Raw genomic sequence first — 56,153 nt, forward strand, 5'->3', positions numbered from 1 at the left:
ATCCACTCCCGAGCCCTGCCCGACGCCCGCGACGGACTGAAACCGGTGCACCGCCGGATCCTCTGGTCGATGTCCGAGCAGGGACAGCGCCCGGACCGGCCGTATGTGAAATCCGCTCGCGTGGTCGGCGACGTGATGGGTAAGTACCACCCGCACGGCGACGTGGCGATCTACGACGCCCTGGTCCGGCTCGCCCAGGACTTCTCGCTGAACACCCCGCTGATCGACGGCCACGGCAACTTCGGCTCGCCCGACGACGGCCCGGCCGCCGCGCGGTACACCGAGGCCCGGATGTCCCGCGAGGCGATGCTGCTGGTCGGCGAGCTGGGCGAGGGCACCGTCGACTTCAAGCCCACCTACGACGGCTCCGAGTCCGAGCCCAAGGTGCTGCCCGCGGCCTTCCCCAACCTGCTGGTCAACGGCACGTCCGGGATCGCGGTCGGGATGGCGACCAACATGATCCCGCACAACCTGGGCGAGGTGGTGGCCGCCGCCCGGTTCCTGATCCGCAAGCCCGGGGCCAGCCTCGACGACCTGATGAAATACGTCCCCGGCCCGGACCTGCCGACCGGAGGCCAGCTGCTCGGCCTGGACGAGGTGCGCCGGGCGTACGAGACGGGCCGCGGTGTGGTCCGGGTCCGGGCCCGTGCCGAGACCGGTCTGCTGGAGGGCGGTCGTGGGCGCCAGGCCATCACGATCACCGAGCTGCCGTACGGCATCGGCTCCGAGAAGATCATCGAGGCGATCACCGACGAGGTGAAGGGCAAGGTGATCACTTCCGGCCCGCGTCGTGGCCAGCGCCAGGCCGCCCGCCTGACCGGCATCGCCGACGTCAAGGACCTCACCGACCGCGAGCACGGCACCCGCCTGGTCATCGAGTGCAAGGTCGGCGTCAACCCGCAGGCCCTGCTCGCCGACCTCTACCGGCTGACCCCCCTGGAGAGCTCGTTCGGCATCAACAACCTGGTCCTGGTCGACGGCCAGCCGCGGACCCTCGGCCTGAAGGCCCTCCTCGAAGTCTTCGTGCAACACCGGTACGACGTGGTCACCCGCCGCACCATGTATCGCCGCACCAAGCGTGAGGACCGCCTGCACCTGGTCGACGGCCTGCTCATCGCCCTGATCGACATCGACCGGGTGGTGGCGCTGATCCGCGCCAGCGACGACGCGGCCGCCGCCAAGGACGGCCTGATGACCGAGTTCGGGCTCTCCGACATCCAGGCCACCTACATCCTGGACACCCCGCTGCGGCGGCTCACCCGGTTCGACCGGATCGAGCTGGAGGCCGAACAGGACCGGCTGCGCAGTGAGATCGCCGAGCTCTCCCGGATCCTCGACGACGAGGCCGTCCTCAAGAAGGTCGTCTCCGACGAGCTGGCCGCGGTCACCAAGCAGTTCGGCGCCGCCCGCCGCACCACCCTCATCGACGGTGACCTGAAGGAGGTGCTGGCCGCCTCGGTGCCGGCCGGCCCGCTGGAGGTCGCCGACGACCCCTGTCAGGTGATCCTCTCGGCCGGTGGCCTGATCGCCCGGACCGCCGCCGAGAGCGAGGAGTCCACCGAGGGCGGCAGCCGCAGCGGCCGCACCAAGCACGACGCGGTCCGCGCCGTCATCCACTCCACCGCCCGCGGCCGGATCCTGCTGGTCACCAACCTGGGCCGGGCGTTCAAGACCGACGTGCTCACCCTGCCGGTGCTGCCCGAGCAGTCCGGCACCGTCTCGCTGCGCGGTGGCATGTCCGCGTCCGAGCTGGTCCCGTTGCAGAAGGGCGAGCGGGTCGTCGGCATGGCGCCGCTCACCAACGGCGAGTCGCCGGGCCTCGCGCTCGGCACCAAGCAGGGCATCGTCAAGGTGTGCGCGCCGGAGTGGCCGGTCCGCTCCGACGAGTTCGAGGTGATCACTCTCAAGGAGGGTGACGAGGTGCTGCAGGCCACCTGGCTCACCGACGGCGCGGAGGCCCTCGTCTTCGTCACGTCGGACGCCAACCTGCTGCGCTTCCCGGCCAAGCTGGTGCGACCACAGGGCCTGAAGGGTGGCGGCATGGCCGGCGTCAACCTGGCCGCCGACGCCGAGGTGATCTCCTTCAACGCGGTCGCCACCACCGATGACGAGCACGGTGCCCCGATGGTCGTCACCTCCACCGGCACCCAGGTCAAGGTCTCGCCGTTCGCGTCCTACCCGGCGAAGGGCCGCGCCACCGGTGGCGTCCGGGTCCAGCGCTTCCTGAAGGGCGAGAGCCGGCTGACCATCGCCTGGGTCGGCCCCCGCCCGGTCGGCGCCTCGGAGACCGGCGACCCGGTCGAACTCCCCGAGCCCGACGCCCGCCGCGACGGCTCCGGCAACGCGGTCATCATGGGACCGCAGCTCATCGGGCATTTGATCGAACGCGACTGAGAATCGTCGTCCCGCCGGTCCTTGGTGGCCGGCGGGACGGATTCCTCAGATCACTTCCCGCGTTGCGCCGTCATCCCGCCCTGGGCGAGCCGACCGCCGAAGCTGTGGTGGCGATCAGGGCGCCGGCGAAGTTGTCGCGCCAGTTGACGTAGTCGTGGCCGCCCTGGAATTCCTGGTACGTCACCCGGAAGCCCCGGTCGGTGAGGGCGTCGCGCATCCGGCGGCAGGCGGTCAGCTGCGAGGGAGCGCCGCCGGGGCCGGTCATCGTCTCCAGGAAGCCGACGTCCAGGAAGAAGTGGACGTTGCTGGGGGAGGTGCGGGCTACCTCGCGGACCAGGCGTGCGGGTGTCCCGGCATCGGGGGACGGCCACCAGAAGCTGCCGGAGTGGGCGATCGCTGCCTGGAACAGGTCAGGGCGGCGCAGACCCAGATGGGCCGCGACCAGGCCACCGCGGGACATCCCGGCGATCAGGTTGCCGCCGGGGGAGCCGATCCGCCAGGTCTTCTGTGCCCAGGGCAGCAACTCGTCGGCGACCAGGCGTTCCATCGGCCGGCCGGGGGTCAGGTCCCGGTTGCGGTGCTCATCGCGGCCGCGGACGAACAAGGCCGCCATCGGGGGGATCCGGTGCCCGGCGATCAGATTGTCCAGGACAGTGGGAATCCGCATCATCGTCTGGGCCGGATAACCATCGAAGACGACGAGCACCGGCAGCCCGGCGGGGTCGATGCCGGGCGGAAGGTAGGCGGTCACCCGGACGTTCGTCCTCAGGGCCAGGCTGGGCAGGGTGCGATCGTCGAGCCGGCCGGCGGGGGTGTGCGGGCGCAGGCCGGTCCAGGTGACGGGCGGGGCGTCCGGGAGCTCCAGGACTGAGCACCAGGTATCGGCGTCGGTCGGATCGTCGGGGTCGGCCGGCAGATGGAAGACCCGCGGGTTGGCCTGGTCGATGGTGGCGGGATAGGTGTCGGTCCTGGATTGCGGCACCTGTTCGGCGCCGTCGTGCACCAGGCAGTAGATGGTTCGCAGGTCGGACGGGAACACCCCGGAGCCGTGCCAGAGATCGGTCCCGGGTAGCCGTACCAGCGGAATGTCGATGTTGAACCAGGCCCGGACGGCGGTCGCCTCGCCCCGCCACAGGAAGGTGACCAGGTGCCTGCCGTCGGCGTACGGCTCGATCAGAGGTGTTCCGGTTCTGGTGATCTCGGCCCAGAAACGGTCGACGGCGTCCGGCGCGGGGTCGTCGAGGAGGGCGGCGATCCGGGGGCTCTGCATTGCGAGTCATCTTCCGAGTCCGGACGGCGGCCGGCCCGGCGGCCGGCCGTCGTCGTCAGTGGTCAGTTACCGCTGGGGTTGCTACCGGTCGTCGGACCAGGGCGGGCAGTTGGGCCGGCTCGGTGACGGTCAGCCGCTCGCTGGTGACCTCGATGTCGGAGTTGAGCCGCCGAAGCCGCCCGGCGGTGACGTCCGCCTTGGGCCGGCCGATGTCGGTCTCGTCGAACTGGGTCTGCCGGTTGAGGTTGGACAGCTCGACGACGTCGGCGTCCACGCAGTGGATCCGGCCGACTCCGGAGGCGGCCAGGGCCAGGGCTACGGTCCCGCCGGTGCCACCCAGGCCGAGCACCGTCACCCGGGCCTGTTTCAGTCGTAGCTGGGGTTCCCAGGAGTTGTCGCGCCGGCGCATGTCCAGCCACCGGTGGAACTGTCGGCCGCGGTCGTACCGCTGCTGTTCCCGTGGGCTGAGCTGGGAAGGCGGCCCGGCGGCGGCGGACAGCATCGTCCACACCAGGCCTCGCGGGTCGTCGACCTCAGCGGCCACCCCGTACACCGAGCCGCCGATCCGGACCCGCCCGTCCGGCATGCGGAACAGGCCGTGTTCGGGCTTCACCCGTGGACGCCACTCCACCGAGGACACCGGTGATGCACCCCCGCGCTCGACTGCTACCGAGCGTGCCAAGCGAGATGCTCTCGGTCAAGCGTCGAGCTTCCTCGATATGAACACAGCGGACTCGCCGCGTCGTTCCGGCGCCCGAAGAGCCCGCTGCCGCCAGCCTGCAGCGATCGCTGGACCTCGGGTGGTCGACGGACAGCGCGGCCCGGCTGGCCTTCAGTGAACGGGTCCGGGTATCCAGGGCGGCCACATGCGTGGCGGCCACCTCGGCGATCGTGGCGCGGCCGTCGAGTATCCGGAACACGTCGCCCGATGGGAGGCCCAGCTCCCGGAGCGCGCGGGCCGACTCGGCGGGGGCAGCCCCGGCGGTGTCGTAGAGCCGGTAACCGGCTGCCGATCGTGCGGCCGGCCGGATCACCAGAGTGGGCGGATGCGGCCCGGGGTGGCCAGGTGGCGCAGGGCCGAGCGGAGGGACCGGGCCTCGGCCGGGGTCAGTGAGCGGGCCAGCGGGCTCAGCGCCGCGGCTGCCGCGTCGTCGGCCGCCCGGGTGCAGGCGTGACCTTTTTCGGTCAAAACCAGGAGGCGGGCGCGGGCGTCGGTGGGGTGCGGGGTGCGCTTCACGTAGCCCTTTCCGATCAGCTCCTCGGCCATCTGGCTGGCCGCCTGTTTGGTGATCTCCAGGTGCTCGGCGAGTTCGGTGACCGTCGCGCCGGTGCCGGAGAGGCGGGCGAAGGCGTATCCGTGGGCGGGGCGGACGTCGGTGAAGCCCGCCTCGCGGACTCCGGCGTCGATGCCGTCGACCAGGGCGCGGGCCGCGCTGAGCAGGAGTACCGGGAGGTCCTGGAGATCATCGTGCACCGGACCAGTTTGACATGACGGTCAATCTGCTTGACTATTTGGTCAAGCAGATTGACTAGTTGAGGAGGGGACATGACGGTGTTCCGTGAATCCCAGGCGGTGGCGCACCGGCTGGACGGGGTGGTCTTCCACGCGTTCGCGTCACCGTCCACCGGCAGCCGGGAGCTCTGCGCCTGGCGGGTGGAGATCGCGAGCGGGGTGACCGGGTCGGCACACCGGGTGGGGCGCGACGAGGTGCTGATGGTGCTGGCCGGTGAGCTGTCGTTCAGCCTGGACGGGGTCGCCGGGCGGGTCGCGGCCGGGGACGTGCTGGTGGTGCCGGCCGGCAGCGAGTTCCGGGCGGGCAACGACGGGCCGGTCACCGCCTCGGCCTGGGTGACCACCAGCGCCGGTTTCGCGGCGACCATGCCGGACGGCACGAGCCTCACCCCGCCCTGGGCGAGCTGACCGCCCCGGCGACGGACCGCCAAGAGCCGGACCGGGCGAGGGCTGAGGCCCTCCGCTGACCCGCCCCCGTCGCGGTCCGGAGACCGGCCGGTCAGCGGAGGACGGGTCAGCGGAGGGCGATCACGGCGGCCGTCTCGTCCGGGGAGAGTGGGCCGCGCGCCTCGGCGTCCAGGCATTCGGCCAGTTCGACACGGTTCTTGACGCCCAGCACGACGGTGGCGACGCCGGGGACCGACAGGGCGTAGCGGTGGGCCAGGGCGGCCGGTGACTCACCGAGTTCGGCGGCCAGTTTGCGGAACGGTTCGGCACGGGCGAAGTCCACGGCCGCCGGATGGGTGGCCGGCACCGAGCGGTCCAGGGCGCTGGTCAGGGATCCGGCGGCCACCGCGCGGATGGCGATCACGTTGACCGACGCGGCCTGCGCGGCGCTGAGCAGTGCGGCGTTGCCGGGCTGGGCGCTGTCGCCGTGGATCCACATGTCGCCGTTCTGGTCGAGGGCGTTGACCACGATCTGGGCGACGTCCGGCGCGGGCGCCTGCTGGAAGGTCTCCAGAACCACCGCCGGATCGCCGACCGCGCTGATGCCCCACGCCCGGATCAGGCCCTCGTCGCGGAGCCGCTCGAACTCGGGCGCGATCTCGTCGCGGTAGGCGCCCGATTCGACGGTTCCGGGCAGCACGGTTCCGGGCTGCCGGAACTGGGTGTGCAGCAGGAGCACGTCGAGGTGGCTGCGGCCGAGCCGGGTGAGGCTGTCGTGCAGGCTGCGGCGGATCCGGGCGGCGAAGTCACGCCCGTCGTCGTCCGGCAACTGCACTTTGCTGGTGATCATCACCTCGGGGGAAGAAGAAGAGAGCGCTTCGGCTACGGCCACTTCGGACTCGAAGTCGGAGCCGTAACTGGGGGCCAGGTCCAGCATGGTGATCCCGGCGTCGAGTGCCGCGTGGACGGTCGCGACGGCTTCGGCGCGGTCGGTGCCACCCCACACCCCGGCGATGCCACCGCCACCGAGAGTCAGCGCGCTGATCTGACCGAGGCGCCCGAAGTCCCGCAGTTCCATGGTGTTCCCCTCCCGTGCCGGCTCTGACGTCTTCGACCGTAGAACCTGGAGCGCGCTCCAGATCAATACCTGAACCGGATTCGGCGCGCCGCCGGGCAACTGGTGTCCAGCACGTGAATAATCCGTGCTTCCGCGCCCCCGACCAGCCAGGATGGTGCGTGCGGGAAAGGGGGAGCGGTGGATGTCGTGACGCAGTGGGTGACTACCGAGTGGACCAGGATCTCGCGCGGCGGCAGGGGGGCCGCGCTCCGGAGTTCGGTGCCGCAGGGTTTCCGGCTGCCGTCGCCCCGGCGCGGCGGGGTGCACGAGGTGAAGATCACCGAACGTAACGATTTCGAGCCGGTGGAGACGGTCGGCGCGGAGCCGCCGGAGCGGGAGCCGGGTCTGACCCGGTCCGGTCTGCGGCTGGTCCGGGCGGACAAGGGGGTTCGGGTGGAGTTGCTCCTCGCCCGGCACGGCGCCCCGTCCCGGCCGCGCCGCCCGCCGGCCGTGTGGCTGGGCCCGGGCGAGTGGCTGCGGTGGCAGGTGAACTACCGGATGTCGGGGCCGCTGAACGAGGGCGGTTACCGGCAGGACACGTTGAACATCGCGGTGGGCTCGGCCGATCCGGAGCTGTTCTTCGGCGAGCCCACCCGGCACATCGACGAGCGTGGACTGTTGCGATGACCCTTACTTGCTCGGCTCCGGGACCGAGCAGTCGATCTTCGGGTTGACGCCCATCCAGTTGAGCGGGCCGGCGACGGTGGTGACGATGACCGTCCCGGCTTCCGCGCAACTGGCGTCGTCCGTGTCGGAGAAATAGCCGCGCTGGTAGGCGGCGGTGGCGCCGAGAACCAGCCAGATCACGATGAGAACCGCACCGATACGCATTGAGAGCCTCCAAAGTCGGGGGATGAGCTGCTCATACCCCGGCGGAGGCGATCACTAAACGGCGGGCCGGACCGCCTGGAGCGTGTACGTGTGTGGCAGCCGCTCAGGCCGGTCGGCGAGCTGGAACTCGCCGTCGCCGATGGCTCGCATCCGCCCGTTGATCGCGTTCCACGGGACGCTCTGATGCTCCTCCAGGCCGGTCAGCACGAGACCCGCCTCGAGAACGGCGGTGACGATCTCGCCGATGCCGTGGTTCCACTCATGGGTCACGGTGTGGGTGAACTCGTGGTCGGTGGCCACATAGGTGAAGGCTTCGTCGTACACCTGGGGCTCTGACGTCTCGAAGTAGGGCTCGGTGATCGAGAGCAGCCCGTCGGTGCGGTCGTAGTCGAGGGCCCACAGCACCGGGTGGCCCTCCCGGATGAAGAGCCGGCCGCCGGGCGCCAGCAGCGAGGCCACGGTCCGCGCCCAGCGTTTGACGTCGGGCAGCCAGCACAGCGCGCCGACACCGGTGTAGACCAGGTCGAACTCGCCGTCGAGCACGGCTCGGGCGGAGTAGACGTCGCTCTCCACGAAGTCGACGGCGGCGCCGGTCCGGGCGGCGAGGGCGCGGGCCTGCTCCAGTGCGGCGGGGGAGAAGTCCAGCCCGGTCATGGTGGCGCCGAGCCGGGCCAGGGAGAGGGTGTCGGTGCCGATGTGGCACTGGAGGTGCACCCCGCGCAGCCCGGTGACGGAGCCGAGCCGGGGTTGATCGAACCGGACCACCTGGCTGAGGTACGACGGATCCCGCACGAACTCTTCGACGCGGTAGTCCGGCGAGGCGGAGTGCGCCTGCGCGCGGTCGTTCCAGTTGGCCCGGTTCAGATCGAGGTAGTCGGTCATGGAGCGGACGTTATGCGATCCCGGAACCAGAGCGCACTCCGTTTAGGCGTACGCAATTGGGTCTGATAATCGACGCGGACCAGGCCGAATCGCTTCGCGTAACCCTCGGCCCACTCGAAATTGTCCATCAGTGACCAGGCGAAGTAACCGCGCACGTCGGCGCCCTGGGCCCGGGCCGCGCCGACCGCGTCGATGTGGGCGGACAGGTACGCCACCCGCTCGGTGTCCTCGACGAAGTCGTCGGCGTCCGGCTGGTCGGGGAAGACCGCGCCGTTCTCGGTGACCACGAGCGGCCAGCCGTAGTCGTGGTGCAGGCGCAGCAGCAGGGTGGTGAACCGGTCCGGGGTGATCGGCCAGCCCAGGTCGGTCTGCGGCACGTCCGGTTTGATCTCCCGGACCACCGGCCGCCCGGAGGCGTCGAGAGTGTTGCCGTCCAGGTCGCGCCCGGCGAAGTCCTGCCCGAAGTAGAAGTTGACTCCGAGCAGGTCGATCGGCGTCGCGATGATCTCCATGTCGCCGTCCTGGACCGGCAGCGTGTAGCCCCGGCCGGCCAGGTCCTCGACCACGTCGGCCGGGTAGCGGCCGTGCCGCAGCGGGTCCAGGAAGATCCGGGCCACGTTGCCGTCGGCCCGCCAGGCGGCCGCCACGTCGAGCGGATCGTCGGAGGCGGGTGTGGCGGTGCCGATGTTCAGCGGAATGCTCACCGTCCGGCCCCGTTCCCGGAGCTGAGCGGCCGCCAGCCCGTGCGCGAGCAGCAGGTGATGCGTCGAGTCCAGGGCCGCCTTGAAGTCACGGCGGCCAGGGGCGAAGACCCCGTGCTCATAACCGAGGTACGCCACACACCACGGCTCGTTGACGGTCGAGAAGTTCTGTACCCGATCCGCCAGGCGATCGATGACCAGAGAGGAGAGATCCGCGAACCGGTACGCGGTGTCCCGCACCGGCCAGCCACCGGCGTCCTCCAGCTCCTGCGGCAGATCCCAGTGGTAGAGCGTCAGCCACGGATCGATCCCGTTGGCCAGCAGCTCGTCCACCAGCCGGTCGTAGAAGTCGAGTCCCTTGACGTTGGCCGGCCCCCGCCCACCCGGCTGCACCCGCGTCCAGGAGACCGAGAACCGGTAGGCGTTCACCCCGAGACTCTTGATCAACTGCACGTCGGACGGCATCCGGTGGTAGTGGTCGCAGGCCACGTCCCCGGTCTCACCGACCACGTCCCGGGCGAAGGTGTCCCAGATCGACGCGGTCCGGCCGTCCTCGAAGGCCGCCCCCTCGATCTGATAGGCCGAGGTGGCGGCGCCCCAGATGAAGTCCATCAGCTCTCCACCAGCCAGCACGCCGCCGACCGGTCCCCGTGCGGGGTGAGCACCGGGATCTTGGAGTCGCAGGGCTCGAACGCCTTCGGGCACCGCGGGTGGAACGAGCACCCGCTCGGCATGCCCTTCAGGTCGGGCGGGGAGCCGGGGATGCCGGCCAGCTCACGGCGCGGCCCGCGCAAGGCCGGGAAAGAGCCGAGCAGACCCTTGCTGTACGGGTGGAGAGGGTCCCGGTAGATGGCCGACGCCGGGGCCTCCTCGACGATCCGGCCGCCGTACATGATCGCGATCCGGTTGGAGAACTCGACCAGCAGTGACAGGTCGTGGGTGATGAAGATGACCGAGAAACCGAGCCGTTCCCGCAGCTCGATCAGCTGGCCCAGGATCTGCCGCTGCATCACCACGTCGAGCGCGGTGGTCGGCTCGTCCATGATGACCACCTGCGGCTGCAGGATCAGCGCCATGCCGATCATCACGCGCTGACGCATACCGCCGGAGAGCTGGTGCGGGTAGGCGTCCATCCGGTCCGCGGAGATGCCGACCAGCTTGAGCATCTCCCGGGCGCGGGCGTTGCGGCTCTGCTCGCTCATCTTCGGCTCGTGCGCCCGGAGCACGTCGGTGAGCTGGGTGGAGATCTTGTGGACCGGGTTGAGCGAGTTCATCGCGCCCTGGAACACGATCGCCGTCTCGGCCCAGCGGAAGGCGCGCAGCTGCCGGTCGGAGAGGCCGAGGACGTCGTACGCCTCGCCCTTCTCCGGGTGGTAGACCACCGAACCGCCGGTGATCACGCCGGGCGGGGGGAGCAGCCGGGTCAGGCCGTAGGCGAGGGTGGACTTGCCGGAACCGCTCTCGCCGGCCAGGCCGAGCACCTCGCCGCGGTGCAGGGTGAGGCTGACGTCGCGGATCGCGTGCACCGCCTGGTCGCCGAGCCCGTAGTCGACGTTCAGGTTCTTGATCTCGAGGACGGGCTCGCTCACTCGACTGTCTCCTTCTCGATGACAGGCGTGGCTGCCAGAACCGGGGTCTTGACGACAGGCGTGGCTGCCAGGACCGGGGTGAAACCGATGCGCATCCGGACCGTACGACCGGAGGCGGTCTTGATCCTGGTCTTTCCGGCACTGCGCAGGCGGGGGCTGACGAACTCGTCGATACCGAAGTTGATCAGCGAGAGGGCGGTGCCGAGCAGGGCGATCGCCAGACCGGCCGGCACGAACCACCACCAGGCGTTCTGCGCGAGGGCCTGCTGACCCTGGGCCCAGAACAGGATGGTGCCCCAGTTCCAGGTGGTGTTCGAGGTGACGCCGATGAAGGCCAGGGTGATCTCGGAGAGCACGGCGAAGATGACCGTGCCGACGAAGCCGGAGGCGATCACCGCGGTCAGGTTCGGCAGCAGTTCGAAGCCGATGATCCGCCAGGTCTTCTCACCGGTGGCCCGGGACGCCTCGACGAAGTCCCGGCGGCGCAGCGACAGTGTCTGCGCGCGCAGCACCCGGGCGTTCCAGGACCACGAGGTGAGGCCGATGACCAGCGCGATCAGCCAGTCCTCGGCGTTCTCCAGGACCGAGGTGATGATGATGATCAGCGGCAGTGCCGGGATCACCAGGAAGACGTTGGAGAACACCGACAGGGTCTCGTCGGTCTTGCCGCCGACATAACCGGCGGTCACGCCGACCAGCACCGACAGCACGGTGGCGACGATCCCGGCGAAGAAGCCGACGAACATCACGCTGCGGGTGCCGACCAGGATCTGGCTCCACACGTCCTGACCCAGGTGGGTGGTGCCCAGCCAGTGGTCCGCCGACGGCGGCGCGACCAGCTGGTCACCGCGGGCGCCCGGCTCGTACGGGGCGATCCACGGTCCGATGATCGCCAGCAGCAGGTAGATGCCGAGGATGATCAGGCCGGTGGCCGCCTTCTTGTTGGCGACGAACCGGAAGCTGTTGCGCCGGGCCTTCTTCGCCGGCTGGGCCATCGCGCCCTGGCCCGGGATGACCTGCTCGATGCTGGAGGTGGGGATGGACACCGGTCAGCCCTCCTTGCGGGTGCGCGGGTCGAGGAGCAGGTACGCCACGTCGGCCAGCAGGTTCGCGATCAGCACCGAGATGGTGATGACCAGGAACACGCCCTGCATCAGCGGGTAGTCCTGGGCGCCGAGGGCCTGGAACAGCTGGAAGCCGACACCCGGGTAGGAGAAGACGATCTCCACCAGCAGCGTGCCGCCGACGATGAAACCGAGGGACAGCGCGAAACCGGAGACGTTCGGCAGCAGCGCGTTGCGGGCCGCGTAGCCGAGGGCCACCCGGCGCTCCGGCAGGCCCTTGGCGTGCGCGACGGTGATGTAGTCCTCGGACGACACCGTCACCATCATGTTGCGCATGCTCAGGATCCAGCCGCTGACCGAGGAGATCAGGATGGTCATCGCGGGCAGCAGGCTGTGCTGGATGGCGCTGGGGATGAACCACTGGTCCCAGGCCGGCTGCAGGGCGATGTCGAAGCCGCCGGACGACGGGAAGAAACTGTCCGGGCCGGTCAGCAGGTAGATCGCGATGATGCCGAGCCAGAAGTAGGGGATCGACGACAGGAACGTGGTCACCGGCAGCAGGCCGTCCACCCACGAGCCGCGGCGCCAGCCGGCCAGCACACCCAGGCCGGTGCCGAGCAGGAAGCTGATCACCGTGGTGACACCGATCAGGGTCAGCGTCCACGGCAGGCTGTCGGCCAGGATCTCGGACACCGGCGTCGGGAAGAACGTGAACGACAGGCCCAGGTCACCGGTGAACAGCTGCTTCCAGTAGTCGACGTACTCCGACCACAGGCTGCGTTCCTTGTCGATGCCGAACAGCACGTAGAGCGATTCCATCGCGCTGGTGCTGAGCTGGCCCTGGTACTTGGCGACCAGCGCCTGCACCGGGTCGCCCGGCACCATCCGGGGGATGAAGAAGTTCAGGGTGATCGCGGCCCACGCGGTGAAGACGTAGAAGGCCAGGCGCTGGAGGAAGTACTTCATTTCTGCACCTCGGCCTTGCCGGTTCCGCTCGTGTCGTACAGCCAGCAGGCGGCCCAGTGACCGGGCACGTCACCGATCTCCAGGCGGACCGGCTCGTCGGTGGAGCAGCGCGCCATCGCCTTCGGGCAGCGCGGGTGGAAACGGCATCCGGACGGCGGGTGGATGAGGCTGGGCGGCTCGCCGTTGCCACGTTCGTCGGCGGTGTCGGCGGCACCGTCCAGGCGGTCCGGGTCCGGGGCGGATTCGATCAACAACTGGGTGTACGGGTGGGCCGGCGACTGTGTGACCGTCTCACTGTCCCCGCCCTCGACCATCCGGCCGGCGTACATCACCATCGTCTCGTCGGCGAAGTACCGGGCCGACGCGATGTCGTGGGTGATGTAGAGGATCGCCAGGTTGAGGCGCTCCTTCAGATCCCGCAGCAGGTTCAGCACGCCGAGGCGGATCGACACGTCGAGCATCGACACCGGCTCGTCGGCGAGCAGCGCCTCGGGCCGGGCGCCGAGCGCGCGGGCGATCGCCACCCGCTGCCGCTGGCCACCGGACAGCTCGTGCGGGAACTTGTCCAGGTACCGCTCCGGCGGGGTCAGCGACACCCGCTCCAGCAGCTCGTGCAGCGACTTCTCCAGGTCGTCACCGGCCGTCCCGTGGATCTGCAACGGGCGGGTCAGGTGGTACCGGATGGTGTGCGTCGGGTTCAGCGAGGCGAACGGGTCCTGGAAGATCATCTGGACCCGGGCGGCGTACCGGCGGAAGGCCGAGCCCGACTTCACCCTGGTCGACTCGCCGTGCAGCCGGATGTCGCCACCGGTGCGTGGGTAGAGCTGGGCGAGCAGCCGGGCCACCGTGGACTTGCCCGAGCCGGACTCGCCGACCAGGGCCACCACCTGACCGCGCCGCAGGATGAGATGCACGTCGTCGACGGCGTGCACCGCCTTGTGCGTACGGGAGAAGACGTCGCGCAGACTCCGGCGGACGGGGAAGTGCTTGGTCAGGCCGATCGCCTCGAGCACCACCTCGTCGGCCGGCGCCTTCGCGTCGGGGATCGACGTCATGCCGGTTTCCATTTCGTGCAGAGGGGTTCGCGGGTGCCCCCGGACGAAGGGGGCACCCGCGAGGCGATCAGGAGTTGGCGGGCTTGAGCTTCAGCACGACCGCGAGGGCACCGGCCTGGGTGGGCTGGAGCGGGGCGTACGGGTCGGCGTCCGACGGCCAGCCGACCCAGTTCTTGGTGCTGTACGCGCCACCGACGTTGTCGGCGCCGATCGGCAGCATCGGGGCCTGCTCCACGAAGATCTTCTGGAGGGTGGCGAGCGCGGTCTTGCGGGCGGCGTCGTCGGAGGCGTTGGAGTACGCCTTCAGGGCGGCGGTCGCCTCCGGGCTCTCGAACCGGCCGAAGTTGCCCTGCTGGGCCAGCTCACCGATCGGCTTCTTGAGGTCGCCGTCCATCACCGTCTGGTAGATGTCGAACGGGGTGGAGCCACCGTTGGTCCAGCGGACCGTGGCGCCGAAGTCGCCCTTCTGGACGTTCTGGTCCCAGACGTTCTGGTTCGGCTTCTCGACCGTCGCCTCGATGCCGATCTCGGCGAAGTTGCTCTTCAGAATCTCCAGCGTGGTCTGGTAGTCCGACCACGGCGCCGGGTCGCTCAGCTTGATCGTCACGGCCTTGCCGCTCGGGTCCTTGAGCGTGGTGCCCTCCAGCTTGTAGCCGGAGTCGGTGAGCAGCTTCTTGGCGCCCTCGACGTCGACGGTGAAGGTCTTGCCCTTGAACTCGTCGGCGATGTAGGCGTCACCCGCGCCCTCCGGCAGACCGGTGACGCTCTTGATCTCCGGGTGGAAGTAGCCGGCCTCGGCCTGGGTGAAGATGTCGGCCCGGTTGACGACCATGTTCATCGCCTGGCGCAGCTTCGGGTCGTCGAACGGCTTCTGCGTGGTGTTGATGTACAGACCGTGGATGCCGAGCACGCCCGGGGCCCAGATCTTGTAGTTCTGCGGGTCCTTGGAGATGAAGGTCTGCTCGTAGTTCGGGATGAAGACGAAGCTCCACTCCGAAGCGCCGGTGGACAGCGCCGTGGTCTGCGCGTTGTTGTCCGCGTAGGAGGTGTAGCGCAGCTCCTTGACGGCCGGCGCGGGCTGCCAGTAACCGCTCTCTCGGGCGGCCAGCGTGATGCCCTGCTGGCTGAACGTCTTCAGGGTGTACGGGCCACTGCCGACCGGCTCCTTGATCGGGTCGGTGGCCGGCTCGGCGATCTTCTCCCAGATGTGCTTGGGCACGATCGGGGTCTGCGAGATGACCTTGTGGTGGGTGGTGAACTGCGACGTCTTGAACGTCATCTTCACGTTGTTGCCGTCGGCGGTGATGCTGTCGTACGGGATCGCGAAGCTGTTCAGCGCCTCGGTGTTCTTGATCATGGTGTGCGTGAACACCACGTCCTCGGCGGTCAGCTTCTGGCCGTCGGACCAGGTCGCGTCGGTCCGGATCTCCAGGTCGACGGTCTTCCAGTCGGGCGACCAGGTGATCTTGCTGGCCAGCCACGGGGCCGGCGGGTCGGACGGCTTGACGTTGTTCCACATGCCCAGGGGCTCGTAGATCATCCAGCGGTAACCGAGCGAGGTCCCGGCCGCGGTGTTGACGAACGGGTTGTTGTTCTCGGTGACCGTGCCGTTCGGCATGCCGATCGACAGGAAGTCGACCTTGGCGCCGTTGGCGGCGTTCTTGTTGGCGTTCGGCGAGTCGCTGCTACAGGCGGTGAGCCCGCCACCGGCGAGCACGCCCGCCAGGGCGACCGCGAAAAGCTTACGTCGCTGCATCGAGATTTCTCCTCGGTATCACATGACGGGGTGAGAGGGGTGCCCTGAGGGCGTGCGGCATCGCGTGACCGGCACATGGCCGGCCCCGGAGCCCGTATCTGATGTTTAGGAAACTTTAGAGTTGAGGAAGAGACTTCTGGTAGGGGTTCTTCCGGAATGGATCAGCGGGTGGAGTCGCGGACGGTGAAGGTCGACGGGATGATCGTCGGGCGGTTCGGCAGCGGGGTGCCCTCGAAGTGGGCGAGCAGCGTGCGGGCCGCCGCCTCACCCATCTCGCGCATGGGCTGGTGGACCGTGGTCAGTGGCGGCTGGGTGTGCGCCGCCATCGGGATGTCGTCGAAGCCGACCACCGCGACGTCCTCCGGAACGCGCCGGCCGGACTCCAGCAGCGCCTGCATGGCGCCGGCCGCGGAGATGTCGTTGTGGCAGAACACGGCGTCGAACTCCACCCCGGCGGCGATCGCCTGCTGGACCGCCCGGGTGCCGCAGTCGAAGGTGAAGTCGCCGAGCATCACGCGGTCCTCGGAGACCGGGTGACCGGCCTCGGCGTAGACCGCGGCGAACCCGTCCCGGCGCTGCACCGTGCAGCCGAACCGGGACGGCCCGGTGATCATCAGGGGGCGGTGCCGGCCGATCGCCACCAGGTGCCGGGCGGCCTCGCCGGCGCCGGTGTGGTTGGTCGTGCCGATGCTCGGGATCTGCCCCTTGATCTGGTCCCGGTCGTCGATCAGGACCATCGGCAGGCCCCGCGCGTGCAGGGTGGCGATGTAGTCGAGGGTGCCCTCCGGCTCGATCACCAGCAGCCCGTCGAACGACTTCGCCGCCACCTGCGCGGCGAACTGGCGCATCGAGTCCTCACCGCGGTTGCAGGTGAAGAGGAGCAGGCCGTACTCCTCGGCCTCCAGGACGTCGACCGCGCCCTGCAGCACCTCGCCCATCCACGGCCAGGTGAGGGACGGGACGAGCATGCCGACCACCCGGGTGCGCCCACGGGCCAGGTTGACCGCCCGGGCGCTCGGAACATAGCCCATCTCGTCGATGACCGCGCGGACCCGGGCGGCCGTAGACTCGTCCAGCTCACCCTTGCCGTTGAGAACCCGGGACACGGTGGTCTTGCTGACCTTGGCCCGGGCCGCCACGTCGGCGATGGTGATGGCCACGCTCGCTCCTCGATGTTTCCAGCGTTGTTGCCGGAGGGTTTCGGAACCGGTTTCGGTACCGGTTTCGGCAGTCAACCTCAGTGAGGGGCGTCACGTCAACGTGCCGGGGGACCTAATTCGATTTCAAGACGGTAACCGCGCTGTTGAATCCGGATCTATCGGTCGCCGTCGCTAGATTCGGCAGCACCACTCCCAGGGGTGCGTCGATCACCAGGTCCGCGTACGGCTCGCCCCTGGTCACACCCCGGTTCACGATCGCCACCCGGATGCCGTCCCGCTTCGCGCGCAACACGAAACGCCGCCCCGACATCACCGTCAGCGACGAACCCAGAACCAGCAGCGACCGTGCGCCGGCCACCGTCGCGAACGCCCGGGACACCCGGTCCGGCGGCACCGTCTCACCGAAATACACCACATCCGGCTTCAGCATCCCCCCGCACGACCGGCAGTCCACCACCGCGAACCCGGCCTCCTCCGCCTCGTCCAGTTCCACGTCACCGTCCGGGTTCACCGACGTCGCCACCGCCGCGAACCCCGGATTGGCCGCGGTCAGCCGCTCCTCCAGCTCGGCCCGGCCGCTCAGCTCGCGGCAGTCCAGGCAGACGATCCGGGCCAGATTGCCGTGCAGCTCGATCACCTCCCGGGCGCCCGCCTCCTGATGCAGCCCGTCCACGTTCTGGGTTATCACCCCGGCCAGCAGCCCCCGCTCCTGCCACCCGGCCACCGCCCGGTGCCCGGAGTTGGGCCGGGCGTCGCCGATCGTGCGCCAGCCCAGGTGACTGCGCGCCCAGTACCGCCGGCGGGCCAGCGGATCCCCGGTGAACGTCTGGTACGTCATCGGCGAACCCCGCCGGGCCGAACCCGACGGGCCCCGGTAGTCGGGGATGCCCGAATCGGTCGAGAGGCCGGCACCGCTGAGCACGGCCACGCCACCCTCGGCGACCCACTCGTCCAGCTGCGCCACCTGCTCCACCACCTGAAGGTCCATCCCTCCATCGTCCCTCCTCCGGGTGACCGCCCGATGTCCCCTAACGAGTGGCGGCGGCCCGTTCGTCCGGCGGGCTGACCAGGGCGTACGAGTAAGTTGACAACCGTGAACGCGGTGGTGCGCCCGGCAGCACGTCCCTGGGACGGGCGTCGGTTGCTGCGCTTCCTGACCGGGCTCGCCGTCCTGGCGCTCGCCGTCACCCTGCGTCTACCCGGTCCTGCTCCGGCGGTCGAGGACACTCCCGCCGCGGCCCCGGTCGCCGCCTCCACGGTGTCCACGGGCACCGGGACGCCATCCGCCGAACACGGTGAGCTGCCGGAGCCGGTCCCGGCACCCGCTCCCGTCGGCGCCGGTTCGATGGTGATGTTCGCCACTGAGATCCCGGCCGGAGAGAGTGCCGGCACCCACGGCTCCCGGGCGCCCCCGGCCCGCTGACGGATCCCACCGTCATCGAGCCGTCGTATCCACATCTCCGGGGGAGCACCATGGAATCCGTACTGCAGACCGTCTTCGGCGCCATGCCACAGGCCACCGCCATCTGGCTGATCATCCTGCTCGCGCTGGCCGTCGCGGTGGCCGCCGCGGCCCTGCCCCAAGGTATCCGGGCACCCGGGGCGCCGGACGAGGAGAACCACTTCGCCGCCACCCTGGAAGCCGCCGCGACCGAGGCTGCCGAGGCCGCCGGCCGCCGCCGGGCCGAGTGGGCCGCCGCGCAGGAGGCCGTCGACCAGGCCTGGGCCGCGTACGAGGAAGCCGCCGAACTGGCCCGCCGGATCTCCGCCGCCACCGCGTACCCGCTGATGAGCCGTCGTCGCAAGCCCGGCGAGAACGTCGACCGCCAGCGCTACCTGCACCGGTCCGCCACCGCGCTGTGCCGCTCCCAGGACCTGTCCATCGCCCAGCTCAACGACGTCTTCGCGCACCGTGGCTGGAACCCCCGCCTGCACCCCGTGCAGCAGGAGGCCGAACTGCGCAACGCGGTCCGGGAGCACCGGTTCGCGGCGTACCGGAAAATGGTGGAGAAGGAACGTTCCGCCTGGCGCGGCGCCGAGGCCGCGGCCGAGACCCTGCGCGGTCTGCGAGCCGAAGCCGCCTCGGCACGTTTGCGCGGCCCGGAAGCGGAAACCACGGATCAGCAATGGTGGGCGGAGCAGTGGGCGCCCACCGAACTCCCGGCGGCCGCCTGACGGCCATCCGGCCGCCGTCCACCGTTCCCAGCGGACTGTGACAACGGCCCGGTAACGTGGCCGGGCGGACGGCGGATCGGCAACGCAAGGAGGCGATGGTGACGATTACTCCCGCGGGTGGAGCCTCGCCTGTGGTCCGGATCCACCGGGCGGCCCTGATCGAGGACGCCGTGCACGAGATCGTCGAGCGACGTCTGCGCGGCCGGGGGTGGAAGCCCTACATCACCGCCTACACCGGCTACGGAGCGCCCGGCTGGGCCCGGGTGATGGGCCGGGTCCTGCTCGCCCGCCCCGGCACCGTCCGGAAACGGCGGGAGAAGGTCCGCGGCTGGCGCAGCTTCACCACCACCCCGGTGAGCAGCGCGCTGGTCCGCATCGAGCTCGGCGGCACCGTCACCGAGGCCCGGACCGACCGCAGCGGCTATCTGGACTGCATCGTCAAAGGCGATCTCGACCCCGGCTGGGGCAGCGCCAAACTCTCCACCGAGGGCACCGTCCCGGTCGACGCCCCGATCCGGGTGCTCGACCCGGCGGTCAAGTTCGGGGTGATCTCCGACATCGACGACACGGTGATGGTCACCACGCTGCCCCGGCCCCTGCTCGCCGCGTGGAACACGTTCGTCCTCGACGAGCACGCCCGCGCCGCGGTCCCCGGCATGGCCGTCCTCTACGAGCGGCTGTCGCACGCCAACCCCGGCGCCCCGGTGGTCTACCTCTCCACCGGCGCGTGGAACGTGGCGCCCGCCCTGACCCGGTTCCTCAGCCGGCACCTCTACCCGGCCGGGCCGATCCTGCTCACCGACTGGGGTCCCACCCCGGACCGCTGGTTCCGCAGCGGCCAGGAGCACAAACGCAAGTCGCTGCAACGGCTCGCCAAGGAGTTCCCCGACGTCAAGTGGCTGCTCATCGGCGACGACGGGCAACACGACCAGGAGATCTACTCCGAGTTCGCCCGCGAGCACCCGGAGAACGTGGCGGCCGTCGCCATCCGCCGGCTGTCACCCGCGCAGGCCGTGCTCGCCGGTGCCATCCCCGGCCCGTCGGAGACCGCCGAGGTGGTGCCCTCCGGGGGCAAGACCTGGTTCTCGGCCCCCGACGGCGCGGGACTCTGGTCGCTGCTGCGCGACACCGACCTCGTGCTGAAAAACTAGCTCTCGTCCAGCTCAGGGCGGGTGGACGCTTCGGCCACCCGCTCGTGCAGGCGGCTCCGGATCTCCTCCGGGGTGTAGGAGCGGCGCTTGCGTTCCGCCCGGGCGATCACCGCCCCGGTCGCCGCCACGCCAGCCAACCCCGCCAGTCCCGCTATCTTCCACCAACGCATCAGCCGAGAATAGAGCCTGTGGTTGCCGAACTCAGCCTCGACGAGGCCATCGACCTTACCCGTACGGGAGACATCTGGATCTTCCGGGGCCGCTCCGGCCCGGACCGTGCCATCCAGACCCTCACCAACAGCCCGGTGAACCACGTCGGCATGTCCATCGTCATCGAGGACATGCCGCCGCTCATGTGGCACGCCGAACTGGGCCGATCATTACCGGACATGTGGTCCGGCAGTTTCCAGCGTGGCGTCCAGCTGCACGACCTGCGCGACGCGGTCACCGTCTGGGCCCGCCGCTACGGCCAGCGCGGCTGGCTGCGACAGCTCGACCCCGGAGTCACCCGGGCGATGGAGGACAAGGCGCTCAAGACGGTGGCGCGACTCGACGGCACACCGTTCCCGTCCACGTCGCAGCTGGCGTTCCGGTGGGCGCGCGGCAGGGTGCCGCAGATCCAGCTCCCGTGGAAGAAGGGGGAGCGGGTCAGTGACGCCACCCTGGAGAAGGCGTACTGCGCGGAGGTGGTCGCCGTGACCTACGAGGACATGGGCCTGCTGCCCCGCGGCCGCAAAGCCCACTGGTACGACCCGGGCCGCTTCTGGAGCGGCGACGAGCTGGAGCTGTGCCCCGGCTACAAACTGAGCGACGAGATCGCCGTCTCGGTCCCGGAGGCCTGACCGGCACACGACCGGCCCGGCGACACACCCGCGTGCCGCCCAACGGTGCGGTTCGCACCGTTGCGGTCCACGCTCGGCGTTGCCGGGCGTTGTGTGCCGCGTTGTGGTGCGGTTCGCACCGTTGCGGTCCACGTTGGGTGTTGCCGGGCGTTGTGTGCCGCGCAGCGGTGCGGTTCGTGCCGTTGCGGTCCACGCTCGGCGTTGCCGGGCCGTCGAACACCGCGTGGTGAGTTTCGGCGCGAAGCGCACCGAAACTCACCACGCGGTGGACTGTGTCTAGCGGCCGGAGCGCCGACCGGTCGAGCGGGCCGAGAACGCCGCCGCGCCACCGCCGGTGGACGTGGACCCGGCCGCGGTGGAGCGTTGCTGAGGCGTACCGGAACGGGGTGCCGAGGTGGCCGCGCCCCGGGTCTGACCGGAACCGCGTGCCTGGCCCGCGCCCCGGCCGCGACCGGCGCCGCCGGCCTGGCCCGCGCCCTGCTCCTGGGTGCCGCCGCCCTGGCCACGACCGCCGCGACGGCCCCGGCCACGAGCGGAGGCCGACCCGGCGGAGGAACCGCCGGACGATCCGCCGGTGCCGCCGGCGGACGCCGGGCCGGAGGGCGTGGAGCTGGAGAAGACCGGGGTGGAGGCCGCGCCGTTGGACCCGGCGCCGGTGGACGACGCCCTGGTGGACGACGTGCCGTTGGACGACGACCTGGTGGACGACGTTCCGGTGGACGAGGCGCCCGCCGCCGTGCCGCCGCCCTGACCGCGTCCGCGACGGGAGCGCCGGGACCGGGACCGGCCGGCCGGTCCGCCGCTGCCCTCGGCCGACTCCGGAGAGGCCGGACGGGAGGACGTGGCAGGCCGGGAGGACGTCGCCGGGCGGGAGGCGGGCGCGACCGCCGCCACCGGGGCGACGAAGGTCCGCTCGCCGGGGGCGAGCTCGGCGAGCAGGGCGTCGCCGGGCCGGGTGCGGGTGGTGACCGGCCGGATGCCGGCCTTGCGGGCCAGGTCGCGCACGTCGGCCTGCTGCTCGTCGGTCATCAGCGTGATCACCGTGCCGCGGGCGCCGGCCCGCGCGGTGCGGCCGGAGCGGTGCAGGTACGCCTTGTGCTCGACCGGCGGGTCGGCGTGGATGACCAGGGCCACGTCGTCGACGTGGATGCCACGGGCGGCGATGTCGGTGGCCACCAGGGTCCCGGCGGTGCCGTCGGAGAACGCCGACAGGTTGCGGTTGCGGGCGTTCTGGGCCAGGTTGCCGTGCAGTTCGACGGCGGGCACCCCGGCCGTGTTGAGCTGACGGGTGAGCACCTTGGCCCGCCGCTTGGTGCGGGTGAAGACCACCGACCGGCCGGGCGCGGACAGCAGCTCGACGAGGATGCCGAGCCGGTCGTCCTCGCGGACGTGCAGCACGTGGTGGTCCATCTCGACCGGTGCCTGGGCGGCCGAGTCGACGTGGTGGGTGACCGGGCGGCGCATGAACTTCTGCACCAGCACGTCCACCCCGTTGTCCAGGGTGGCGGAGAAGAGCAGCCGCTGACCGCCGGCCGGGGTCTGCGACATCAGCCGCCGGACCACCGGCAGGAAGCCCAGGTCGGCCATGTGGTCGGCCTCGTCGAGGACGGTCACCTCGACCGCGTCGAGGCTGGCGTGTCCACCGCGGATGTGGTCGTCGAGCCGGCCGGGGCAGGCCACCAGCACGTCGACGCCCGCCTTCAGCGCCTTGATCTGCGGGTTGGGGCCGACCCCGCCGAAGACGACGAGGGTGCGCAGGCCGGCCGCGTCGGCGAGCGGCTTCAGGGTGGCCTCGATCTGGGTGGCGAGCTCGCGGGTGGGCGCCAGGATGAGCGCCCGCGGGCGGCCGGGCCGCGGCTTGGTCGCGGCGGCGGCGAGGCGGGCCACCACCGGGATGACGAAGGCGTACGTCTTTCCGGACCCGGTGCGTCCCCGCCCCAGTACGTCTCGGCCGGCCAGCGAGTCGGGCAGGGTGGCCGCCTGGATGGGGAACGGGCTGTCGATCCCGAGCCGGGTGAGCGCCGTGGTGAGGACGGCGGGCACGCCGAGCTCGGTGAAGGTCGTCATGAAGTTGGGAACTCCCAGTTGGTTGAGGTCGCCCGACCCGGCACTGTCACGGGGCGGCCGATCCGAGGGGCGGTCCTCACTTCAGGGAGACCGCTACTGATCATTGTACCGGCCACCCTCTGCAACCGGCTTGCACCCGAAGGCGAACCGGTCTGCACTCAGCGCACCCGATCTTTCTCCTCAGCGCCGGACGACCCCCTGACCGGCTCGGTTTTTGAGGAGACCCCCTGATGAGCGCTGAGACACCTGCGATCGAGCGGCGTGGCGAGGACATCGTCCGGGCGAACATGCCGCTCGTCGGGCATCTGGTCCGGGAGATGCTGGCCCGGGTTCCCTCGCACGTGAATCGCGACGACCTGCTGTCGGCCGGCTATGCCGCGCTGGTGGCGGCGGCCCGAGGGTTCGACCCGGAGCGTGGTGTGCCGTTCCCGAGGTTCGCGGCGGCCCGGGTCCGCGGCGCGCTGCTGGACGAGCTGCGCGGCCTGGACTGGGCGAGCCGTTCGGTACGGCAGCGGGCCCGGCGGACGGATTCGGCCCGCGAGGAGCTGATGGCCGAGCTAGGCCGCACCCCGACCGTGCAGGAGGTGGCCGCGAAGCTGGGCTGCACCGTCGAGGACATCGAGCACAGCGAGGACGACGTTCACCGCGCTACGGTCTTCAGCCTGCAGGGGTTCGCGACCGCGACCGCCGACGACATCGTCACCGAGCCGGGTGCCGGCCCGGAGGAGATGCTGCTGCGCCGGGAGCGGTTCGGCTATCTGCGGCACGCGGTGGAGTCGCTGCCGGAGCGGCTGCGCGCGGTGGTGTCCGGCTACTTCTTCGAGGAGCGGCCGATGGCCCAGATCGCGGCGGAGCTCGGGGTCAGCGAGTCACGGGTGTCGCAGCTGCGGGCCGAGGCGCTGGTCCTGCTCCGGGACGGGCTGAACACCCACCTGGACCCGGCGCTGGCCGCCGAGAACCCGCCGAAGGAGGGCTGTGTGGCCCGGCGCCGGGCGGCCTACTACGACAAGATCGCCAGCCGGGGGACCGTGCGGTCCCGGCTGGCGATGACCGGCCCGGACGGTCTGCCGGTGATCGCCGCCTGAGCGGCGCTTCGAGGTGCGGGGCCCGCCGTGGTTCGCGGCGGGCCCCGGAGAAGGGCCCGGTGGGCTACGCGTTGGCGCAGGTGCCGGCCTTCTTCTGGGCGGCGATCGCCTTGGCCGCGCCGAGCTTGTAGAGGGCCAGGCCCTCCTTCGCCGGCTCCAGCTTCCAGGCGTCCTGCTCGTAGACCATGATGTACGACTGGGCCGCCACCAGCTGCTTGGCGATCACCACGGCCCGGTCGGTGCCTTCCAGCCGGGCGCTGGTGAGCTGGATCGCCAGGCCCTTGCGGGAGCAGGCGGTGTTCAGCTTGATGTAGTCGTCCTTGCTGATCGACTGCTTGCCGGCCGAGGTGTACATCTCCCACGCGCCGGCGAAGTCGCCCCCGCTGAACCGGTCGAACACGGTCTGCGCGGCGGCCTTGGCGCCGTCCAGGGTCTTCGGCTCCGGCCCACCGGCGGCGGCCGCCGCGGCGTTGCCGGCGGTCTCCTCGGGCTCGTCAGAACACGCGGCGGCGAAGGTGAGGGTGGCGGCCGCGGCGAGGGCCAGGGCGCCGAGACGTCGAATCGGGTGGCGTGTGTCCATGTCTCGCTTAAAGCAGCGCGGTGGCCGGGCGTAACGGCCCCGGCGTGTCGATGACGGGTTCCGGACACTTGTGCCCCGGGCCGTAACCCGTGGCGCCTCGGCTATTCTGGTCGTTTGCCGAATGCTTTGCGGCAAACAAAAAGGCAACCATATGAATGGTTGCCCGAGATCCTCGCAGATTGCCGGAATGATAGCACGAAAAGGGGCGACTTTGTCAAGCTCAAACGCCGACATCGATTCCGAACAGGCGTACTTGACCACGCTCTACCAGCGACTGGATCAATTGCGTGAGCAGGCCGACGAGCGGTTGCGCGCGATCCTGCTGGAGGCCGGTGGCACTCCGCAGGGCCGGACCCAGCGGGAGGCCACCCGCAGCCACTACGCCGAGCAGCTGGCGCAGTTCAATTCGGTGGAGAACGGGCTGTGCTTCGGCCGGCTCGATTTCAGCGCCGACAACCCCCGCTACATCGGCCGGATCGGGCTCTTCGCCGAGGACCGCGACCAGGACCCCCTTCTGGTGGACTGGCGTGCCCCGGCGGCCCGGCCGTTCTATCTGGCCACCGCGGTCAGCCCGGACGGGGTGACCCGCCGGCGGCACCTGCGCACCCGGGGCCGGGTGCTCACCGGCATCGACGACGAGACCCTCGACATCGAGGCCGGCGACGGCACCGGGCGCGAGGACGTGACCGGCGAGGCCGCGCTGCTCTCCGCGCTGACCGCGAACCGGACCGGCCGGATGCGCGACATCGTCGAGACCATCCAGGCCGAGCAGGACGAGGTGATCCGCTCCGGGCTGCCCGGGGTGCTCGTCGTCCAGGGCGGGCCGGGGACCGGCAAGACCGCGGTGGCCCTGCACCGGGCCGCCTACCTGCTCTACACCTACCGCGAGCAGCTGACCCGGACCGGTGTGCTGATCCTCGGGCCGAACACCACCTTCCTGCGCTACATCTCCCAGGTGCTGCCCGGCCTGGCCGAGACCGGTGTGCTGCTGGCCACCCTCGGCGACATGTTTCCGGGGCTGCGGGCGCACGCCGCCGAACCGCCCGAGGTCGCCGCGGTCAAGGGCGGCCTGGACATGCTGGACGCGCTGGAGAACGCGGTCGCCGACCGGCAGACACTGCCCGACGACTTCGTCGAGGTCGACCACGACGGGTACCCGCTGCGGATCGAGCGGGAGGTGCTGCTGGCCGCCCGGACCGTGGCCCGCCGCTCCGGCCGCCCGCACAACGTGGCCCGGCAGCTCTTCGTCACCGAGGCGATCCACCAGCTCTCCCAGCAGATCGCCGAGCGGATCGGCGCCGACCCGCTCGGTGGGGACAACCTGCTGTCCGAGGCCGATCTCGCGGAGACCCGCCGGGAACTGCGCGAGGACGTCGACGTACAACAGGTGCTCTTTGATTTCTGGCCGGTCCTGACCCCGCGTCAGGTCCTCCGTGACCTGCTCAGCGACGCCGACCGCCTGGAGTCGGCCGGTCTGCCGGCGACCCTGCTGCGGGATCGCTCGGCCGGCTGGGCTCCGGCCGACGTCCCGCTGCTGGACGAGCTGGCCGAGCTGCTCGGGGTCGACGACACGCTCAAGGTCCGTGAGCGGCAGAGGCAGAGAAAAGCCGCCATCGAGTACGCCGAAGGCGTCCTGGAGATCGTCGAGGGATCCCGGTCGCTGGACTTCGAGGACGAGGGCTCGGAGAAGGACGAGATCCTGTCCGCCCTGGACGTGGTGGACGCCGGGGCGTTCGTCGAGCGGCACGAGGTGATCGACACCCGGACCGCTGCCGAGCGGGCCGCCGCCGACCGTACCTGGGTGTTCGGTCATGTGATCGTCGACGAGGCCCAGGAACTGTCGCCGATGGCCTGGCGCCTGCTGATGCGCCGCTGCCCGAGCCGGTCGATCACCGCGGTCGGTGACGTCGCGCAGACCTCGGAACTGGCCGGCACCACCACCTGGGAGCAGGTCTTCGAGCCGTACGTGGCGCAGCGCTGGCGCCTCGTCGAGCTGAGCGTCAACTACCGGACGCCGGCCGAGGTGATGGCGGTGGCGGCCGACGTGCTCGCCGCCGTCGACCCGGCGCTGCGGCCACCCCGGTCGGTGCGGACGGCCGGGGTGACCCCGTGGGCCCGCCGGGTGACGCCGGCTGATCTCGCCGCTCAGTTGATCGCCGAGGTACGTAAGGAGGCCGCCCTGATCGAGGAGGGCCGCCTGGGTGTGCTGGTCCCGGAGAGCCTGGAGCGGGTGCTCGGGCCGGAGCTGGTGGCGGCGGTGCCCGGTGCCGCGGTGGGGGAGCAGCCGGACCTGCTCAACCACGTGGTGCTGATGACGGTGCGCCAGGCGAAGGGGCTGGAGTTCGACTCGGTGCTGGTGGTGGCCCCGGACGAGATCATCACCGAGTCGCCGCGCGGTCTGTCCGACCTGTACGTGGCGGTCACCCGGGCCACCCGCCGGCTGGGTGTGCTGCACACCGCCGACCTGCCGAAGGTGCTGTCCTCGCTGGCCTGACGAGGTGTCCCCCGGCGGCTGCCACACGCCGTCGGGGGATTTAAGCAGCTTTTGTCCGTAATGTCCGCATAGGGTCTCCGGGTGGCTGAATTCAAGGTGTCCGCGGCAAGTGCGGACGAGGTGCGGCTGATCGCTGGATGGGCGGCCGCCGAGGGCTGGAACCCGGGAGACGGCGACGAGACCGTCTTCCACCCCGTCGACCCGGGCGGATTCCTGGTCGGCAGGCTCGACGGGCAACCCGTCTCAGCGATCGCCGCCATCCGGTACGGGGACCGGCACGGCTTCCTCGGACTCCACCTGACCGTCCCGGAGTTCCGCGGCAACGGCTACGGGCGCCGAACCTGGCAGGCCGGCGTCGCCCGGCTGTCCGGCCGGAGCATCGGGCACGACGGCGCGGTCGCCCGGCTGGAGACCTACCGCGGATCGGGCCTCCAGGAGGCCTGGCGCACCACCCGATACCAGGGCGAGCCGTCCGGCGCCGAACGGAGCGCGGGCATCGAGGTCACCGACGCGCGCGGGGCCGGATTCGACGAGCTGGCGGCGTACGACAGGCGGTTCTTCCCGGCCGGACGGGACACCTTCCTGGCGCTGTGGATCGCCGCCCCCGGCCGGCGTGCGGTGGTGGCCCGGCGGGCCGGTGTCATCGTCGGCTTCGCCGCCCGCCGGCCGGCCGGCGACGCCGACCGGATCGGGCCGCTCTTCGCCGACACCCCGGAGATCGCCGAGACCCTGCTGGCGGCCCTGCGGGAGATGCCCGGAGGCGAGGTGCCGGTGATCCTCGACGTGCCCGCGCCCCACCCGGCGGCCCACCGGCTGGCCGAGCGGGCCGGACTGAAACCCGTCTGGGACACGGTACGGGTGTACAGCGGTGGCGCCCCCGAGATCGACCGGACCGGGATCTTCGGGATCACCACCCTGGAACTGGGCTGACCGGACGACAGCGGAACCGGCCCGGCATCCGTGGGGACGCCGGGCCGGTACCCGTACTCGATGAGGGGTTGCTCGATGAGGGGTTGAACGTCAGGCGGCGGTGGCGGGCCGGCGGCCGTGACCGAACGCGGTGTGCCCGTGCGCGTTGGTCATCGCCAGCCGGCTGCGCATGGTGGTGTTGCTGGCGATGTTCGCGTAGTAGTTGGCGCGGCGCCGGGCGGTGATGCTCTCCGGGTTGTCCGGAACCGGCGCCATCTCCGGGTTCAGGTGCGTGTTCATGCCGTCCTTGAGCAGCGACAGCGCCTCGGCGCGCAGCTGCGACACCCGCGACTCGGTGACACCCAGGTCCACGGCGATCTCGGCCATCGGGCGCTCGTGCAGGAAGTACTCGGTCACCACGGTCTGCAGGCGCTCCGGCAGCGAGCCGATCGCGTGGTGCAGGTAGCCGATCTGCTCCCGGCGCAGCAGCATCTCCTCCGGGCCCGGCTCACGCTCGGTGACCAGGTCGTCGGCGCTGCTGGTGGTGAACCCCTGCAGCGACAGGACCGTCGCCCGCTGCACGTCGGTGTCGGTCTGGTGCAGCTCGGACGTGGTGGTGCCGAGCGCCTGGGCCAGCTCCTCCGGCGTGGGCGTCCGGCCCAGCGTGGTGGTCAGCTGCTGACGGGTGACGTCGGTGTTGCGGGCCTTCGACCGCACCGAACGGGTCGCCCAGTCCAGCGCGCGCAGCTCGTCCAGCAGCGCGCCCCGGATCCGGGTGCCGGCGAACCGGTGGAACGGGACACCACGCTGCGGGTCCCAGCCGCGGGCCGCGGTCACCAGGGCGTGCAGGCCGGCGCTGGTCAGGTCGTCGCGGTGGATGTGGTTCGGGATCCGGCTCAGCATGTCCCGCACCAGGTGACCGACCAGCGGCATGTGCTGGCGGATCAGCTCCTCCTGCTCCCGCTCGGTGAGCACGGGCGTGGCGGTGGCGGTGTCGGCGGTGAGGTCGGCAGCGGTCGTCACGGTGCTGGTCATGTTCGTTCCCCCGGTTGCTCGTCGGCGCCCCTTGGCTGGATGGGCACCGGCTGACAGGAAGAAGATTCAGCTCCGGAGGGTGCACGTTCCGGTCACACGCAGTTGCGTACCGGTTGCTTCGGCCGGACCGCTCCGGCGATGGCCTTCCATCGGCGGCGGAGGGGCCCGGTTGAGGGTTATTGCGCGGGTACGGCATGGTGGCCGCATGGGATTGAGCGACACCGGTACGGCCATCACCATCCTGTCCGGCCTGGTGATCCTGACCGGGGTGATCGGCGTGCTGGTGCCGGTGCTCCCCGGCCTGGTGCTGACCTGGTCCGGAGTGCTGCTCTGGGCGCTGCTCGGCGACGGGGCGGGCGGATCCCGGCTGCTGGTCGCGGTGCTGGCCACCGTGGTGTTCGGCATCGGGATCGTGGTCAAGTTCCTGTGGCCCGGCAAGAAACTGCGCAACACCGTGCCCACCTCGGCGATCCTGCTCGGCGGGGTGCTGGGCGTGATCGGCTTCTTCGTGGTGCCGGTCGCCGGCCTGGTGCTCGGCTTCGTGCTCGGCGTCTGGTTGGTCGAACTCAACCGGCTCGGCATGGAACGCGCCTGGCCGTCGACCCGCTCGGCGATCGGTGCGGTCGGCCTCTCGTTGCTGGTCGAGTTGGCGTCGGCCCTGCTGATCGCGGTGATCTGGCTGTTCGGCCTGGCCTTCGCCTAGCCCCCCGCGCGTGCCGCGCACCGGCGCGATCCGCGCCGCCACGCGGCACGCGTCGGCGGCGCCCGTGAGTGTGCCGCAGTGTGGTGCGATTCGTGCCGCAGCGTGGCACGCGTCTGCGGTGGCCGTGAGTGTGCCGCAGTGTGGTGCGATTCGTGCCGCAGCGTGGCACGCGTCTGCGGCGCCCGTGAGTGTGCCGCAGTGTGGTGCGAATCGCGCCGGAGGTTGGCACGCTTCGTCCGTGCTCGGTGTCAGCCCCGGTTGAGGCGGCGGCGACGGCGCTGGGTCAACAGCAGGAGCAGGGGTGTCGCCGTCAGGATGCCGGCCACCCCGACCGCCGCGGCCACGGTGAAACCGGTGGGGCCGCCGGGTCCGGCGGCCTGAGCGCCGGTGCCCGCCGGCTTCGCTGCGACGGCCGGTGCGGAGGACGCCGCGGCCGCCGCCACCTCCTCCTGGGTCACCAGCTTGCCGACCGAGGACCCCTTGGGCAGGGCGAAACCCCAGTCGAGCAGGGCGGCACCCTGTTCCCAGCCGCGCTTCGGCCGGGCCTCGGCGCCGAGCAGGGTGGCCACCAGGGTCCGGCCGTCCCGGGTGGCCGCGCCGACATAGCTGTGCCGGGCCAGCGTGGTGAACCCGGTCTTCCCGCCCAGCGCTCCGGGATAGTTGTAGATCAGCTTGTTCTCGTTCTGGAACTGGAAGCCGCCGACCTTCGGCTTCTTCTGGCCTGGCATCCGCGCCGTCTCGGTCAGCGCGTACTTACGGAAGTCGTCGCTGGCGAAGCACTCCCGGGCGATGAGGGCCAGGTCGTACGCGCTGGTGAACTGGCCTTTGCCGTCCAGCCCGGACGGAGTGACCGCGTGTGTCTGCCGTGCCCCGATCGACGCGGCCTTGGCGTTCATCGCGGCCACCGTCTTCGCCACCCCGTCCGTGCCGCCGCCACCGGCCATCCGGGCGAGGGCGTTGGCCGCGTCGTTGCCGGAGTTGAGCAGCAGGCCCAGCCACAGTGTCGAGATCGGATAGCTGCCGCCGACGACCACCCCGACCGCTGAACTGCCCGGCTCGATGTCCAGGTCGCCGCGGGTGATGGTGACCTTCTCGGCCGGGTCGAGCCGGTCGATCGCGGTCGCGGCCAGCAGCATCTTCTGCACGCTGGCCGGGGTCTGATGGACGTGCGGCCCGCAGGCGCCCAGCACCTCGCCGGTGTCCAGGTCGGCGACCAGCCAGGTGGTGGCGGTGATCGACGGGGCGGCCCGGCTGCCCTCCGGCACGACCAGACCGCGGGTGGCGAGAGCCTCACCACCGACCGCCATGTCCTCCGGATCGTCAGCCGGCGGGACCGGCCGGGGCGGGGCACTCGGCTTGGCGATCCTGGGCTTGGGACAGGGCACCTCGGCCTTCCCCGCGAGGGAGGCGCCGGAGAGGTGGGCGCCGGCGAGGTGGGCGCCGGAGAGGGAGGCACCGGCGAGGGAGACGCCGGAAAGGGAGGCACCGGCGAGGGGTGACGCTGCGTGGTGGGCGGTGGGTAGGGCCGCGGAGGCGGGGGTGGACACCGGCACCGCGAGCAGGACGGCGGCCGAGCCCGCCACGAGTGCTCTCACGGCCAGTGCTCCCCGGCGGCCAGGCGCTGCTCCAGCAGGGTGGGCAGTGGGATGGACTCCCCGTCCCGGCCGCCCGCGCCGATGACCAGCCGGGCGACGCTCGGGGACAGGTCGGCTCCGGCGAACCGGGCCCGCAGCGACGGGGCCACAGTGAGCACGTAGAACTCCCCGTCCTCACCGACGGCGACCGAGCGGTCGGACTTCAGATACCACCCGCGGATGTGCGTCTTGTAGGTGGACCGGCCGTCCAGGCTGCGCGCGGTGAGCACCCGCGCCCGGATCCCGGCCTCGGCGGCCCGGCGGACGAAGTCGTCGAGCATCGCCTCGGCCTTGCGCGCCTCCGCGGCCCGGTCCGCTTCGAGCGCGGCGGCGCGGACGGCGACGGCCCGTCGCTGCTCTTCCCGCCAGGCGGCCTGCTCGTCCTGCATGGCGCCGACCCTAACGCGAGACTCCCGTCCTCGGTCAACCGGGCTTTCCCGGATTGCCCGGCCGAAAAGGGGGCGGTTGCCATTCCGATAACCGGGTGGAAAGAATTGCCGGATCGCGGGCAGGAGTTGCGCCGCGGACCGGTCCCGCGCAAGACTGGGCGCGGTTGATTTATTCTTCTCGGGAGTCGTTATGGCGCGGCAGGTAATCACCACCCTGATCGACGATCTGGACGGCAAGAAGGCGGATCGGACGGTCGAGTTCAGTCTCGATGGCGTCAGCTACACGATCGACCTTTCCGAGGCCAATGCCGGAAAGCTTCGTAAGGCGCTGGATCCGTTCATCAGTGCCGGCACTCGTCTGGGCCGCACCACCTCGGGGCGTATCCCGTCGCGTGGCGCGGCGCCGGTGCGCACCGCGGGTTCCCGTGACGAGAACAGGCTGATCCGTGAGTGGGCGATCCGCAACGGGCACAAAATCTCGGAGCGGGGCCGCATTCCGGCAGAGGTCAGCAGTGCCTACCGGGCGGCGCACGGCCGCTGATTCGCACCGTTCTCACCGTGCCGGAGCCCCTTCCACCGGCACGGTGCGCGTGCGGTTCCGGAGACACCATGTCGCGGGTTCCGGGACGCCGAGTCGCGGTTTTGGGACGCCGAGTCGCGGTTTGAGACGCCGAGTCGCGGTTTTGAGACGGCCGAGTCGCGGGATCCCGGCCTCCGATCGGCGGGTTACCGGAAGTCGCCATGGTCGCGGGAAGCGGTGCGGCAGCCGCCGGACCGTGGGAATCGGGTGGGCGGCCGTTGGCGCCGCGATTCGGGTGTGCGCCGGGGTGTCCCCGGGCGGTGCCCGGGTGACAAATCCCACTCCGAATTGGACGGAAAGCGTTTTTACCCGAAATCCTGCTGGAGGCGCGGCAGTTCGGCCACTACCGCCTCCAGCACTTTCTCGTCCCCGGCGTACCAGCTCGACTCCCGGGGCCAGTGCGTGATGACGTCGGTGAAGCCGAGTTCGGCGGCCCGGCCGACCGCGTCGGTGAAGGCGCCGACACTGCTCAGGGAGAAGACCGGCGACGTGTCCAGGTTGAGGTAGCGGTCCACCGGCCCGGTGCGCCCGACCGCGCCGACGGCGTCCTGGAAGCGGCCGTGGATGGCCGCGACCTCACGCCACCATTCCTCGGCGGTCTCGGCCTGCGGCCCGGTGGTGACCCAGCCGTCGCCGTGCCGGGCGGCCAGGCGCATGGCGCGGGGCCCGTTGGCGGCGACCACGAACGGCGGCCGTGGCTGCTGGACCGGGCCGGGGATGCTGCGGGCGTCGACCGCCGAATACCACGTCCCGGTCCAGGTGGTGGCGGGCTGCCGCAGGATGGTGTCGAGGAGTTCCAGGAATTCGGCGAAGCGGCCGACCCGGTCGCGCGGGGTCATCTCGGGCCGGCCGAGGACGGCCGAGTCGAATCCGGTGCCGCCGGCGCCCAGGCCGAGGATCAGCCGCCCGCCGGAGATGTCGTCGGCGGCGGTGGTCTCCCGGGCGAAGTGCACCGGGTGCCGGAAGTTGGGGGTGGCGACGTAGGTGCCGAGCCGGATCCGGGTGGTGACCGCGGCGGCCGCGGTCAGGGTCGGCACCGCGTCGAACCAGGGCCCGTCGACGAGGTCGCGCCAGCCCAGGTGGTCGTAGGTCCAGGCGTGGTCGAAGCCCCACTCGTCGGCGAGCCGCCAGCGCCGGCCGGCCTCGGCCCAGCGCTGGTCGGGAAGAATCACGATGCCGATACGCATCGCCGCAGCCTATAGCAGCGGTCTCAGGCGGTCTGCCGGTCGCTTTCCGGCTCGTCCCGCACGGTCGCGGCGCTCTCGAAGGCCTGGAGGGCGCGCAGCAGATCCTGCCGGGCGGACGGTGGCATCCGATCCAGGACCTCGGTGAGGGCTTCCCGGCGGCGGTCCCGCAGGTCGGCGAGCAGCCGGCGGGAGGCCGGGGTGAGCAGCAGCCGGACCTCGCGCCGGTCCCTGGGGTCGGCGACCCGGCGCAGCAGGCCGGTGGCTTCGAGCCGGTCGCAGAGTCGGCTGGCCGAGGAGGGCACCACGTCGAGTGCCTCGGCCAGCCGGCTCATGTTGGTGTGCCGGTTGCCCTCGACGATGGACAGCACCCGTAACTGGGCGGGTGGGATCGTGGGCTGCTGTGCCAGCCTGGCCCGTTCGAGGACAGCCACGAGTGAGTCCACCGACGACTCGACAGCCGCGGCGACCTCGGTGGCACGCTCCATCCCGACTTCCCGTCGTCCTCGCCGATCGCGGACGTGACCGCCGTTGCGGTGACGTGCCCGTGAACCTGAACGCATACCCGGAACGGGAGGCTTCAAACGTCAACGCCGCCAATCAAGGCAGACCATGACCGCGTCGTCCTCCGGTTCGACGCCTGCATGGTAGTCGCGCAGGCCCCGCATCACCGTACCGACCGCCTCGGTGGCCGGCTGCAACCGTGTCCGGCGAAGTGCGCTGAGCAGCGCGGATTCGCCGTATCGGGACTGCCCGCCGGGTGATGCCGCGTGCACGCCGTCGCTGACCACCAGCATCCGGTCGCCCGGTTCGAGGGAGAACCGCTGGATCTCGTAGTGCGCCTCGCCGAACATGCCGAGCGGCAGCTGCTGTTCGAGCGGGACCTTCTCGGTCTCGCCGGCGCGGGCGATCAGGCAGTGCGGGGAGCCGGCGTCGACCGCCGACACCCCGCCGCTGACCAGGTCGATCTCCAAGAGCAGGGTGGCCGCGTGGGCGGCGCCGCCATACCGGGCGTGCACCGCGTCGGAGGCGAGTTCGGCCTGTTCGACGATGTCGGCGCCGCAGCGGCGGGCGTTGCGCATGGCGTTCACGGCGACCGCGGTCAGCAGGGCCGCCTCCATGCCGTCGCCGTGCCCGTTGAGCACGGTCACGGTCAGCCGGTCGCCGTCGAGGGCCCAGTCGAAGTGGTCGCCGTGCACGTCGTAGGCCGGTTCCAGCTGGCCGGCCACCAGGAACCGGTCGTCCCCGAGGGACCGGCCGGGGAGGAGGTCCCACTGCAGCTCGGCGGCCATGGTGAGCCGGGCCCGGCGCTGCTCGCGCAGGTAGCGGTCGGTGGTGTCGCGGGCCGCGCGCAGGGCGACGGCCAGGTCGTCGGCGTCGGCGGCGAGCCGGTCGGTGGTCTCGGCGCCGGGCGGGGCGGGCAGATCCAGGCGGAGCACACCGACCCGCTCGCCCCAGCAGCTCAGCGGCAGGTACAGCCGGGCCGGCGCGGGCCCGGCGCTGGTGTCCGGGCGCTGGCTGCCGAAGCAGCGCAGGGCCCGGTCGCCGGCCGGCTCGCCGGGGGCGAGCAGCGGCTGGAGCCGGGTGCTGGTCAGATCGGGCACCAGCACCTCGACGGACTCCGCGGAGTAATGCCGGCGCAGGTGGTCGGCGGCCACCTCGGGCAGCCGGTCCGGTGGTGCGGCCCTCAGCAGGGAGCCGAGGGGGGCCGGTTGATCGGACATGACGGACTCCTTCCCGACAGGCGACGATCTGTGGGGTCGACGATTGCGATATTTGTTATACGGCAAGCAATGGCGCGCCGGTGTCACCCCCCACCCGAGGGGCGACACCGGCGTGGGCTCTCAGGCGAAGGACTTCTCGAAGTGGATCAGGCTTCCGCTGCGCGGGCTGGAGTGCATGCGCACGTTCTCGCCCAGCGCCCTGATCAGAAGCAGCCCGCGTCCCCGCTCGCTGTCCGGCGAGGGTGTGGATGCCGCGGACGGGTCGAAACCCGAACCCTCGTCGACCACGTCGATGGAGCAGTGGTCCTCGGCCACGTCGAGGTGGACCTCGAAGCTCTCGGCCCCGGCGGCGTGTTTGACCACGTTGGCACACGCCTCGGTGAGGGCGATCTCCAGATCGGCGCCGGCCTGGCGATCCACTCGCAGGATCGTCAGGGCGCATCGCAACAGCCGGCGCACGGCGGGCACGCTGTCCACCTCGCGGGGCAGATTCAGGCGGACCGACATACGCATGGCCCTTCTGTGCCCGCTCCCGGGCCCGGCTAACCGCGCGGCTGGGATCAGGCGATCGTTTCGTGTTATCCATGTGCCCCGTGATCCGTCTCCCTGATCGGCGCGGACCAGCGCCGATGAGGAGGGCGGACCGATGGTGGGGCAACCTGATGTGGCGACCGTTACGGCCGCGCGTGCCGGTGATCCGGCGGCGGTCGACCGGCTGGTCGCCGGATACCTGCCGCTGGTCTACACCATCGCCGGCCGGGCCCTGGAGGGGCACGCGGACGTCGACGACGTGGTCCAGGAGGTGATGATCCGGGTCCTGCGCAATCTCGGTGAGCTGCGCGACCCGGCCGCCTTCCGGTCCTGGCTGGTCGCGATCACGGTGCGCCAGGTGCGCGAGCGGTTCCGCGGGCGGCCGCCGGCCGATCCCCTGGACCCGGACCTGCGTGACCCGGGCGCCGACTTCACCGATCTGGCGATCACCCGGCTGGAGCTGTCCGGTCAGCGCCGGGAGACCGCCGAGGCGACCCGCTGGCTGGACGAGGACAACCGGGAACTGCTCGCGCTCTGGTGGCTGGAGGCGTCCGGCGAACTCACCAGGGACGAGATCGTGGCGGCGTCGGGGCTGACCCGCCAGCACGCCGCGGTCCGGATCCAGCGGATGAAGGCGCAGCTGGAGACGGCCCGGGTGGTGGTCCGGGCGCTGCGCCCACCACTCTGCCCGGAGCTGACCCTGGTCCTCACCGGCTGGGACGGCCGGCCCGGCGCGCTCTGGCGCAAGCGGATCGCCCGGCACACCCGCGAGTGCCGGCACTGCGCCACGGCCTGGCACGACATGGTCGAGGCGGAGCGGTTGCTGGCCGGCATGGCGCTGGTCCCGTTGCCGGCCGGCCTCGGCTCCGCCGTCGGCCCCGTCCCGATCAACACCCCGATTGCCGGTACGCCCACCGGCGCCGTCCCCACCCAGGGCACCGCCACGGCTGTCAAAGCGGGCGCCTCGATGCTGCCGAAGCTGGTCGCCGGAGTGGTCGCCACGGCGGCGATCGCGGGTGCCGGCGTGGCGGTCGGCGCGTACCGGCAATCGGTGGAACCTCCGGTGCCCGCGGCCGTGATCGCCCCGCGGACCTCGGCCCCCGCCTCGCCGGCGGTGTCGCCCTCCGCAGCCGCGCCGTCGGCCCCGGCCACCACCTCCGCCGCGGTGAAGCCGGCCGGTGAGCCGGCCCGTTCGGCCACCCCGGCCCCGGCCCCCGCCGCGTCGTCGGCGAAGAAGGGGGTGGGCGTGTGGAGGTTCGCCGGGTCGAAGGGCGCGCTGAGGGACGTCGGCGCGTCCTGGTACTACGACTGGGCGCCGCACGACGACGAGGTGCCCGGCCCGTCCGGGGTGGAGTTCGTGCCGATGATCTGGGGCGCGAAGGACGTGAACGACGCCACCCTGAGGAAGGCGAAGGCCGAGGGTGACGTGCTGCTCGGGTTCAACGAGCCGGATCTGGCCGAGCAGTCGAACATGACCGTGCAGGCCGCGCTGGACGCCTGGCCCCGGCTGCAGGCCACCGGGATGCGGCTGGTCAGCCCGGCCGTGGCGTTCGGCGGGGACACCCCGGGCGGCTGGCTGGACCGGTTCCTGACCGGGGCGGAGCAGCGGGACCTGCGGGTGGACGCGATCGCCCTGCACTGGTACGGCTCGGACTTCAGCGCCGCCTCGGTGAACCAGTTCCTGGGGTACGTCGACGCCGTGCACAAGCGCTACCGGAAGCCGATCTGGATCACCGAGTTCGGGCTGATGAACTTCGGCGGCGCGCCCCGCTACCCGAGTGACGCCCAGAAGGTCCGTTTCATCCGGGGCGCCACCGCCGGGCTGGAGAAACGGGCGTACGTCGAGCGGTACGCCTGGTTCGGCCTGCCCGCGGTGGGCGACAGCGTGGACTTCGGGCTCTATCGCGACTCGGACAGCCCGACCGAGGCGGGAAAGGCGTACCGGCAAGCGGGTTAGTCTTCGTTCATGATTCGCTTCGGGTACAAGGCGTCGGCGGAGCAGTTCGCGCCGGCTGAGCTGCTCAAGTACGGCATTCTCGCGGAGGAGCTGGGCTTCGACTCGGTCTTCGTCAGCGATCACCTGCAGCCGTGGCGACATGACGGCGGTCACGCTCCGGCGGCCCTGCCGTGGCTGGGGGCGCTCGCGGCGCGGACCGAGCGGGTGCTGATCGGCACCAGCGTCCTGACGCCGACCTTCCGCTATCACCCGGCCGTGGTCGCGCAGGCGTTCGCCACCCTGGGCTGTCTGGCCCCGGGCCGCGCGATCCTCGGTGTCGGCTCCGGCGAGTCGCTCAACGAGGTGCTTCTCGGCACCCGGTGGCCGGACGGCAAGGAGCGGTTCGCCCGGCTCAAGGAGGCGGTCCTGCTGATCAAGAAGCTGTGGGCCGAGGACCGGGTGACGTATGAGGGGCAGTTCTACCGGACGGAGAACGCCACCATCTACGACAAGCCGGAGCAGACGGTGCCGATCTACATCGGCGCGTCCGGGCCGGCCGCGACCCGGCTGGCCGGGCGGATCGCCGACGGGTTCATCACCACCAGCGGCAAGGGGCACGGGCTCTACACCGACACGCTGCTCCCGGCGGTCAACGAGGGCGCTGAGAAGGCCGGTCGCAAGATCGACGATGTGGACCTGATGATCGAGGTCAAGGTGTCGTTCGACGACGACATCGAGCGGGCCCGCAACGACACCCACTACTGGGGCGCACTCGCGCTCTCGCCGGAGGAGAAGACCGGCGTCGAGGACCCGATCGAGATGCAGCGCCTGGCCGACGCGCTCTCGGTGGAGCGGACCGCCACCCGGTGGATCGTCTCCTCCGACCCGGCCGAGCACGCCGCCAAGGTCGCGGAGTACCTGGACATGGGCTTCAAGCACCTGGTCTTCCACGCGCCCGGCCCGGACCAGGAGCGGTTCCTGCGGCTGTACTCCGAGCAGATCCTGCCGCAGCTGCGGTCCCGCTCCTGAGCGACGGCCCGGTCAGACCGAGCGCAGGTGGCCGCGGCCGCCGCCGGAGCCACCGCCCTCCCCGTTGATCACCCGCAGGTCGGGGCGGTCGGTCTCCTGGTCGCGGTGGTCCCGCCAGCGCCGCCGGTGGTGCGTCTCGCCGCCGGACGGCCGGCCCGCGTTGGTGGTACGGCGGTCCGGGGCGCTGTCGGTGCGGCGGCGCTCCGGTCCACGGCGTTCGCCACCGCGCCGTCGATCGCCGGGAGTGTTCCGGTGATCGACGGCGCCCGGGGTGCGGTTCGCGGCCGGCCATCGGCGCAGGGCCTCGTCGAAGACCTGCCGGTCGGCCATCGGGGTGCGGGGCGCGTTGAGGGGTGCGCCGGTGACGATCATCGGCCCGGTCACCGGCCGGGACCCGTGGTAGCGGTTCGGCCCGGGGTACGGGCGGTTCACCGCCGGGCCGCCGGTCATCACCACGATGCTCTCGGTCGCACTGCTCTCCGTCTCACTCGTGCGCACCTCGCGGCGGCGGGCCAGCCACTCGCCGGTCACCGCGCGGACGCCGCCGGACAGCGCGGCTCCGGAGATCCGGGGCCGGGCGGTGACCGGGATCCCGGTGACCCGCAGGCCGGCCGCCCGGGTCCGGACCGCCACCAGCAGTTCGCCGTCGTGGCCGTCGCCGCGGGCCGGTTCGGTGCCGGCCACCCGGGGCAGCCCGAGCCGGCCGGAGTGCCGGCGCCAGAACGCCCGGTATCCGGTGGCCGGCCCGGCCGGGCGGCAGCCGAGCAGCACCGCCGTCAGCCAGAGCAGGATCAGGTCGAGCCGCCCGGCCGGCCGGTGGCCCTCGACCACGTCGGCGCCGGCCCGCAGCGTCTCGACCAGGCGGGGCAGATCGGCCGGGTCGCCGGAGCCGTCGCCGGGCAGGGTGACCACCAGGTCGCCGGTGGCGACCGCGACACCGCAGGCGAGGGCGTTGCCGGCGCCGGTCCGGGTCTGCCGGATCACCCGGGCGGCCCGGGGCAGGGTGCGTACGGTGTCCGCGTCCCGCCCGACCACCACGATCACCTCGTGGACCGGGGGCAGGGTGGCGAGCAGGGCCGGCAGCCGCTCGTCCTGAGCGGGCGCGACCGGGATCACCACACTCACGGAGGGTGACAGCGGGCGGTCTCCGGGTCGGTGCGGCGCTGGCATCAGGTGTTGCTCCCCGGTTCGGTGGCGTTGCTCGGCCCGAAGCTACCGGCCTGCACCCCGTCGGCACCCTGGCCTATCGGTTGATGGTGATCACCTGCCCGGACCGAACCGGCCGGGGTGCCCCCGATCCGTCGCGTGCCGGTCACCCTGCGTGCAGGAGTGGAGGGTAGGGTGATCGATGTGAGTATCGAGGCGGTGGTGTTCGACCTGGACGGCGTGATCATCGACACCGAGGAGGTGTGGGAGGAGGTCCGCCGGGACTATGTGGCGGAGCACGGCCGGGAGTTCCTCCCCGACTCCCAGGACCGGATGATGGGGATGAGCACCGGGGAGTGGTCGTCGCACCTGGCCGACGAGGTCGGTGTGCCGCGGACCGCCGAGCAGGTCGCCGCCGACGTGCTGGGCCGGATGGCCGAGCGGTACCGCGCCGATCTCCCGCTGATCCCCGGCTCGGTGGAGACGGTCCGGGCCCTGGGCGCCCGCTATCGGCTGGCCCTGGCCAGTTCGTCGGCCCGGATCCTGATCGACCAGGTGCTGGCCACCGCGGGGCTGACCGGCGAGTTCGAGGTGACGCTCTCCACCGAGGAGGTGCCGCGGGGCAAGCCGTCGCCGGATGTCTACCTGACCGCTGTCGAACGGCTGGGGCTGACCCCGGCGGTGTGTGCCGCGATCGAGGACTCCAGCAACGGCCTGCGGTCGGCCGCGGCGGCCGGTCTGACCGTGGTCGCCGTCCCGCACGGTGTCTACCCGCCGGCCGAGGACGCCCTGGCCGGGGCGGCCTTGGTGGTCAAGGCGATCACTGAGGTGACGCCGGAGGCGATTTCCAACCTGTGAATCCGGTGTGAGGATTCATCGATAGGGGTAAGCGCGGGCCACATCCGTATGGGAGGTGGCCCGTGACGGGACTCCGGCTCGATGTGGGGTTCGTCGACTATCTGATTCTGGCGATCTATTTCGTCACCGTCCTCGGCGTCGGATTCGCCGTCCGGCGCGCGATCCGGAGCAGCGCCGACTTCTTCCTCTCCGGCCGGTCGATGCCTGCCTGGGTGACCGGTCTGGCCTTCATTTCGGCCAATCTGGGCGCCCTGGAGATCGTCGGGATGGCCGCCAACGGCGCGCAGTACGGCCTGATGACCCTGCACTACTACTGGATCGGCGCGGTGCCGGCCATGGTCTTCCTCGGCATCGTGATGATGCCGTTCTACTACGGTTCCAAGGTCCGCAGCGTGCCGGAGTTCCTGCGGCTGCGGTTCAACCGGCCCACCCACCTGTTCAACGCGGTCAGTTTCGCGGTGGCCCAGGTGCTGATCGCCGGCGTCAACCTCTACGCCCTGGCCCTGATCCTGCAGGCGCTGCTGGGCTGGCCGCTCTGGCTGTCGATCGTGATCGGCGCGGCGATCGTGCTCGGCTACATCGTGCTGGGCGGGCTGTCCTCGGCGATCTACAACGAGGTGCTCCAGTTCTTCGTGATCATCGCGGGCCTGCTGCCGATCACCATCATCGGCCTGGTCAAGGTCGGCGGCATCGACGGATTGTTCGACAAGGTCCGTGACTCCGCGCTCGGCGACGGCGGCCTGCACACCTGGTCGACCACCGCGGGCACCGACAACACCCTCGGGGCGAGCTGGATCGGCATCGTCTTCGGGCTCGGCTTCGTGCTGTCCTTCGGCTACTGGACCACCAACTTCGCCGAGGTGCAGCGGGCGCTGAGTGCCAAGGACATGAGCGCCGCCCGGCGGACTCCGATCATCGGGGCCTTCCCGAAGCTGCTGATCCCGGCGGTGACCGTGATCCCCGGCCTGATCGCCCTGGTCACCGTGCAGGGGCTGGGCGCCGAGGAGGGTGACCTCACCTACAACAACGCGATCCCGCTGCTGATGCGCGACCTGCTGCCCAACGGGGTGCTCGGGGTGGCGGTGACCGGGCTGGTGGCGTCGTTCATGGCCGGCATGGCGGCGAACGTGAGTGGATTCAACACCGTCTTCACGTACGACATCTGGCAGACGTACGTCCGGAAGGACCGGGACGACGCCTACTACGTACGGGTGGGCCGGATCGCCACCGTCGGCGGCATCGTGGTCGGCATCGGCACCGCGTTCATCGCCGCCGGTTTCGACAACATCATGAACTACATCCAGGCGCTGTTCTCGCTCTTCAACGCGCCCCTGTTCGCCACCTTCATCGTGGGCATGTTCTGGAAGCGGATGTCGGCGTGGGCCGGGTTCTGGTCGCTGTTCCTCGGCTTCCTGTCCGCCTTCGTGCTCTACATCCTGCACCTGACCGAGGTGCTGAAGTTCAACTCGGATCTGGAGCAGAGCTTCTGGGGCGCCGGGCTGGCGTTCGTGACGGCGGTGGTGGTGGCCGCGGTGGTCACCCCGTTCACCCCGGGCAAGAACGAGGACGAGCTGCGCGGGCTGGTCTACGGCTCGGCCGGCGACACCGTCGTCGCCGACCGGGTCTGGTGGCGGAACCCGGTGCTGCTCGGTGTGATCGCGGTGGTGCTGGCCATCGCCCTGTACATCCCGGTCTGGTGAGGAGGAGACGATGGCGGACCGCAAGATCGCGCGCCTGTTCGACGTACGCCGGGTGATCGGTGGCCTGTTCGTGGTGTACGGGCTGATCGTCACCGGGATCGGGCTCTTCGACGGCGCCGCGGAGCTGGAGAAGGCGCAGGGCGTACGGATCAATCTCTGGATGGGCCTGGGCATGCTCGCCCTGGGCCTGCTGATGCTGCTCTGGCTGCGCCTCAACCCGCCTCCGGAGCCGGACGAGACCGGCGATCCGGAGGTCTAAGTGTCAGGCCGGTATCCCCGGGGTGCGAATCCGTTGCCGGGGCATCCCGATTCGTCAACCCGGGGACCCCGGCAGCCGATTACCCCGGCATGGAAGCGCTAACGTCGATCAGCAGCCTCGCCACCGACCCCGGCCGCCGGCCCGGCGGGTGGCAGGTCCAGCTCCGTGTGGACTACGTCGTCAACAAGGTGATGCAGACGCATCGCGGGCAGTCCGAGGACGCCGTCAAGCAGGCGATCCAGGACCAGCTCCGGGTTTACGGAGTGGTGCCCAACAACCGGCAGGTCGCCCAGTACGCCACGGCTATCTCGGCGCTGCCCCAGCTGCCGCCGAGCGGCTGAGCCGTCAGCTCGCCGGGAACCGCAGGATCCGGTCGTCACCGTCGCGGGTGTCGCCGCGGCCGTCGGTGTTCGAGGTGGTCAGCCACAGCGAGCCGTCCGGCGCCACGGCGACCGTGCGCAACCTGCCGAACTCCCCGGTGAACTCCGCCTTCGCCGTTCCGCCGCCGAGCGGCACCGTCCACAGCCGCTGTCCCTTGAGGCCGGCGACGTAGAGGGTGTCGCCGGCCACGGCGGCCCCGCTCGGTGAGGCGTCGTCCGTCGCCCACTGGACGATCGGGTCGGTGTACCGATCATCCCCGTCACCCTTGCCCTCCACCTCGGGCCAGCCGTAGTTCCTGCCCGGCTCGATCACGTTCACCTCGTCCCAGGTGTCCTGGCCGAACTCGATGCCGTACATCCGGCCCCGCGAGTCCCAGGCCAGGCCCTGCACGTTGCGATGACCCAGGCTCCACACCGGCGAACCCGCCCGCGGGTTGCCGGGCGCCGGCCTCCCCTCCGGGGTGAGCCGGAGGATCTTGCCGCTCGGATCGTCCCGGTCCTGTGACCGGGACTCCTCACTGGCGTCACCGGTGCCCACGTAGAGCATGCCGTCCGGGCCGAAGGCGATCCGCCCGCCGTTGTGCCGTGACCCGCGCACGATCCCGTCGAACACCACCTCCGGGCCACCGCCGTCCAGCCGGAACCGGATGATCCGGTTGTCGTCGGCCGCGGTGTGGTAGGCGTACACCCAATCGTCTTTGATCGCCAGGCCCAGCAGCCCGCCCTCGCCGCCGGACGCGACGCCGCGCACCCGGTGGACCTCGCGGGGTTTGCCGCCGTCCGCGGCGATCTCCAGGATCCGGCCGGTGTCGCGTTCGGCCACCAGGGCGCTGCCGTCGTCCCGGAACGCCAGGCCCCACGGCACGTCCAGCCCGGTGGCGATGGTCTGCGGGTCGCTCAGGTCGGGCTCGCCGGTCGCGGATGCGCTGGGCTCCGGGGCGCCGGACACGGTGGGCACCGGATCGACCGCCGGCGGCTCCGAGGGGCCCGGCGACGAGCAGGCGGTCAGGACGGCCACACCGGCGGCAGCGAGAGCGAGTCGGGTGATGGTCACCGTCCAACCGTGCCATGCGCTTGTCCGAACGGCTCGCCGCGATGTGACCGATAAGCGGAATCTGTGGCTTTACCCCGGAATCGGGTGGGTGGTTCGGATCAAGATGGGGTGTGCGGATCCGGGTTCTGCGAGCGTCGATACGGCCGGTCACGGCTGCGGTCCTCACCCTGGCCGCCGCCCTCGGCTGCCTCCACCGGCCCGTCCCGGCGATCGCCGCCCCACCGGCCATCCACTGGGAGCCCTGCCCCGAGGACGAGAAGGTCCAGTGCGGGACACTGCGAGTGCCCGTCGACTGGACCGTGCCGCTCGGGCCGCGGATCGAACTCACGCTGGCCCGGCGGCCGGCCACCGACAAAGGCGGCCGGATCGGCACACTGATGGTCAACCCCGGCGGCCCCGGCGTCTCGGCCGTCAACATGGCCCTCGACCAGGAGTACTTCGGCGCCGCCGTACGCCGCCGCTTCGACATCGTCGGCATCGACCCGCGCGGCGTCGGCCGCAGCGCCCCCATCCTGTGCGACCAGAAGCTGGTCGACGCCCGGCCCAACCCGATGCTCGCCACCGAGGCCGACTTCGCGAAGGCCGCCGACTACAACCGGCGGCTGGCCGCCGACTGCGCCCGGCGCAGCGGCCCGGTCTTCGGCCACGCCGACACGGTCAGCGTGGTCCGGGACATGGACGCCGTCCGGCTGGCCCTCGGCGAGGAGCGGATCAGCTTCTTCGGCGCGTCCTACGGCACCCTGATCGGGCAGCTCTACGCCGAGCGCTACCCGGACCGGCTGCGCGCCCTGGTGCTGGACGGGGTGATGGACCACAGCGTGGACGTGGACGGCTTCCTGACCCAGACCGCGGAGGCCGTGCAGGCCGCGTTCGACCAGTTCGTGGCCTGGTGCGGGCGGGACGACAAGTGCGCGCTGCGCGGGCGGGACGTCAAACGGATCTGGGCGGTGCTGATGGACCGGGCCGCCGCCGGGACACTCGTCGACCCCTACGACCCGCCGAGCAGGCTCGGCGTCTGGGATCTGATCCAGGCGGCGTTCAGCGCCTTCTACGACCCGCAGTGGTACTCGTTCGCCCACTACCTGAAAGAGGCGTACGAACCGGTGCCGGCCGGCCGCCGCGCCCGCGCCGCCCGGACCGTGGACATCACCCCGCACAGCTTCCCCGCGGTGATGTGCCAGGACTGGTCGCTGCCGGTCGGCGGGTTCACCGGATTCCGCGACCGGCTGCGCGCGCTGGCCACCCGGGCGCCGCAGACCCGGATCTCCCCACTCGCGCTCACCGCCGTCACCGGCTGCCTCGGCCGGGACACCGCCCCGGTCAACCCGCAACGGCCGATCCCGGCCGCCACCGGGCCGGTGCTGGTGGTCAACTCCCGGTACGACCCGGCCACCGCGTACGTCTGGGCGCAGCAGGTGGCCCGGCAACTCGGCCCGTCCGCCCGGCTGCTCACCTACCAGGGCTGGGGACACGTCGCCTACACGCACAGCCCCTGCGTGAGTGCGGCGGTCGACCGCTACCTCACCGATCTCACCCTGCCGGCGGCCGGGGCGGACTGCCCGGCGATCGAACCGGTGCCGTTCGGGGTCGGCTGAGCGATTGCGCCACCGGCCGGACACCGGTAGGCAGGTATGGACGACCGGCGATGTCCTTGATCTGGAGGCCCGATGCGGTTCCTGCCCGTCCTGACAGCACTGTCACTGACCACCGCGGGAGTCGTGGCCGCCTCCCCACCGGCGCTGGCGTCTCCGGTCAAGACGCCCACCGCTACCGGGTACGGCGGCGCGGTGTCCACCGTCGACGAGACCGCCACCGCCGTCGGCCTGGACGTGCTGCGCCGCGGTGGCAACGCGGTCGACGCCGCGATCGCGGCCGCCGCCACCCTCGGCGTGACCGAGCCGTTCTCGGCCGGGATCGGCGGCGGCGGGTTCCTCGTCCACTACGACGCGCGCACCGGGCGGGTCTCCACCATCGACGGCCGGGAGACCGCACCGGCCGCCGCCACCGAGCGGTATTTCATCGACCCGGCCGACGGGCAGCCCTACGACTTCGCCGAGGCTCGGGTCAGTGGTCTCTCCGCCGGGACGCCCGGCACCCTCGCCACCTGGGAGTCCGCGCTGCGCAGATGGGGCACCCGGTCGCTGGCCGACACGCTGGGCCCGGCCGCCCGGGTGGCCGAGAAGGGCTTCCCGGTCGACGACACCTTCCGCCGGCAGGTGGCCGACAACGCCGCCGCGTTCGGGCAGTTCACCTCCAGCCGGGCGCTCTACCTGCCGGGTGGGGCGCCGCCCGCGGTCGGCAGCGTCCAGCGCAACCCCGACCTCGCGGCCACCTACCGGCTGATCGCGAAGAAGGGCACCGAGGTCTTCTACCGCGGGGCGGTGGCCGGCGACATCGTCCGGACCGTCCAGCGCCCGCCGGTCGCCGCCGACCCGTGGGGCACCTGGGCGTACCCGATCCGGCCGGGCGTGCTCACCCGGGCCGATCTGGCCGGTTACCGGCTGCGGCATCCGGCCCCGACCCGGTCCGATTACCGCGGATACACCGTCTACGGCATGTCCACCCCGTCCAGTGGCGGCACCGCGGTCGGCGAGGCCCTCAACCTGATCGAGACCGGCCGGCCGACACTTCACCGGTACCTGGAGGCGTCGGCCCTCGCGTTCGCCGACCGGAATCGGTACGTGGGGGCGTACACCCGGGAACCGGTCCTGAAGAAGTTGATCTCCGATCGCTGGGCGGCCCAGCGGGCCTGCGTGATCAGCCCGGACACCGCCCTGGTCAAGCCGGTGCCGCCGGGCGACCTGCGGGACGGCTGCGCCACCGGCACCACCGGCGCCCGGACCGAGGAGGGGCAGAGCACCACCAACCTGACCGTCGCCGACCGGTGGGGCGACGTCGTCGAATACACCTTCACCATCGAGGCGACCGGCGGCAACACCATCGTCGTGCCCGGCCGCGGCTTCCTGCTCAACAACGAGCTGACCGACTTCAACTTCGCACCCACCCAGGGCGACGCCCCCGACCCCAACCTGCCCGGCCCCGGCAAACGGCCGCGCAGCTCGATGTCACCCACCATCGTGCTCAAGGACGGGAAACCGTTCCTGGCGCTCGGCTCACCCGGCGGCGCCACCATCATCACCACCGTGCTGCAGATCCTGGTCAACCGGATCGACTTCGGCATGACCCTGCCCGAGGCGATGGCCGCCCCCCGCGCCTCCCAGCGCAACACCGCCGGGATCCAGGCCGAACCCGCGTTCCGCGCCCGGTACGGACCGGAACTCACCCCGCTCGGCCACACCTTCGGCCCCGACGTCGCCGAACTCGGGGCGGCCACCGCCATCGAATTCACCGGAGGCGGCGGATTCGTCGCCAGCGCCGAACCGGACCGCCGGGGCGGTGGTGCGGCAGGGGTGGTCCGCCAGCGGCGGTAAGCTCCACCACCGATGACTGCACACGAGGGCGACCTGGAGACCTTCGCGCTGGCCACCCGCCGGGTGATCCGCTTCAGCGTGGCGTACCTGCTGGTCTCGCTGATCGCGACGGTGCTCACCATGGCCGGGGTGCTGGCGCTGCGCAGCGGCGCCACCAACCCGCTCTCCCCGGGCACCTACGCCGGATTCCTGCTCGGCGGGCTGGTGATCGGCCTGCTCACCCTGATCTCGGTGCTCGGCCTGCTGGTCTCCACCGTCGTCTGGATCATCAGTACGCACCGGGTCACACCGGCCGGGCCCGGTGCGGCCGGCTACGGCGGGCTGTTCCTCACCGTGTTGTTGATGGCCCTCAGCTACCTGCTCAGCGTGCCCGCCGGGGTGGTGGCCGCGCTCCAGATCGGCGCGTGGATCGCCCTGCTCGCCGGGGTGATCCTGACCCGCGCCCGGATCCGCCGGCTCACCGGCCGCCCCGACCTGGCCGGCCGGCGGCAGCCGATCGTCACCAGCGACGACTGGGACGCCTCCAAGTGGGATCCGGACGTGGTCCGCGACATCGAACGCCGCGGGCGTCCTACGGACTGACCGCTTCCATCGGCAGCCGGACCAGCACCGTAGTGCCCGACTCGTCACCGGTCAGCTCGATGCTGCCCTGGTGCTTGTCCACCACCGCCCGGCTCAGGGTCAGGCCCAGGCCGCTGCCCGGCAGCACCCGGTCGGTGCCCCGCGCCGTCCGGAAATGCCCGGTGAACAGATGCTCCCGCTCGGCCCTCGGCACATCCGAGGCGGCATCCGAGACGGCCAGCTCGGCGGACCGGCCGGTACTGCGCAGCGACACCGACACATGGCCGCCGTCCGGGCTGAACCGGACCGCGCTGCCCAGCAGGTTCTGCACGATGTGCCGCAGCCGCTCCCGGTCACCCGGCACGATCAGCTCAGCCGGCAGATCGGCGTCGATCACCACCGGGGCGCCGGCCAGAGCCACCCGCGCCCGGTCCACCACATCCCGGACCACAGCCGCCAGATCGATCGGCGTACGCCGGACGTCCGCATGCCCCGCGTCCAGCGCCGACAGCTCCAGCAACTCGTTGATGATCTCCCGCAGCGAGTTGGTGTTCCGCTCGATCACCTCGATCAGCCGGGGCCCGTCCCGCACCAGCGTCGCCTCGTCCGCCTCCCGCAACAGCTCGGTGTAGGCGCTGATCGACGTCAACGGGGTGCGCAACTCGTGCCCGATCAGGGCCAGGTACTCGTCCTTGCTCCGGGTCAGCTGCCGGCGCAGATCCTCCACCCGCTGCCGCTCCACGAACTGGCCCAGATGCGCGGCGATCCCGGACATCAGCGCCACCAGCTCGTCCTCCGGATCCTCGGTCGAATCCGCGAACACGGTCAGCACCCCGATCGTCCCGGCGCCGTCGTGCACCGGCAGCGCCAGCGCGGTGTGCAGCCGGTCCGCCGAGGTGTCCGGCGAGATCAGGCTCTGCGGGCGGCCCACGTCCCGGATCCACAGCGGCTTGTCCACCTGCCAGGACCGTCCGGCCAGGCCCTGCCCGAACGCCAGCACCTCCGGCACCGGAATCGCCGACGGCCAGCCCGGGGCACTCCAGCGGGCCGCCGCCCGGATCGTCTCGCCGTCCACCGTCCACAACTCGGCGTGCACCCAGTTCAAGGTGGTGACCACCGCCTCCAGCACCCGCGGCCCGGCCGCCTCGATGCTCGCCGCCTCGGCCAGGGCCGTCGTCACCGCCAGCTCACAGCTGCGGAACCGCTCCGCCCGCCGTTGCCGGGTCACGTCCTGCACCGCCTGCACCGCGCCCACCACCCGGCCGTCCTGGCCGTGGATCGGCTGCGCGTCCATCAGCAGGAACCGGGTCCGCCGCCCCCGGCTCACGGTGATCGGCAGATCCCGCACCCGCTCCCCGCGCAACGCCCGGAACAGGCCCAGCTCCTCCCGCTCCAGCGCGATTCCGGCGGCGTCCGACAGCCCGGCCACGTCGGCCACCGGAGAGTCACCCCAGAGCCGGCGCATCCGCTCGTTGACGAAGACCACCCGGCCCGCCCCGTCACACGCCGACACCCCGTCGTGCAGGCTGTCCAGCACCGCGTCCAGGAACCGGTGCTGCTGCTCCAGCTCCACCCGGGCCAGCTGCTCGCCGATCATCAGGGCGGCCACCCCGGCGGCCTCGGCCACCGCGGCCACCTGCGCGGCGGTCCACTCCCGGGGACGCTCGTCGTAGGCGCAGCACACCCCCAGGACCATGCCGGCCCGGTCACACACCGGGTGGCCCAGGTAGGCGCCGCCGGCCCGGCGCAGCACCCCGTCCGGCACCCGGGGATCGGTGCTCACGTCGGCCACCACCAGCGGCGCCCCGGTCCCCATCACCAGCCCGCCAGGGGAGGTCTCGACGGCGATCTCGGCGATCCCGGCCAAGCCGTCGGGGACGCCCCAGCTGCCGTACAGCCGCAGCCGGCCGTCCTCGGCGAACTGGATGAAGGCGCTCGGCGCGCCGGCCGCGCGGGCGGTCAGCGCGGCCAGCTGATCGGCTTCGCCCTCGGTCCGGTCGACTCCGCCCTCGGCCGCCGGAGTCTCGATGATCCAGCCGTAGCCGTCGTCCTCCTCGGATGCCGCGCGCGTCCGCCCGGACCACCCGGCATCACCGGGGACAACTCGCCGCATGGCCGACCTCCACATCAAGCCTAGAGGGGCGAATGGGCGGAAAACGGCGATTCACCCGTCTGCCTCCGTGGCACCCCACAACCTGACTGTCGGCCGGACTCCGCTCAGACTTCGGTCCGCTCGTACCGCAGATCAGTGATCGGGCGGCCGGCCGCCGCACCCCGCCGCTCGAACTTCGTCTCCGGACGGCCGTGCGGCCCCGCCGGCAGCCGGCGCAACCCCGGATCGGCGTCCAGCGTCACCGCCATCGACACCGCGTACTCCGGCCAGTCGGTGGCACAGTGCAACACCCCGCCCGGGCGCAACCGGTCCCGCAACAACGCCACATTCGCCGGCTGGATCAGCCGCCGCTTGTGATGCCGCGCCTTCGGCCACGGATCCGGAAAGAACACGTGCACCGCGTCCAGACTCCCCGGGGCGATCCGGAACACCAGCTGCATCGCGTCGCCGAGCGCCACCCGGACATTCGACAGGCCCCGCTCACCCGCCAGCGCCAGCAGATTACCGATCCCCGGCGTGTGCACCTCCACCGCCAGATAACCCCGCCCCGGATCCGCCGCCGCCATCGCCGCCGTCGCGTCACCCATGCCGAAACCGATCTCCAGCACCACCGGCGCCGCACGGCCGAACAACCCGGCGAGATCCAGCGGCGTACGGTCCCCGTCCAGCACCTCCAGGCCCAGCCTCGGCCACAACTCGGCGTGCGCGTCGGCGTGCCGGGAACTCATCCGGCCACGGCGCGGATGGAACGTACGGATCGGGCGGTTCTGCTCTTCGGTCGTACTCACGTCTTCGGTCTCACTCATGGCGCGCCAACGATAAATCAGCGCCCCCGCCTCCGCCGATCCGCGGTCATCGGTGCGGCACCGGCTGGACGCTCGGCTGCGACCCGGACCGGAACGGGGTACGCGACCCGTCCGTCAGACCCAGCACCGTCACCCAGGACCGGCCCCCGTTCTGCCCGGTGATCACCGCGCGGGTGGCGTCCACGTAGGCGAGCTCCCGGTCCAGCGCGCCGCCCAGAATCCGCTTCGCACCCGACACCGTGTCGTACTCCACCAGGTGCAACGGCTTGCTCTCGGCCGCCGTCTCACCCTCCTGGAAGGCCGTCCAGGACAGTTTCGCCCCGTCCGCGCGCCAGCTCGGCACCACCGCGAAACCCCGATTCTGCAAGCTGCCCCCGCCGTACGCGGCCACCGTCTGCTCCGCACCGTCCGCGATCGTGCCGATCGTCAGGCAGGCGTCGTACGTCGACTCGCAGTCCCCGCCCCGGAACGCCATCCGCTTCCCATCCGGCGACCAGGCCACCGCGTCGTCGGTGGCCAGCCGCTCGTTCAGGGTGGCGCCGGCCTTGCGCGCGGTCGGTGGGGTGGCCAGCGGCAACTCCTCGCCACGGCAGTCCCGGGGGAACAGCACCTCGGGCTCAACCCCGTCCCCGGCCGGATCCCCATCTGGGGTCTTGCCCTTGTTCACTGGCGCGTCCCCGGTTCCGGCCTTGTCGCCGGTTGCGGTCCTGTCCCCGGCTCCGGTCTTACTGCCGTTCCCGGTTTCGTCCCCGGCTCCGGTCTTACTGCCGGTCCCGGTTTCGTTCCCGGTTCCGGCCTCACCGCCGGTGCCGGTTTCGTCCCCGGCCGCGCGGATCCGGTACACCCCCGGCCCGCCGGTGCAGGACAGCGACGCGAACGCCAGCCACTTCCCATCCGGCGACCACGACGGGCCGGCCGCCGCGCGGGAACTCAACCGTCGTGCGCCGGAACCGTCCGCCCGCATCGTCCACAACTGGCCGCCCCGCACGAACGCCAGCGACCCGCCATCCGGTGACCAGCGCGGCCGGGCATGTCCGCCGGTCGAGGTCAGACGCTTCTCACCGGAGCCGTCCCGGCTGACGTAGATGTCGCCGGCCCGGACATAAGCCACCAGACTCGGCAGCTCCGGGGCTCCCATCACCACCGGACCCGGAGCGGTGCCGGTCCTTGCTGGAGTCGCGCCGGCCCCTGCCGGACCGGCGCTGACCCTTCCGGCACCGGCACCGGCCCCTGCCGGAGCGGTGTCTGACCTGGTCGGAGCGGCGTCTGCCCTTGCCGCAGCGGGGCTGAGTCCTGCCGGATTGGGGCTGAGCCCCGCCGCGACCGCCAGCGTCACGATTGCCGCTTTCATCATGGCCGAACGCCCCCCGATGTCCTGCCCGCACCTGTACATCAGGAGTCATCGTCGCAACCGGGCTGCCCCTAAGCCGTTCCCGCGCCGATACCAGCGGAAATGTCGACCGATCCGGTATTTCTCAAAACTTTTCGGCCCGGCCGCCGGTGGCCGGCACCTCGCGGTCCCCGATTCACCCGTTCCGGCCCGCCCCACCGCTCCGGACTGCCTTACGTTCTGGACTGCCCTACGCGCCGGACCGTCCCTGTGTGGCGGCCTGCCCCCGCCTTCCGGCCTGGCCTTTCGTCTCGGCCCCTCCCTTTGTCGCTTCCCGCACCTTCTGCTCAGCCGAACTCCCGGCATCCAGGTAGAGCGTGGCAACCGCGCTGAGCAACAGCACGCCGCCGATGATCGTCGCTACTCCCAGCGGTTCGTCGATCAGCAGCACCGCCAGCAGCGCCGCGGTCAGTGGTTCGAGCAGGGTGACGATCACGGCCACACTGCCCGAGATGTGCCGCAGACCCATATAGAACAGGGCGTACGCCAGCGCGGTGGTGATCGCCCCCGCGTAGATCAGCAGCCCGATCGGTCCCGCGCTCGGCGTGAAGGCCAGCCCTTCGACGGCCGCGACCGGGAGGATGGCGGACGCCCCGATCACACACGACAGCGTGGTCAGATGCAGCGGTTCCACACCCTGGGTGGTGTGCCGGCTGACCGCTGTCGAAATGGCGTAGACGATCCCGGACAGAATCGCGACGACCAGCCCAAGCCCGGCGGCCCCACCCATCCCGGCGGCCCCGCCGCTCTCCACGTGCGCACTTGCCCCGGTGGCCCCATCCATCCCGGCGGGTGTACTCGTCCCGATTGCCCCGTTCATACCGGTGGTCGCATTCGTCCCGGTTGCCTCACCCACCTCAGTGGGCGTGCTCGTCCCAGCGGCCGCGTTCACTCCGGTGGCCGCGTTCAGCCCGGCGGATGAGCTCACCTCGGCGGGCACCGCCGCTTCGGTGGTCTCCGCGTCGGCGGTGGCTCCGGCGATCATGATCAGGCCGGCGATCGCGGCGAGTGCGGCGATCATCGTGGGGGTGCTGGGCCGCCGCCGTTCGCGGATGCTCTCCCAGACGCTGAGCAGCACCGGGGCGACGCCGAGGCTGACGACGGTGGCGACGCTGACTCCGCTGAGACGGACCGCCAGGAAGTAGAGTCCCTGGTAGGCGGCGAGCCCGACCCCGGTGGCGATCACCCCGGCCGGCGCGGCCCGGAATGCGGCCAGAATCCGCCGCAGTGCCGGAAACCCGATGACGAGCAGGGCGGCAGCCGCGACGGCGAGCCGGTAGAACCCGATGGCGATGGCCCCGAGCCCGGTCCGCGCGGCGACCACCTGCACCACGACGCCGGTGGTGCCCCAGAGGATCCCGGTGATCGAGACGAGGAGAAGGCTGACCCGGGCCCGGCCCGAGGCAGAAGACATGACCGAATTGAGGTACGACGAAAACACGAGCGCTCCGAAGAAGAGTGAGCCGTCAGGAAGCCTCGACGGAGCGCACGAAGAGAAAGCCGATCAGCCCACGCCGAACCGGCCCGATAGCGCTCCGCTCAGGAGCGCGGCGGAGAGAGCACGCCGGAGTAAAGACTCACGCGAAGCAGCTTAACCGGCCGAGCCTCGACGCGTTCAGCACGGTCACCAGCCGAGCCACACCCAGAACGCGCAAACCCGGTTAACGCCGTCCGCGAGAATCTCCGCAGCGGTGAGGCGGCTTCAGCCCTCTCGGTCTGGCTCGCCTTCGGTGGACTGGCATACCCGACCCCGGACCCGCACCCCTGCTCCGTGGCGCGTCATGCCCGAGTCCGGGTCTCCGGCTCGGGCGGGGTGCTGTTCGTGCTGTTCGTGCGGCGGGCGGCGGGCGGCGGGCGGCGTGAGCGTTCCCGCCATTTGCCCTCGGCCGCGATCTGGTCCGTCCGTAACCCTGGTCCGTGGCGCGTCATGCCGGAGTCCGCAGCCCTGGTCTGTGGCGCGTCATGCCGGAGGCCGCAGCCTGGGTCCGCGGTGCGCCATGTCTAACCCCGCAACCCAACCGTGGTGACTTCCGGCGCGATCCGCGCCGGAAGTCANCGAGCCCGCGATCTCACCGCGTCGGCCGGGTGGATCGGGCCGGGTGGGTGGGATGTGAGTTGCGTGGCCGAGTGGCCGAGTGGCCGAGTGGCCGAGTGGCCGTGCGCCGGATGCTGTGCGCCAAATGCCCGCGTCGTGCTGCGGATGCCGTGTGCCGACTGTTGTGCCCCGGATGCCGTGCGCCGGAGGCCGGCGTCGTGCTGCGGACGCCGTGCGCTGGATGCCGTGTGCCGACTGTTGTGCCCGGATGCCGTGCGCCGGAGGCCGGCGTCGTGCTCCGGATGCTCTGCGCTGGATGCCGTGTGCCGGAGGCTGGCGTCGTGCTGCGGATGCTCTGCGCTGGATGGCGTGTGTCGGATGCCGTGTGCCGGATGCTGGCGTCGTGCTGCGGATGTCGTATGCCGGATGTTGTGCTCCGGAGGCTGGCGTCGTGCTGCGGATGCCGTGTGCCGGATGTTGTGCCCGGATGCCGTGCGCCGGATGCCGGCGTCGTGCTCCGGATGCTGTGCGCTGGATGCTGGACGCTGGATGCTGGGTGTCGGGTGTGGCGCGCCGCGCGCCCGGGGGAGCGGGAGCGCGGCGCGGGTTGGGTGGGTCAGGCGGCTGGGGGTGTGGTGGTGGACCACATGGCGGTGAAGGCGGCTGCCTCGCCGGCCAGCCAGCTCTCGATGTCGGCGGGGCGGGCGGACGGGTCGATGCGGTGGGTGGTGCCGCGGCGTAGGTCGACCAGGACCGGCTCGGCGTTGGGGAGGATCTGGTCCATGTGGCGGGCCATCAGGTGCAGCATCGCGGTGGTGATCTCGGGAGACGGCGGAGCCTCGTCGAAGTGGAGCCGGACGGCCTCGCGGCGGCCGTCGGCGAAGCGCAGGCCGAAATGTGGGTTGATCTTCACGGCCAGCGGGCCGACCGCGGCGATGGCCTCGCGGGTTTGGGCCAGGTCGACCTGCTGTGGGTCGCCGAGCGAGGCCAGGTAGGTGCGGGCGCCTGAGCGCAGCGCGCCGTACAGCGGCTTCCAGCGGTCCTTCACCACATCGACCACGCCGCCGAGGTAGCTGCCGCCGGTGCGGAACGCGATGTCCGCCTTGAGTGCTTTCACCAGCTGGCCGTGCGGGTTGAAACCGCTCCGGCGCTCCCGCTGCCGGCGCAGCCCGCCGACGAAGGTGGCCTTGGCGGGGCCGGTGCGGGAGACATAGCGGGTGAAGCCGAGCATCGTTGCGTACGGAGGGATCGCAGGCACGGGGGTGGTGGTCGAGATCGTCACGTCGTCTCCTCACTCGCACTGCGGAAAAACGGGCACGAAGGCGCCTCCAGGAGCCCGAAGATCCGCAGGTCAGGTCCCCTGTTTCGTACATACATTCTAATCGACGGGTACGACATTCCCAACGCGGATGAGGGCCGATGAGTGTCCCGTCCAGCTGAACTGTTCGGTGTCCAGACCAAAGGTTCGGGTCGATGTTGGACGGTCTGCAGGCTGGGTGCACGATGCCGCCGTGGAAATCGATCTCGTGCGCGGCCGGAACCGCCCGCCCGCCATCGGCGGCACCTGTCGCGGGGCAGGGAGCATCGGATATCGCTTCGGTTGTCGGGCGAGGAGTTGCAGCAGGTTCGTGAGGCGGCGAAGCGAGCACAGCTGACTCCGACGGGGTCTGCGGGCGAGGTCACCGTT

51 protein-coding genes and 1 pseudogene (1 of these 52 only partly in view) are annotated in these 56,153 nt (G+C 71.3%); 21 read left to right on the forward strand and 31 right to left on the reverse strand.

All coding sequences use genetic code 11. The annotated features are described in order from the left end of the window. Window positions 1-2,394, forward strand: the 3' portion of a protein-coding gene (locus tag ACQ0O7_RS02140; RefSeq protein WP_430780012.1) for a DNA gyrase/topoisomerase IV subunit A. The gene continues 126 nt to the left of window position 1, outside the view; only the last 2,394 of its 2,520 coding nucleotides appear in the window; its start codon lies off the left edge, out of view; it ends in the stop codon at window positions 2,392-2,394. A gap of 70 nt (window positions 2,395-2,464) precedes the next feature. Here ACQ0O7_RS02140 and ACQ0O7_RS02145 read toward each other — a convergent pair whose 3' ends face one another. The 3 genes from ACQ0O7_RS02145 to ACQ0O7_RS02155 all read right to left on the reverse strand — a co-directional run bounded on the left by ACQ0O7_RS02145 (window position 2,465) and on the right by ACQ0O7_RS02155 (window position 5,138). Beyond that, window positions 2,465-3,664 (reverse strand): alpha/beta hydrolase, encoded by a 1,200-nt coding sequence (locus tag ACQ0O7_RS02145; protein ID WP_430780013.1) that lies wholly within the window; start codon window positions 3,662-3,664, stop codon window positions 2,465-2,467. A 55-nt stretch (window positions 3,665-3,719) separates the two neighbouring features. Next, window positions 3,720-4,277 carry a HesA/MoeB/ThiF family protein gene (locus ACQ0O7_RS02150; protein ID WP_430780014.1) on the reverse strand — a complete coding sequence of 186 codons (558 nt, stop codon included), beginning with the start codon at window positions 4,275-4,277 and terminating at the stop codon, window positions 3,720-3,722. A 417-nt stretch (window positions 4,278-4,694) separates the two neighbouring features. Beyond that, on the reverse strand, window positions 4,695-5,138 hold the full coding sequence (locus ACQ0O7_RS02155; protein ID WP_430780015.1) for a MarR family winged helix-turn-helix transcriptional regulator: 444 nt from the start codon (window positions 5,136-5,138) through the stop codon (window positions 4,695-4,697). A gap of 72 nt (window positions 5,139-5,210) precedes the next feature. Between ACQ0O7_RS02155 and ACQ0O7_RS02160 the strand changes: the two genes are divergently transcribed. After that, window positions 5,211-5,585, forward strand: coding sequence for a cupin domain-containing protein (locus ACQ0O7_RS02160; protein WP_430780016.1), 375 nt, complete (start codon window positions 5,211-5,213; stop codon window positions 5,583-5,585). A 106-nt stretch (window positions 5,586-5,691) separates the two neighbouring features. On the opposite strand, the gene ACQ0O7_RS02165 is transcribed toward ACQ0O7_RS02160, so the two are convergent. Further along, on the reverse strand, window positions 5,692-6,642 hold the full coding sequence (locus tag ACQ0O7_RS02165) for an aldo/keto reductase (RefSeq protein WP_430780017.1): 951 nt from the start codon (window positions 6,640-6,642) through the stop codon (window positions 5,692-5,694). A gap of 186 nt (window positions 6,643-6,828) precedes the next feature. Between ACQ0O7_RS02165 and ACQ0O7_RS02170 the strand changes: the two genes are divergently transcribed. Further along, the gene (locus tag ACQ0O7_RS02170; RefSeq protein ID WP_430780018.1) at window positions 6,829-7,308 is read left to right on the forward strand and encodes a hypothetical protein; all 480 of its coding nucleotides are present in this window, start codon (window positions 6,829-6,831) and stop codon (window positions 7,306-7,308) included. A 3-nt stretch (window positions 7,309-7,311) separates the two neighbouring features. Here the strand turns inward: ACQ0O7_RS02170 and ACQ0O7_RS02175 are convergent, their stop codons facing one another. The 10 genes from ACQ0O7_RS02175 to ACQ0O7_RS02220 all read right to left on the reverse strand — a co-directional run bounded on the left by ACQ0O7_RS02175 (window position 7,312) and on the right by ACQ0O7_RS02220 (window position 17,673). Then, entirely contained in the window at window positions 7,312-7,512 is a 201-nt protein-coding gene (locus ACQ0O7_RS02175) for a hypothetical protein (RefSeq protein ID WP_430780019.1), read from the reverse strand. Window positions 7,513-7,566: 54 nt separating this feature from the next. After that, window positions 7,567-8,394 (reverse strand): class I SAM-dependent methyltransferase, encoded by an 828-nt coding sequence (locus ACQ0O7_RS02180; protein WP_430780020.1) that lies wholly within the window; start codon window positions 8,392-8,394, stop codon window positions 7,567-7,569. Continuing rightward, a complete protein-coding gene (locus ACQ0O7_RS02185; protein ID WP_430780021.1) occupies window positions 8,391-9,707 on the reverse strand; it encodes a GH1 family beta-glucosidase in 1,317 nt (438 codons plus the stop codon). Before ACQ0O7_RS02185 ends, ACQ0O7_RS02180 begins: the two co-directional genes overlap by 4 nt. After that, on the reverse strand, window positions 9,707-10,684 hold the full coding sequence (locus tag ACQ0O7_RS02190; RefSeq protein WP_430780022.1) for an ABC transporter ATP-binding protein: 978 nt from the start codon (window positions 10,682-10,684) through the stop codon (window positions 9,707-9,709). Before ACQ0O7_RS02190 ends, ACQ0O7_RS02185 begins: the two co-directional genes overlap by 1 nt. Continuing rightward, entirely contained in the window at window positions 10,681-11,730 is a 1,050-nt protein-coding gene (locus ACQ0O7_RS02195) for an ABC transporter permease (RefSeq protein WP_430780023.1), read from the reverse strand. The genes ACQ0O7_RS02190 and ACQ0O7_RS02195 overlap by 4 nt, the downstream gene beginning before the upstream one ends. Before the next feature lie 3 nt (window positions 11,731-11,733). Continuing rightward, on the reverse strand, window positions 11,734-12,714 hold the full coding sequence (locus ACQ0O7_RS02200) for an ABC transporter permease (protein WP_430780024.1): 981 nt from the start codon (window positions 12,712-12,714) through the stop codon (window positions 11,734-11,736). Further along, a complete protein-coding gene (locus ACQ0O7_RS02205) occupies window positions 12,711-13,769 on the reverse strand; it encodes an ABC transporter ATP-binding protein (protein WP_430780025.1) in 1,059 nt (352 codons plus the stop codon). Before ACQ0O7_RS02205 ends, ACQ0O7_RS02200 begins: the two co-directional genes overlap by 4 nt. Before the next feature lie 67 nt (window positions 13,770-13,836). Then, window positions 13,837-15,525, reverse strand: a complete 1,689-nt coding sequence (locus ACQ0O7_RS02210; protein WP_430780026.1) for an ABC transporter substrate-binding protein — start codon at window positions 15,523-15,525, stop codon at window positions 13,837-13,839. Window positions 15,526-15,686: 161 nt separating this feature from the next. Next, on the reverse strand, window positions 15,687-16,685 hold the full coding sequence (locus ACQ0O7_RS02215; protein ID WP_430780027.1) for a LacI family DNA-binding transcriptional regulator: 999 nt from the start codon (window positions 16,683-16,685) through the stop codon (window positions 15,687-15,689). A 112-nt stretch (window positions 16,686-16,797) separates the two neighbouring features. Beyond that, window positions 16,798-17,673: an NAD-dependent protein deacetylase gene (locus ACQ0O7_RS02220; protein WP_430780028.1), complete on the reverse strand. Its 876-nt coding sequence runs from the start codon at window positions 17,671-17,673 to the stop codon at window positions 16,798-16,800. A 105-nt stretch (window positions 17,674-17,778) separates the two neighbouring features. On the opposite strand from ACQ0O7_RS02220, the gene ACQ0O7_RS02225 reads away from it, so the two are divergent. The 3 genes from ACQ0O7_RS02225 (at window position 17,779) to ACQ0O7_RS02235 (ending at window position 20,011) form a co-directional block, all read left to right on the forward strand. After that, window positions 17,779-18,108 (forward strand): hypothetical protein, encoded by a 330-nt coding sequence (locus tag ACQ0O7_RS02225; RefSeq protein WP_430780029.1) that lies wholly within the window; start codon window positions 17,779-17,781, stop codon window positions 18,106-18,108. A gap of 50 nt (window positions 18,109-18,158) precedes the next feature. Next, window positions 18,159-18,860 carry a hypothetical protein gene (locus tag ACQ0O7_RS02230; RefSeq protein WP_430780030.1) on the forward strand — a complete coding sequence of 234 codons (702 nt, stop codon included), beginning with the start codon at window positions 18,159-18,161 and terminating at the stop codon, window positions 18,858-18,860. A gap of 95 nt (window positions 18,861-18,955) precedes the next feature. Continuing rightward, complete coding sequence (locus ACQ0O7_RS02235) at window positions 18,956-20,011, forward strand: App1 family protein (RefSeq protein ID WP_430780031.1); 1,056 nt, start codon at window positions 18,956-18,958, stop codon at window positions 20,009-20,011. On the opposite strand, the gene ACQ0O7_RS02240 is transcribed toward ACQ0O7_RS02235, so the two are convergent. Next, window positions 20,008-20,139: a hypothetical protein gene (locus ACQ0O7_RS02240; protein WP_430780032.1), complete on the reverse strand. Its 132-nt coding sequence runs from the start codon at window positions 20,137-20,139 to the stop codon at window positions 20,008-20,010. The genes ACQ0O7_RS02235 and ACQ0O7_RS02240 overlap by 4 nt on opposite strands. A gap of 60 nt (window positions 20,140-20,199) precedes the next feature. Between ACQ0O7_RS02240 and ACQ0O7_RS02245 the strand changes: the two genes are divergently transcribed. Next, a complete protein-coding gene (locus tag ACQ0O7_RS02245; RefSeq protein WP_430780033.1) occupies window positions 20,200-20,853 on the forward strand; it encodes a hypothetical protein in 654 nt (217 codons plus the stop codon). A 636-nt stretch (window positions 20,854-21,489) separates the two neighbouring features. Here the strand turns inward: ACQ0O7_RS02245 and ACQ0O7_RS02250 are convergent. Continuing rightward, a pseudogene (locus ACQ0O7_RS02250) lies at window positions 21,490-22,920 on the reverse strand (DEAD/DEAH box helicase); the annotation flags it as partial. Between the two features lie 230 nt (window positions 22,921-23,150). Here ACQ0O7_RS02250 and ACQ0O7_RS02255 point away from each other — a divergent pair. Further along, window positions 23,151-24,005 carry a sigma-70 family RNA polymerase sigma factor gene (locus ACQ0O7_RS02255; RefSeq protein ID WP_430780034.1) on the forward strand — a complete coding sequence of 285 codons (855 nt, stop codon included), beginning with the start codon at window positions 23,151-23,153 and terminating at the stop codon, window positions 24,003-24,005. A 64-nt stretch (window positions 24,006-24,069) separates the two neighbouring features. Here the strand turns inward: ACQ0O7_RS02255 and ACQ0O7_RS02260 are convergent, their stop codons facing one another. Beyond that, the gene (locus ACQ0O7_RS02260; protein ID WP_430780035.1) at window positions 24,070-24,585 is read right to left on the reverse strand and encodes a hypothetical protein; all 516 of its coding nucleotides are present in this window, start codon (window positions 24,583-24,585) and stop codon (window positions 24,070-24,072) included. 187 nt (window positions 24,586-24,772) lie between these two features. On the opposite strand from ACQ0O7_RS02260, the gene ACQ0O7_RS02265 reads away from it, so the two are divergent. Together ACQ0O7_RS02265 and ACQ0O7_RS02270 are read left to right on the forward strand one after the other, a co-directional pair. Next, entirely contained in the window at window positions 24,773-27,079 is a 2,307-nt protein-coding gene (locus ACQ0O7_RS02265) for a HelD family protein (protein WP_430780036.1), read from the forward strand. 81 nt (window positions 27,080-27,160) lie between these two features. After that, window positions 27,161-28,009, forward strand: a complete 849-nt coding sequence (locus tag ACQ0O7_RS02270) for a GNAT family N-acetyltransferase (RefSeq protein ID WP_430780037.1) — start codon at window positions 27,161-27,163, stop codon at window positions 28,007-28,009. Window positions 28,010-28,099: 90 nt separating this feature from the next. Here ACQ0O7_RS02270 and ACQ0O7_RS02275 read toward each other — a convergent pair whose 3' ends face one another. Continuing rightward, window positions 28,100-29,023, reverse strand: a complete 924-nt coding sequence (locus ACQ0O7_RS02275) for a sigma-70 family RNA polymerase sigma factor (protein ID WP_430780038.1) — start codon at window positions 29,021-29,023, stop codon at window positions 28,100-28,102. A 205-nt stretch (window positions 29,024-29,228) separates the two neighbouring features. Between ACQ0O7_RS02275 and ACQ0O7_RS02280 the strand changes: the two genes are divergently transcribed. Then, window positions 29,229-29,726 (forward strand): DUF456 domain-containing protein, encoded by a 498-nt coding sequence (locus ACQ0O7_RS02280; RefSeq protein ID WP_430780039.1) that lies wholly within the window; start codon window positions 29,229-29,231, stop codon window positions 29,724-29,726. A 248-nt stretch (window positions 29,727-29,974) separates the two neighbouring features. On the opposite strand, the gene ACQ0O7_RS02285 is transcribed toward ACQ0O7_RS02280, so the two are convergent. Further along, window positions 29,975-31,327 carry a pentapeptide repeat-containing protein gene (locus ACQ0O7_RS02285; RefSeq protein ID WP_430780324.1) on the reverse strand — a complete coding sequence of 451 codons (1,353 nt, stop codon included), beginning with the start codon at window positions 31,325-31,327 and terminating at the stop codon, window positions 29,975-29,977. Further along, on the reverse strand, window positions 31,318-31,749 hold the full coding sequence (locus ACQ0O7_RS02290; protein WP_430780040.1) for a hypothetical protein: 432 nt from the start codon (window positions 31,747-31,749) through the stop codon (window positions 31,318-31,320). Before ACQ0O7_RS02290 ends, ACQ0O7_RS02285 begins: the two co-directional genes overlap by 10 nt. 190 nt (window positions 31,750-31,939) lie before the next feature. Here ACQ0O7_RS02290 and ACQ0O7_RS02295 point away from each other — a divergent pair, with 190 nt between their 5' ends. After that, on the forward strand, window positions 31,940-32,290 hold the full coding sequence (locus ACQ0O7_RS02295; RefSeq protein WP_430780041.1) for a histone-like nucleoid-structuring protein Lsr2: 351 nt from the start codon (window positions 31,940-31,942) through the stop codon (window positions 32,288-32,290). A 344-nt stretch (window positions 32,291-32,634) separates the two neighbouring features. Here ACQ0O7_RS02295 and ACQ0O7_RS02300 read toward each other — a convergent pair whose 3' ends face one another. The 4 genes from ACQ0O7_RS02300 to ACQ0O7_RS02315 form a co-directional block, all read right to left on the reverse strand. Beyond that, window positions 32,635-33,516: an LLM class flavin-dependent oxidoreductase gene (locus ACQ0O7_RS02300; RefSeq protein ID WP_430780042.1), complete on the reverse strand. Its 882-nt coding sequence runs from the start codon at window positions 33,514-33,516 to the stop codon at window positions 32,635-32,637. 23 nt (window positions 33,517-33,539) lie between these two features. Beyond that, on the reverse strand, window positions 33,540-34,001 hold the full coding sequence (locus ACQ0O7_RS02305) for a MarR family winged helix-turn-helix transcriptional regulator (protein WP_430780043.1): 462 nt from the start codon (window positions 33,999-34,001) through the stop codon (window positions 33,540-33,542). A gap of 99 nt (window positions 34,002-34,100) precedes the next feature. Beyond that, window positions 34,101-35,237: a PP2C family protein-serine/threonine phosphatase gene (locus ACQ0O7_RS02310; protein WP_430780044.1), complete on the reverse strand. Its 1,137-nt coding sequence runs from the start codon at window positions 35,235-35,237 to the stop codon at window positions 34,101-34,103. Between the two features lie 120 nt (window positions 35,238-35,357). Beyond that, entirely contained in the window at window positions 35,358-35,750 is a 393-nt protein-coding gene (locus ACQ0O7_RS02315) for an ATP-binding protein (protein WP_430780045.1), read from the reverse strand. A 133-nt stretch (window positions 35,751-35,883) separates the two neighbouring features. On the opposite strand from ACQ0O7_RS02315, the gene ACQ0O7_RS02320 reads away from it, so the two are divergent. After that, entirely contained in the window at window positions 35,884-37,725 is a 1,842-nt protein-coding gene (locus ACQ0O7_RS02320; RefSeq protein ID WP_430780046.1) for a sigma-70 family RNA polymerase sigma factor, read from the forward strand. Window positions 37,726-37,734: 9 nt separating this feature from the next. Then, window positions 37,735-38,733 (forward strand): glucose-6-phosphate dehydrogenase (coenzyme-F420), encoded by a 999-nt coding sequence (gene fgd / locus ACQ0O7_RS02325; RefSeq protein WP_430780047.1) that lies wholly within the window; start codon window positions 37,735-37,737, stop codon window positions 38,731-38,733. Window positions 38,734-38,745: 12 nt separating this feature from the next. Here the strand turns inward: fgd and ACQ0O7_RS02330 are convergent, their stop codons facing one another. Beyond that, entirely contained in the window at window positions 38,746-39,858 is a 1,113-nt protein-coding gene (locus tag ACQ0O7_RS02330; protein ID WP_430780048.1) for a glycosyltransferase family 2 protein, read from the reverse strand. Between the two features lie 225 nt (window positions 39,859-40,083). Here ACQ0O7_RS02330 and ACQ0O7_RS02335 point away from each other — a divergent pair, with 225 nt between their 5' ends. The 4 genes from ACQ0O7_RS02335 to ACQ0O7_RS02350 all read left to right on the forward strand — a co-directional run bounded on the left by ACQ0O7_RS02335 (window position 40,084) and on the right by ACQ0O7_RS02350 (window position 43,037). Next, window positions 40,084-40,737 (forward strand): HAD family hydrolase, encoded by a 654-nt coding sequence (locus ACQ0O7_RS02335; RefSeq protein WP_430780325.1) that lies wholly within the window; start codon window positions 40,084-40,086, stop codon window positions 40,735-40,737. Between the two features lie 62 nt (window positions 40,738-40,799). Further along, window positions 40,800-42,437 (forward strand): sodium:solute symporter family protein, encoded by a 1,638-nt coding sequence (locus tag ACQ0O7_RS02340; RefSeq protein WP_430780049.1) that lies wholly within the window; start codon window positions 40,800-40,802, stop codon window positions 42,435-42,437. Between the two features lie 10 nt (window positions 42,438-42,447). Next, on the forward strand, window positions 42,448-42,696 hold the full coding sequence (locus tag ACQ0O7_RS02345) for a hypothetical protein (RefSeq protein WP_430780050.1): 249 nt from the start codon (window positions 42,448-42,450) through the stop codon (window positions 42,694-42,696). A gap of 89 nt (window positions 42,697-42,785) precedes the next feature. Then, window positions 42,786-43,037, forward strand: coding sequence for a hypothetical protein (locus tag ACQ0O7_RS02350; RefSeq protein ID WP_430780051.1), 252 nt, complete (start codon window positions 42,786-42,788; stop codon window positions 43,035-43,037). 4 nt (window positions 43,038-43,041) lie between these two features. On the opposite strand, the gene ACQ0O7_RS02355 is transcribed toward ACQ0O7_RS02350, so the two are convergent. Then, window positions 43,042-44,130, reverse strand: a complete 1,089-nt coding sequence (locus ACQ0O7_RS02355; RefSeq protein WP_430780052.1) for a PQQ-dependent sugar dehydrogenase — start codon at window positions 44,128-44,130, stop codon at window positions 43,042-43,044. Window positions 44,131-44,240: 110 nt separating this feature from the next. On the opposite strand from ACQ0O7_RS02355, the gene ACQ0O7_RS02360 reads away from it, so the two are divergent. The 3 genes from ACQ0O7_RS02360 to ACQ0O7_RS02370 all read left to right on the forward strand — a co-directional run bounded on the left by ACQ0O7_RS02360 (window position 44,241) and on the right by ACQ0O7_RS02370 (window position 48,143). Beyond that, window positions 44,241-45,725 carry an alpha/beta hydrolase gene (locus tag ACQ0O7_RS02360; protein ID WP_430780053.1) on the forward strand — a complete coding sequence of 495 codons (1,485 nt, stop codon included), beginning with the start codon at window positions 44,241-44,243 and terminating at the stop codon, window positions 45,723-45,725. Between the two features lie 72 nt (window positions 45,726-45,797). Further along, window positions 45,798-47,561, forward strand: a complete 1,764-nt coding sequence (gene ggt, locus ACQ0O7_RS02365) for a gamma-glutamyltransferase (protein WP_430780054.1) — start codon at window positions 45,798-45,800, stop codon at window positions 47,559-47,561. Between the two features lie 12 nt (window positions 47,562-47,573). Further along, window positions 47,574-48,143, forward strand: a complete 570-nt coding sequence (locus tag ACQ0O7_RS02370; protein ID WP_430780055.1) for a hypothetical protein — start codon at window positions 47,574-47,576, stop codon at window positions 48,141-48,143. Here the strand turns inward: ACQ0O7_RS02370 and ACQ0O7_RS02375 are convergent. From ACQ0O7_RS02375 to ACQ0O7_RS02395, 5 genes are all read right to left on the reverse strand, one after another. Then, on the reverse strand, window positions 48,133-50,235 hold the full coding sequence (locus ACQ0O7_RS02375; protein WP_430780056.1) for an ATP-binding protein: 2,103 nt from the start codon (window positions 50,233-50,235) through the stop codon (window positions 48,133-48,135). The genes ACQ0O7_RS02370 and ACQ0O7_RS02375 overlap by 11 nt on opposite strands. 104 nt (window positions 50,236-50,339) lie before the next feature. Beyond that, entirely contained in the window at window positions 50,340-51,041 is a 702-nt protein-coding gene (trmB, locus tag ACQ0O7_RS02380) for a tRNA (guanosine(46)-N7)-methyltransferase TrmB (RefSeq protein WP_430780057.1), read from the reverse strand. A gap of 46 nt (window positions 51,042-51,087) precedes the next feature. Then, window positions 51,088-52,179: a TolB family protein gene (locus ACQ0O7_RS02385; RefSeq protein WP_430780058.1), complete on the reverse strand. Its 1,092-nt coding sequence runs from the start codon at window positions 52,177-52,179 to the stop codon at window positions 51,088-51,090. 442 nt (window positions 52,180-52,621) lie between these two features. Further along, window positions 52,622-53,845 carry a DMT family transporter gene (locus tag ACQ0O7_RS02390; RefSeq protein WP_430780059.1) on the reverse strand — a complete coding sequence of 408 codons (1,224 nt, stop codon included), beginning with the start codon at window positions 53,843-53,845 and terminating at the stop codon, window positions 52,622-52,624. Between the two features lie 1,237 nt (window positions 53,846-55,082). Then, on the reverse strand, window positions 55,083-55,697 hold the full coding sequence (locus ACQ0O7_RS02395) for a hypothetical protein (RefSeq protein WP_430780326.1): 615 nt from the start codon (window positions 55,695-55,697) through the stop codon (window positions 55,083-55,085). Window positions 55,698-56,153: the final 456 nt, after the last annotated feature.

It is taken from the genome of Actinoplanes sp. G11-F43, assembly GCF_050589265.1.
Classification (GTDB): domain Bacteria; phylum Actinomycetota; class Actinomycetes; order Mycobacteriales; family Micromonosporaceae; genus Actinoplanes.

Bases quoted from the DNA above. Each gene is read 5' to 3' on its own strand.
- ACQ0O7_RS02145 (WP_430780013.1), bottom strand. From the start codon at position 3,664: ATGCAGAGCCCCCGGATCGCCGCCCTCCTCGACGACCCCGCGCCGGAC.
- ACQ0O7_RS02160 (WP_430780016.1), top strand. From the start codon at position 5,211: ATGACGGTGTTCCGTGAATCCCAGGCGGTGGCGCACCGGCTGGACGGG.
- ACQ0O7_RS02165 (WP_430780017.1), bottom strand. From the start codon at position 6,642: ATGGAACTGCGGGACTTCGGGCGCCTCGGTCAGATCAGCGCGCTGACT.
- ACQ0O7_RS02175 (WP_430780019.1), bottom strand. From the start codon at position 7,512: ATGCGTATCGGTGCGGTTCTCATCGTGATCTGGCTGGTTCTCGGCGCC.
- ACQ0O7_RS02180 (WP_430780020.1), bottom strand. From the start codon at position 8,394: ATGACCGACTACCTCGATCTGAACCGGGCCAACTGGAACGACCGCGCG.
- ACQ0O7_RS02185 (WP_430780021.1), bottom strand. From the start codon at position 9,707: ATGGACTTCATCTGGGGCGCCGCCACCTCGGCCTATCAGATCGAGGGG.
- ACQ0O7_RS02200 (WP_430780024.1), bottom strand. From the start codon at position 12,714: ATGAAGTACTTCCTCCAGCGCCTGGCCTTCTACGTCTTCACCGCGTGG.
- ACQ0O7_RS02205 (WP_430780025.1), bottom strand. From the start codon at position 13,769: ATGACGTCGATCCCCGACGCGAAGGCGCCGGCCGACGAGGTGGTGCTC.
- ACQ0O7_RS02210 (WP_430780026.1), bottom strand. From the start codon at position 15,525: ATGCAGCGACGTAAGCTTTTCGCGGTCGCCCTGGCGGGCGTGCTCGCC.
- ACQ0O7_RS02220 (WP_430780028.1), bottom strand. From the start codon at position 17,673: ATGGACCTTCAGGTGGTGGAGCAGGTGGCGCAGCTGGACGAGTGGGTC.
- ACQ0O7_RS02230 (WP_430780030.1), top strand. From the start codon at position 18,159: ATGGAATCCGTACTGCAGACCGTCTTCGGCGCCATGCCACAGGCCACC.
- ACQ0O7_RS02235 (WP_430780031.1), top strand. From the start codon at position 18,956: ATGGTGACGATTACTCCCGCGGGTGGAGCCTCGCCTGTGGTCCGGATC.
- ACQ0O7_RS02255 (WP_430780034.1), top strand. From the start codon at position 23,151: ATGAGCGCTGAGACACCTGCGATCGAGCGGCGTGGCGAGGACATCGTC.
- ACQ0O7_RS02260 (WP_430780035.1), bottom strand. From the start codon at position 24,585: ATGGACACACGCCACCCGATTCGACGTCTCGGCGCCCTGGCCCTCGCC.
- ACQ0O7_RS02265 (WP_430780036.1), top strand. From the start codon at position 24,773: ATGATAGCACGAAAAGGGGCGACTTTGTCAAGCTCAAACGCCGACATC.
- ACQ0O7_RS02275 (WP_430780038.1), bottom strand. From the start codon at position 29,023: ATGACCAGCACCGTGACGACCGCTGCCGACCTCACCGCCGACACCGCC.
- ACQ0O7_RS02280 (WP_430780039.1), top strand. From the start codon at position 29,229: ATGGGATTGAGCGACACCGGTACGGCCATCACCATCCTGTCCGGCCTG.
- ACQ0O7_RS02290 (WP_430780040.1), bottom strand. From the start codon at position 31,749: ATGCAGGACGAGCAGGCCGCCTGGCGGGAAGAGCAGCGACGGGCCGTC.
- ACQ0O7_RS02295 (WP_430780041.1), top strand. From the start codon at position 31,940: ATGGCGCGGCAGGTAATCACCACCCTGATCGACGATCTGGACGGCAAG.
- ACQ0O7_RS02300 (WP_430780042.1), bottom strand. From the start codon at position 33,516: ATGCGTATCGGCATCGTGATTCTTCCCGACCAGCGCTGGGCCGAGGCC.
- ACQ0O7_RS02305 (WP_430780043.1), bottom strand. From the start codon at position 34,001: ATGGAGCGTGCCACCGAGGTCGCCGCGGCTGTCGAGTCGTCGGTGGAC.
- ACQ0O7_RS02310 (WP_430780044.1), bottom strand. From the start codon at position 35,237: ATGTCCGATCAACCGGCCCCCCTCGGCTCCCTGCTGAGGGCCGCACCA.
- ACQ0O7_RS02315 (WP_430780045.1), bottom strand. From the start codon at position 35,750: ATGCGTATGTCGGTCCGCCTGAATCTGCCCCGCGAGGTGGACAGCGTG.
- ACQ0O7_RS02320 (WP_430780046.1), top strand. From the start codon at position 35,884: ATGGTGGGGCAACCTGATGTGGCGACCGTTACGGCCGCGCGTGCCGGT.
- fgd (WP_430780047.1), top strand. From the start codon at position 37,735: ATGATTCGCTTCGGGTACAAGGCGTCGGCGGAGCAGTTCGCGCCGGCT.
- ACQ0O7_RS02345 (WP_430780050.1), top strand. From the start codon at position 42,448: ATGGCGGACCGCAAGATCGCGCGCCTGTTCGACGTACGCCGGGTGATC.
- ACQ0O7_RS02350 (WP_430780051.1), top strand. From the start codon at position 42,786: ATGGAAGCGCTAACGTCGATCAGCAGCCTCGCCACCGACCCCGGCCGC.
- ggt (WP_430780054.1), top strand. From the start codon at position 45,798: ATGCGGTTCCTGCCCGTCCTGACAGCACTGTCACTGACCACCGCGGGA.
- ACQ0O7_RS02370 (WP_430780055.1), top strand. From the start codon at position 47,574: ATGACTGCACACGAGGGCGACCTGGAGACCTTCGCGCTGGCCACCCGC.
- ACQ0O7_RS02375 (WP_430780056.1), bottom strand. From the start codon at position 50,235: ATGCGGCGAGTTGTCCCCGGTGATGCCGGGTGGTCCGGGCGGACGCGC.
- trmB (WP_430780057.1), bottom strand. From the start codon at position 51,041: ATGAGTGAGACCGAAGACGTGAGTACGACCGAAGAGCAGAACCGCCCG.
- ACQ0O7_RS02385 (WP_430780058.1), bottom strand. From the start codon at position 52,179: ATGGGAGCCCCGGAGCTGCCGAGTCTGGTGGCTTATGTCCGGGCCGGC.
- ACQ0O7_RS02390 (WP_430780059.1), bottom strand. From the start codon at position 53,845: ATGTCTTCTGCCTCGGGCCGGGCCCGGGTCAGCCTTCTCCTCGTCTCG.
- ACQ0O7_RS02395 (WP_430780326.1), bottom strand. From the start codon at position 55,697: ATGCTCGGCTTCACCCGCTATGTCTCCCGCACCGGCCCCGCCAAGGCC.